Source organism: Tsukamurella strandjordii (genome assembly GCF_039525985.1).
Classification (GTDB): domain Bacteria; phylum Actinomycetota; class Actinomycetes; order Mycobacteriales; family Mycobacteriaceae; genus Tsukamurella; species Tsukamurella strandjordii.
On record NZ_BAAAII010000001.1, the window covers coordinates 100,002 to 144,486 of the forward strand.

General features: G+C 68.8%; 41 protein-coding genes, 1 tRNA gene, 2 pseudogenes and 1 riboswitch (1 of these 45 running past the window's edge). Of the genes and pseudogenes, 26 read left to right on the forward strand and 18 right to left on the reverse strand.

Annotated features, from left to right (window positions below):
- Window positions 1–723, reverse strand: partial view of a quinone oxidoreductase family protein gene (locus tag ABD108_RS00475; RefSeq protein ID WP_305112031.1) — the 5' portion only. It extends 243 nt beyond the left edge of the window; the window shows 723 of its 966 coding nt (coding positions 1–723); the start codon lies at window positions 721–723; the stop codon falls past the left edge of the window.
- A gap of 58 nt (window positions 724–781) precedes the next feature.
- Between ABD108_RS00475 and ABD108_RS00480 the strand changes: the two genes are divergently transcribed.
- Window positions 782–1,357, forward strand: a complete 576-nt coding sequence (locus ABD108_RS00480) for a dihydrofolate reductase family protein (protein WP_343928945.1) — start codon at window positions 782–784, stop codon at window positions 1,355–1,357.
- Window positions 1,358–1,361: 4 nt separating this feature from the next.
- Here the strand turns inward: ABD108_RS00480 and ABD108_RS00485 are convergent, their stop codons facing one another.
- From ABD108_RS00485 to mptB, 6 genes are read right to left on the reverse strand one after another with little or no spacing between them, the layout of a single operon-like run.
- Window positions 1,362–1,658 (reverse strand): hypothetical protein, encoded by a 297-nt coding sequence (locus tag ABD108_RS00485; protein ID WP_343928946.1) that lies wholly within the window; start codon window positions 1,656–1,658, stop codon window positions 1,362–1,364.
- Window positions 1,655–2,635, reverse strand: a complete 981-nt coding sequence (locus tag ABD108_RS00490; RefSeq protein ID WP_220655685.1) for a COX15/CtaA family protein — start codon at window positions 2,633–2,635, stop codon at window positions 1,655–1,657. The genes ABD108_RS00485 and ABD108_RS00490 overlap by 4 nt, the downstream gene beginning before the upstream one ends.
- A 23-nt stretch (window positions 2,636–2,658) precedes the next feature.
- Entirely contained in the window at window positions 2,659–3,819 is a 1,161-nt protein-coding gene (locus ABD108_RS00495) for an MFS transporter (protein WP_343928947.1), read from the reverse strand.
- Between the two features lie 8 nt (window positions 3,820–3,827).
- Window positions 3,828–4,613, reverse strand: a complete 786-nt coding sequence (locus ABD108_RS00500) for an ABC transporter permease (RefSeq protein WP_343928948.1) — start codon at window positions 4,611–4,613, stop codon at window positions 3,828–3,830.
- A 1-nt stretch (window position 4,614) separates the two neighbouring features.
- Window positions 4,615–5,550, reverse strand: coding sequence for an ABC transporter ATP-binding protein (locus tag ABD108_RS00505; RefSeq protein WP_343928949.1), 936 nt, complete (start codon window positions 5,548–5,550; stop codon window positions 4,615–4,617).
- Between the two features lie 6 nt (window positions 5,551–5,556).
- The gene (gene mptB / locus ABD108_RS00510; RefSeq protein ID WP_425579750.1) at window positions 5,557–7,284 is read right to left on the reverse strand and encodes a polyprenol phosphomannose-dependent alpha 1,6 mannosyltransferase MptB; all 1,728 of its coding nucleotides are present in this window, start codon (window positions 7,282–7,284) and stop codon (window positions 5,557–5,559) included.
- A gap of 190 nt (window positions 7,285–7,474) precedes the next feature.
- Between mptB and ABD108_RS00515 the strand changes: the two genes are divergently transcribed.
- From ABD108_RS00515 to ABD108_RS00545, 7 genes are read left to right on the forward strand one after another with little or no spacing between them, the layout of a single operon-like run.
- Window positions 7,475–8,158: a helix-turn-helix transcriptional regulator gene (locus tag ABD108_RS00515; protein WP_343928950.1), complete on the forward strand. Its 684-nt coding sequence runs from the start codon at window positions 7,475–7,477 to the stop codon at window positions 8,156–8,158.
- Between the two features lie 9 nt (window positions 8,159–8,167).
- Entirely contained in the window at window positions 8,168–9,598 is a 1,431-nt protein-coding gene (sufB, locus tag ABD108_RS00520) for a Fe-S cluster assembly protein SufB (protein ID WP_220655680.1), read from the forward strand.
- Window positions 9,598–10,773, forward strand: coding sequence for a Fe-S cluster assembly protein SufD (gene sufD, locus ABD108_RS00525; RefSeq protein ID WP_220655679.1), 1,176 nt, complete (start codon window positions 9,598–9,600; stop codon window positions 10,771–10,773). Before sufB ends, sufD begins: the two co-directional genes overlap by 1 nt.
- A 19-nt stretch (window positions 10,774–10,792) precedes the next feature.
- Window positions 10,793–11,563 (forward strand): Fe-S cluster assembly ATPase SufC, encoded by a 771-nt coding sequence (gene sufC, locus ABD108_RS00530; protein ID WP_220655678.1) that lies wholly within the window; start codon window positions 10,793–10,795, stop codon window positions 11,561–11,563.
- Window positions 11,560–12,825, forward strand: a complete 1,266-nt coding sequence (locus tag ABD108_RS00535; RefSeq protein WP_343928951.1) for a cysteine desulfurase — start codon at window positions 11,560–11,562, stop codon at window positions 12,823–12,825. The genes sufC and ABD108_RS00535 overlap by 4 nt, the downstream gene beginning before the upstream one ends.
- Window positions 12,825–13,283, forward strand: coding sequence for a Fe-S cluster assembly sulfur transfer protein SufU (sufU, locus tag ABD108_RS00540; protein WP_220655676.1), 459 nt, complete (start codon window positions 12,825–12,827; stop codon window positions 13,281–13,283). The genes ABD108_RS00535 and sufU overlap by 1 nt, the downstream gene beginning before the upstream one ends.
- Window positions 13,280–13,705: a metal-sulfur cluster assembly factor gene (locus ABD108_RS00545; protein ID WP_305112025.1), complete on the forward strand. Its 426-nt coding sequence runs from the start codon at window positions 13,280–13,282 to the stop codon at window positions 13,703–13,705. The genes sufU and ABD108_RS00545 overlap by 4 nt, the downstream gene beginning before the upstream one ends.
- 27 nt (window positions 13,706–13,732) lie before the next feature.
- On the opposite strand, the gene ABD108_RS00550 is transcribed toward ABD108_RS00545, so the two are convergent.
- The 3 genes from ABD108_RS00550 to ABD108_RS00560 all read right to left on the reverse strand — a co-directional run bounded on the left by ABD108_RS00550 (window position 13,733) and on the right by ABD108_RS00560 (window position 17,785).
- Window positions 13,733–14,614 carry a bifunctional helix-turn-helix transcriptional regulator/GNAT family N-acetyltransferase gene (locus ABD108_RS00550; protein ID WP_343928952.1) on the reverse strand — a complete coding sequence of 294 codons (882 nt, stop codon included), beginning with the start codon at window positions 14,612–14,614 and terminating at the stop codon, window positions 13,733–13,735.
- An 87-nt stretch (window positions 14,615–14,701) separates the two neighbouring features.
- Complete coding sequence (locus ABD108_RS00555) at window positions 14,702–16,165, reverse strand: sodium:solute symporter family protein (RefSeq protein WP_305112023.1); 1,464 nt, start codon at window positions 16,163–16,165, stop codon at window positions 14,702–14,704.
- Window positions 16,166–16,174: 9 nt separating this feature from the next.
- Complete coding sequence (locus tag ABD108_RS00560) at window positions 16,175–17,785, reverse strand: thiamine pyrophosphate-binding protein (RefSeq protein WP_343928953.1); 1,611 nt, start codon at window positions 17,783–17,785, stop codon at window positions 16,175–16,177.
- Window positions 17,786–18,005: 220 nt separating this feature from the next.
- On the opposite strand from ABD108_RS00560, the gene ABD108_RS00565 reads away from it, so the two are divergent.
- From ABD108_RS00565 to ABD108_RS00580, 4 genes are all read left to right on the forward strand, one after another.
- Window positions 18,006–18,263, forward strand: coding sequence for an AsnC family protein (locus tag ABD108_RS00565; RefSeq protein ID WP_343928954.1), 258 nt, complete (start codon window positions 18,006–18,008; stop codon window positions 18,261–18,263).
- Window positions 18,208–18,900: an Lrp/AsnC family transcriptional regulator gene (locus ABD108_RS00570; protein WP_343928972.1), complete on the forward strand. Its 693-nt coding sequence runs from the start codon at window positions 18,208–18,210 to the stop codon at window positions 18,898–18,900. The genes ABD108_RS00565 and ABD108_RS00570 overlap by 56 nt, the downstream gene beginning before the upstream one ends.
- Before the next feature lie 94 nt (window positions 18,901–18,994).
- Window positions 18,995–20,218, forward strand: coding sequence for an acyl-CoA dehydrogenase family protein (locus ABD108_RS00575; RefSeq protein WP_343928955.1), 1,224 nt, complete (start codon window positions 18,995–18,997; stop codon window positions 20,216–20,218).
- Between the two features lie 93 nt (window positions 20,219–20,311).
- Window positions 20,312–20,482, forward strand: a riboswitch (M-box (ykoK) riboswitch).
- Window positions 20,483–20,705: 223 nt separating this feature from the next.
- Window positions 20,706–20,843 carry a hypothetical protein gene (locus tag ABD108_RS00580; RefSeq protein ID WP_220655671.1) on the forward strand — a complete coding sequence of 46 codons (138 nt, stop codon included), beginning with the start codon at window positions 20,706–20,708 and terminating at the stop codon, window positions 20,841–20,843.
- 70 nt (window positions 20,844–20,913) lie between these two features.
- Here the strand turns inward: ABD108_RS00580 and ABD108_RS00585 are convergent, their stop codons facing one another.
- Window positions 20,914–21,486: a LysM peptidoglycan-binding domain-containing protein gene (locus ABD108_RS00585; protein WP_220655670.1), complete on the reverse strand. Its 573-nt coding sequence runs from the start codon at window positions 21,484–21,486 to the stop codon at window positions 20,914–20,916.
- A 128-nt stretch (window positions 21,487–21,614) separates the two neighbouring features.
- On the opposite strand from ABD108_RS00585, the gene trxA reads away from it, so the two are divergent.
- On the forward strand, window positions 21,615–21,983 hold the full coding sequence (gene trxA, locus ABD108_RS00590) for a thioredoxin (protein ID WP_220655669.1): 369 nt from the start codon (window positions 21,615–21,617) through the stop codon (window positions 21,981–21,983).
- On the opposite strand, the gene ABD108_RS00595 is transcribed toward trxA, so the two are convergent.
- Genes ABD108_RS00595 through ABD108_RS00605 form a run of 3 tightly spaced genes read right to left on the reverse strand, consistent with a single transcriptional unit; the run spans window position 21,952 to window position 24,715 of the window.
- Window positions 21,952–23,007: a lycopene cyclase family protein gene (locus ABD108_RS00595; protein WP_343928956.1), complete on the reverse strand. Its 1,056-nt coding sequence runs from the start codon at window positions 23,005–23,007 to the stop codon at window positions 21,952–21,954. The two genes, trxA and ABD108_RS00595, sit on opposite strands and share 32 nt — an antisense overlap.
- Window positions 23,004–23,630, reverse strand: coding sequence for a response regulator transcription factor (locus ABD108_RS00600; protein WP_220655667.1), 627 nt, complete (start codon window positions 23,628–23,630; stop codon window positions 23,004–23,006). Before ABD108_RS00600 ends, ABD108_RS00595 begins: the two co-directional genes overlap by 4 nt.
- Window positions 23,627–24,715, reverse strand: a complete 1,089-nt coding sequence (locus tag ABD108_RS00605) for a sensor histidine kinase (protein WP_343928957.1) — start codon at window positions 24,713–24,715, stop codon at window positions 23,627–23,629. The genes ABD108_RS00600 and ABD108_RS00605 overlap by 4 nt, the downstream gene beginning before the upstream one ends.
- A gap of 108 nt (window positions 24,716–24,823) precedes the next feature.
- Here ABD108_RS00605 and ABD108_RS00610 point away from each other — a divergent pair, with 108 nt between their 5' ends.
- The 7 genes from ABD108_RS00610 to ABD108_RS00640 are packed head-to-tail and all read left to right on the forward strand — an operon-like array spanning window position 24,824 to window position 33,879.
- Complete coding sequence (locus ABD108_RS00610; RefSeq protein ID WP_343928958.1) at window positions 24,824–26,296, forward strand: ArnT family glycosyltransferase; 1,473 nt, start codon at window positions 24,824–24,826, stop codon at window positions 26,294–26,296.
- Window positions 26,297–26,329: 33 nt separating this feature from the next.
- Window positions 26,330–27,370: a prolipoprotein diacylglyceryl transferase gene (lgt, locus tag ABD108_RS00615; protein WP_425579748.1), complete on the forward strand. Its 1,041-nt coding sequence runs from the start codon at window positions 26,330–26,332 to the stop codon at window positions 27,368–27,370.
- A gap of 10 nt (window positions 27,371–27,380) precedes the next feature.
- Window positions 27,381–28,802 carry a pyruvate kinase gene (pyk, locus tag ABD108_RS00620; protein ID WP_220655663.1) on the forward strand — a complete coding sequence of 474 codons (1,422 nt, stop codon included), beginning with the start codon at window positions 27,381–27,383 and terminating at the stop codon, window positions 28,800–28,802.
- Between the two features lie 23 nt (window positions 28,803–28,825).
- Window positions 28,826–29,716 (forward strand): acyl-CoA thioesterase, encoded by an 891-nt coding sequence (locus ABD108_RS00625; RefSeq protein WP_343928959.1) that lies wholly within the window; start codon window positions 28,826–28,828, stop codon window positions 29,714–29,716.
- Complete coding sequence (locus ABD108_RS00630) at window positions 29,713–30,285, forward strand: hypothetical protein (RefSeq protein WP_343928960.1); 573 nt, start codon at window positions 29,713–29,715, stop codon at window positions 30,283–30,285. The genes ABD108_RS00625 and ABD108_RS00630 overlap by 4 nt, the downstream gene beginning before the upstream one ends.
- Window positions 30,286–30,305: 20 nt before the next feature.
- Window positions 30,306–33,113 carry a DUF2232 domain-containing protein gene (locus tag ABD108_RS00635; protein WP_343928961.1) on the forward strand — a complete coding sequence of 936 codons (2,808 nt, stop codon included), beginning with the start codon at window positions 30,306–30,308 and terminating at the stop codon, window positions 33,111–33,113.
- Window positions 33,114–33,156: 43 nt separating this feature from the next.
- Window positions 33,157–33,879, forward strand: a complete 723-nt coding sequence (locus ABD108_RS00640; protein ID WP_343928962.1) for a rhomboid family intramembrane serine protease — start codon at window positions 33,157–33,159, stop codon at window positions 33,877–33,879.
- Here ABD108_RS00640 and ABD108_RS00645 read toward each other — a convergent pair whose 3' ends face one another.
- Entirely contained in the window at window positions 33,880–34,851 is a 972-nt protein-coding gene (locus ABD108_RS00645) for a cytochrome c oxidase assembly protein (protein WP_343928963.1), read from the reverse strand.
- A 133-nt stretch (window positions 34,852–34,984) separates the two neighbouring features.
- On the opposite strand from ABD108_RS00645, the gene ABD108_RS00650 reads away from it, so the two are divergent.
- Window positions 34,985–35,293 (forward strand): type 2 periplasmic-binding domain-containing protein, encoded by a 309-nt coding sequence (locus tag ABD108_RS00650; protein ID WP_220655657.1) that lies wholly within the window; start codon window positions 34,985–34,987, stop codon window positions 35,291–35,293.
- Window positions 35,294–35,321: 28 nt separating this feature from the next.
- Here the strand turns inward: ABD108_RS00650 and ABD108_RS00655 are convergent, their stop codons facing one another.
- Entirely contained in the window at window positions 35,322–35,939 is a 618-nt protein-coding gene (locus ABD108_RS00655) for an ANTAR domain-containing response regulator (RefSeq protein WP_220655656.1), read from the reverse strand.
- 99 nt (window positions 35,940–36,038) lie between these two features.
- Between ABD108_RS00655 and ABD108_RS00660 the strand changes: the two genes are divergently transcribed.
- Both ABD108_RS00660 and ABD108_RS00665 read left to right on the forward strand, forming a co-directional pair.
- Complete coding sequence (locus ABD108_RS00660; RefSeq protein WP_425579751.1) at window positions 36,039–37,130, forward strand: alpha/beta hydrolase; 1,092 nt, start codon at window positions 36,039–36,041, stop codon at window positions 37,128–37,130.
- Between the two features lie 45 nt (window positions 37,131–37,175).
- A tRNA-Leu gene (locus ABD108_RS00665) sits at window positions 37,176–37,249 on the forward strand.
- 105 nt (window positions 37,250–37,354) lie between these two features.
- Here ABD108_RS00665 and ABD108_RS00670 read toward each other — a convergent pair.
- Window positions 37,355–37,552 (reverse strand): annotated as a pseudogene (locus tag ABD108_RS00670) (tyrosine-type recombinase/integrase); the annotation flags it as partial.
- Window positions 37,553–37,590: 38 nt separating this feature from the next.
- Here ABD108_RS00670 and ABD108_RS00675 point away from each other — a divergent pair.
- The 3 genes from ABD108_RS00675 to ABD108_RS00685 all read left to right on the forward strand — a co-directional run bounded on the left by ABD108_RS00675 (window position 37,591) and on the right by ABD108_RS00685 (window position 43,895).
- Entirely contained in the window at window positions 37,591–40,416 is a 2,826-nt protein-coding gene (locus ABD108_RS00675; RefSeq protein WP_344184006.1) for a DNA methyltransferase, read from the forward strand.
- A gap of 286 nt (window positions 40,417–40,702) precedes the next feature.
- Window positions 40,703–42,475, forward strand: a complete 1,773-nt coding sequence (locus tag ABD108_RS00680; RefSeq protein ID WP_343928966.1) for a hypothetical protein — start codon at window positions 40,703–40,705, stop codon at window positions 42,473–42,475.
- Between the two features lie 280 nt (window positions 42,476–42,755).
- Complete coding sequence (locus ABD108_RS00685; protein WP_343928967.1) at window positions 42,756–43,895, forward strand: GNAT family N-acetyltransferase; 1,140 nt, start codon at window positions 42,756–42,758, stop codon at window positions 43,893–43,895.
- 304 nt (window positions 43,896–44,199) lie between these two features.
- On the opposite strand, the pseudogene ABD108_RS00690 reads toward ABD108_RS00685, so the two are convergent.
- A pseudogene (locus tag ABD108_RS00690) lies at window positions 44,200–44,485 on the reverse strand (beta-ketoacyl-ACP synthase); the annotation flags it as partial.

Here is a 44,485-nt window from a genome sequence, read left to right on the forward strand (position 1 = left end):
CACCGGGCCGCTCGCGGCACCGAACAGCACCACGATGCCGCGCCGCCGCACTGCCGCGAGCGAGGCCTCGAAGGTGTCTTTGCCGACACCGTCGTACACCGCGGCGACGCCCTCGCCGCCCGTGAGCTCGCGCGCCCGTGCGGCGATGTCCTCGTCGTACCGCAGCACCTGCCACGCCCCGGCGTCCCGCGAGAGCCGCTCCTTCTCGTCGGTCGAGACGGTGGTGATCACGCGGGCACCGCGCGCGGCCGCGAACTGGGTCACCAGCAGGCCGGTACCGCCGGCACCCGCATGCACCAGCACGGTGTCGCCCGCCTGCACGGGGTAGGAGTCGTGGGTCAGGTAGTGCGCCGTCATGCCCTGCAACAGGACCGACGCCGCGACCTCGGGTGCGACCCCGTCGGGCACCACCACGGTGCGCTCGGCAGCAACCGTCACCAGTTCGGCGTACGAGCCCGGCGCGTCGCTCCAGGCGACCACATCACCGACCGCGCGGTCCACGACGCCCTCGCCCACCGCCACCACGGTGCCGGAGCCCTCGCTGCCCGGGATGTACGGCAGGGCAGTGGGATACATGCCCTCGCGGAAGTAGGTGTCGATGAAGTTGACGCCGATGGCGGACGTGCGCACCAGCACCTGTCCCGGACCGGGCGCCGGATCCGGCGCCTCGCCGTAGTGCAGGACCTCGGGGCCGCCGTGTTCGCTCACAGTGATCGCACGCATGTGACTTTCAACCCCGAACCCGCCGAGCTATTCCCGGGCCGCCCGTAGAGTGAGACGCATGCGCTCACTGGTGTACTACGTCGCCGTCAGCCTGGACGGCCGAATCGCAGGTCCCCGAGGGGAATACGACTTCTACCCCGTCGACGACGAGTACTCGCGGCAGATGAACGAGGAGTGGTCCGACGGGCTGCCCACCGGGCTGCACGAGGCGCTCGGGATCACCCCGCCGCGCACCAAGTGGGACACCGTGGTGATGGGCCGCGGAACCTTCCAGCCCGCGATCGACATGGGCATCGCCGACCCCTACGCGCACCTGCGCACGATCGTCTACTCCTCGACGCTGAATCAGGCCGACCATCCCGCCGTGGAGATCGTGGCCGACGACCCCGTGGCGCACATGCGCGCACTGAAAGCGGAGGAGGGCGGCGACATCTGGCTGTGCGGCGGCGCGAAGCTCGCGGGCACGCTGGCCGATCAGATCGACCGCCTGGTGACGAAGATCTACCCGGTGACCGCCGGCGACGGCATCCCGCTTCTCCAGGGCGGCTTCGCGCCGCGGCAGTGGACGCTGACCGACCACCGGGTGTTCGACATCGGGGTGATTCTGGCGCAGTACGACCGCGCCCGAAGCTAGTGCGCTATCTGGTGCCCAGAGCGCGGTAGCCGGCCATCCGGGCGTGGTGGCCCTGCTCGGTGGTCGCCTTCGAGACCAGCTCGCGGTCCCACTCCGAGGTGTCGATGCCGGCCTTCTCGGCGGCGTCTTTCGCCTGGGCCTCGTTGGCGACGATCTGATCGCCCATGATGCCGTCCTCGCCGACGAGGGTGATCCGCACGCCCTCCTCGCCCATGTTCTGCAGCACGGCCTTGGCGCCGCCGTGCCGGCCGGAGAAGGCCTTCAGGCGGGAGACGACGTTCGACGGGGCCTGATCGCTCATACCGGCAGCATATCGCCCGTGCGGTCGGAGCCCCGCACCACCCGCGGCGACATCAGGCGGTACAGGATCGCGGTCTCGGCGATCACCGACATCGCGCCCGCGACGTGCAGCACCACCAGCAGCGCGGGAACACCGGTGAAGTACTGGACCACACCGATCAGCGACTGCGCGGCGACCACCGCGAAGACGATCTTCAGCCGTCGGCGCACCGCCTCCGACGACGGGCCGCGCGCGATGAGCACCGCGGCGCCGATCAGGATCGCCACGTACAGCGCGACCAGCAGGCCGTGCGTCAGGGACAGCAGGGGGATCGACGCGTCGAGCCGATCGATCGCCTTGGGATTGGTGCGGTCGCCCGCGTGCGGTCCGGCGGCGGTGACCACCACGCCCGCGGCCAGCACGAAGGCCATCACCACGGCGGAGACGGCGATCAGCCGGCGGGCGCCCGCGGGGGCGGCCTCGATCTCGGAGCCGTCGTCGGGCTCGGCGACCTTGGCGTACAGCGTGGCCGCGATCCACACCATGGCGCAGGAGACCAGCATGTGCGCGCCGACCACCCACCAGCGCAGCCCGGTGAGCACGGTGATACCGCCGAGAATGCCCTGCGCGAAGGTGGAGAAGGGCAGGATCCACGCGTAGACCAGGATCTCCTTGCGCCGCCGCGCCCTGGTCACCGCCAGCACGATCGCGATCGACGTGGTGACCACGATCCACACCGCGATCTGCCGGTTGCCGAACTCGATCGCCTGATGCCACCACGGAACGTCCTGCTGCGGGATGGGCAGCAGGGAATCGTCGAAGCACTTGGGCCAGGTGGGGCAGCCGAGGCCGGAGCCGGTCACCCGGACCACGGACCCGGTGACGGCGATCAGCGCCTGGGACAGCAGTGCCGCGAGCGCGAGACGCCGCTGCGTCCGCATGCTGGGCATCGGCAGGCGGTCGACGAGGCGCAGGAACAGCTGATACACGCCGTTCATCGTACTGGGAGCCGCACTGTCTACTACAAAGTGTCGGAGGTGCTGTCGGCGCGGGCGATCAACGCGAGGGAGAGCAGAGCCGCCACCGCTGCGGCGAGCGGCAGCGCGCCGATGCCCAGGGTGCCGAGCAGGGTGCCGCCGAGGGCGCCACCGGCGGCGACGCCCAGATGGGTGCCGGAGGTGTTGAGGGCGAGGGCCTGCGGTGCCACCGGCCCGGCGAGCGCGAACAGCCGGGCCTGGATCACCGGGGTGTTCCAGAACGCGAACCCGGCCCAGGCCGTGGCCACCACCAGGACCAGCGGGAACGGCATCGGCCGCGCCAGCCACAGCAACCACAGCGCGATCATGCAGGCGGCCACCGCGCCGATGCCCACCACGAGGGCGCGGTCCGCTCCCCAGCGGTCGGCCGCCGATCCGCCGAGCCAGATCCCCACCGCGCCGGCGATCCCCGAGAGCGCGAAGGTCAGGGTCCTGGCGTCGAGTCCGGCGGACGTGGTCGCCGCCAGGTACGGGGCCAGATACGTGTACAGCATCATCGAACCGGTCATCAGGGCCCAGTTCGCGGCCAGGCCGAGCGCCACCGGGCGGCTCCGCAGGGTCGCGAACTGTTCGGCCAAGGGCGGCGGTGTCGAGCCGCCCTCGTCCCGGGGCAGCACGGCCAGCATCGCGACCAGGACGACGGCGCCCGCGGCGGCCATCGTGGCGAAGGTCGCCTGCCAGCCGACGGTGCCGCCGATCCAGGTGCCGATCGGGACGCCCGCCGCGATCGAGCCGGTCACGCCGAGCGAGACCACGGCGAGGTAGCGGCCGGACCTGTCCGGCGGGGCGTGCTGCGCGGCGAAGGCGAACAGCGCCGGCGTCACCGATGCCGCGGCCAGTGCCGCGACGATCCGCAAGCCCAGGAGAAGAGGGAAGGTGGTCGCGAACGAGGCCGCCGCGTTCGCCGCGAGGAAGACGAGCAGGCCACCGGCGAACAGGCGCCGCCGGGGTAGGCGGGCGAAGGTGATCGCCGCGATCGGTGCGGCCACGGCCACGGTGAGGGAGAAGGCGGTGATGAGCTGCCCGGCTTGGCCCTCGGAGACCCCGAGGTCCGTGGCGATCTCCGGGAGGATGCCGGCGATCACGTAATCGTCGGTGTACAGCACGAACCCGGCGCCGAACAGGACGAACAGCCAGGCGGGCACGGTGGGGCCTATCCCGTGAACCGGAACAGCCGGACCGCGGCGGTCGCGCCCAGCACGCCCCATACCAGCAGTACGGCGATCCCGAAGAGATCGAAGCCGCCGCCGGTGGTGGCGCGGATCAGTGCCTCGGTCAATGCGCCCGACGGGGACAGTCGCGCGAGCAGGACGACGACGTCCGGCAGGTGCCGGTCGACCACCACGAGCGATCCGATCGCCGATCCCACGAACCACAGCAGATTCGCCAGGGCGAGGACCACTTCGGCCTTGAGCGTGCCGCCCAGGAGCAAGCCGAGCGAGGCGAAGGCGAAGACGCCGACGGCCATCGCGCCGGCGCCGATCACCAGGCCGAGCGGGTCGGGCCGCCAGCCGAGGGCGAAACCGATCGCGCCCAGGATCGCCGCCTGCAGACCGACCACGATCACCACGGCCAGCGTCTTGCCGGCGATCACGCCCCAGGTGGGCAGCGGGGTGGCGCCGAGTCGCTTGAGGGCGCCGTAGCGCCGATCGAAGCCCACGGCGATGGCCTGCCCGGTGAACGCCGTCGACATCACGGCCACGGCCATGATCGCCGGGACCAGCGTGTCGATGGTGAGCACGTCGTCGCCGATGGGCAGCACCGTCAGACCCACGAGCAGCGCGATCGGGATGAACATCGTGAGCAGCAGCTGCTCGCCGTTGCGGAGCAGCAGCGTGAGCTCCATCCGCGTCTGCGCGGCGATCATCGCGGCCGGTGCGGCGGGCCGCGGGGCCGGGGCGAAGGTTCCGGGGGTGAACCGGGAGTCGGTCGAGGTCACGTCATCCCCTCAGGTCGCGGCCGGTGAGATCGAGGAAGACGTCCTGCAGGCTCCGGGTACCCACCCGTAGATCGGAGATGAGGGCGTCGTGGTCGGCGCAGAAGGCCGTGGCGGCGGCGATCACGGCCGGCGTCACCTCGGCGCCGCGCACCACGTACACCGCGCGATCGTTCGGCTCACCGTCGTCCACGGTCACCGCGAAGTCCGTGCCCAGCCGGGCGGCCAGTCCGTCGGCGCTCAGGCCCGACGGTGCCGTGACTCGCAGTTCGTGTTCGGCCCCGGCCCGGGTCAGTTCCTCCGGCGTACCGTCGGCCACCGCGCGGCCGCGGTCGACGATGACGACCCGGTCGGCGAGGGCCTCGGCCTCGTCGAGCAGGTGGGTGGTGAGCAGCACCGAGACCCCGTCGCGGCGCAGCGCGGCGATGAGGTCCCAGACCAGCAGCCGGGCCTGGGCGTCGAGGCCCGCGGTGGGCTCGTCGAGGAAGACGAGTTCGGGGCGGCCGACGAGGGCGCAGGCGAGGGCGAGGCGCTGCTGCTGGCCCCCGGACAGCCGGCGGTAGCTGACGCCGACCACGTCGGAGAGCCCGAGGGTGGACAGCAGCCAGTCGGGGTCGAGCGGGTTCGCCGAGTAGGCGGCCACGAGGCGCAGCATCTCGCCGGCTTTGGCGCCGGGGTAGGCGCCGCCGCCCTGGAGCATCACGCCGATCCGGGGCTTGAGGCGGTCGGCGTCGGCGACGGGGTCGAGGCCGAGGACCCGGATCGTGCCGGAGTCGGGGGAGCCGAAGCCCTCGCACATCTCGACCGTCGTGGTCTTGCCGGCGCCGTTCGGTCCGAGCAGGGCGAGGACGCTGCCCTCATCGAGGGTCAGGCTGAGTCCGTCGACGGCGACGACGTCGCCGAAGCGCTTGGTGACGTCGATCGCGGACAGTGCTGGCACGGAAGGTCAGCGTACTGGACGGGCGGCCCGGCGCCGCGCGCGGTCGCGGGGCAGTTCGAAGGTCAGATAGACCGCGAGCGCCACCACGACCACGGTGGTCATACCAGCCTTGGCGATCACGTAGGGCTCGATCTCGCCGCCGTTGGGCATGAGCATCACGGAGATCACACTCGAGACGATGACCGCCGCGAGGCGGAATCCCGGTGCGGTGGCCCAGGCGGCCAGCGGGACGATGGCCCACAGCAGGTACCAGGGCTGCACCACGGGGAACAGCAGGACGAGCGCGCCCATCGAGATGCCCAGTGCGCCCACCGGGAGGATTCGGCCGGACAGTGTGGCGATCAGCATCCGCAGCACGATGAGGGCGCCCACCGCGGCGGCGATCGGCCGCGTGATCGCGAGGATCGCGGTGGTGTGATCGCCGAGCCCGAGCAGCACGCCCACCTGCCCGGTGCCGAGGCCGAGCACGGTGGGGATCGACATCCACGACCGGACCTTGTTGGCGGTGCCCAGGGTGCCCGCGTCGAGCCAGCCGTAGCCGAGTCCGGTGGATTGGCACACCACGACCACCACGATCACCAGGATCACGCCGAGGTACACCGCGGACACGGCGAGCGCGCCGAAGGTGCGTTTGGCGTGGGGACGGAAGTCGGCGAGCGCCTGCCGCCACCCGCCGAGCCGGCCGCCGATATCGGGGAAGCTGCCGCCCAGCCGGCGGGTGAGCGCCATGCCGATGAAGCCCAGAGCCAGCACCGAGGTGATCTTGATCAGGCCCGAAGCGGCGATCGTCGCGGCACCGGCGGTGAGCAGCCAGCCGGTGGACGAGGGTTTGACACCGTCCATGAACTGCAGCCCGGAGGAGATCGCGCGCAGCGCCCACTCCATGCCGACGAGCATCATGCCGAGCATGAGCGCTTCGTTGTGGATGCCCGCGATGAGGTGGAAGATCACCAGTGGATTCGCCGCACCGAGCCAGAGCGCCGCGACCTCGCTGACGCCGCAGCGGCGGGCCAGGCGGGGGAGCGCCCACACGATCATGGCGACGCCGGCCAGCGCGAGCATGCGGTGCAGCACCACACCGGCGACGATGTTCTCACCGGTCAGGTATGTGATGCCGCGGCCGAGGTAGAGGAACAGCGGCCCGTACGGCGCGGGGGTGTCGCGCCAGATGTTGGGGACCGACCGGGTGAAGACGTGGTCGATGCCCAGGGCCGCTGCGGGGCCGATCTTGTACGGGTCCAGGCCGCGTGCCGTGATCTCCGACTGCGCCAGGTACGAGTACACGTCCTTGCTGAACATCGGGGGCGCGAACAGGAAGGGGAGCACCCACAGTGCGAGGATGCGGTCGAAGGCGGGCCGGGTGAGCCGGCGGGTGGGTGCGGGATCGCGGTGCGCGCCGGGGACCAGGTAGCCGACGGTGTAGCGGCGCAGTAGTACCCACGCGATCATCAGCATCGCGGTGCCCACCATCGTCACGGTGAGCGCCGTGGACTGCATCCGGAACATCAGGCCCAGCACGCGTCGGCCGGCGATCGGGTTCTGCACCACGGGGAAGGCGCCCACGCCGAGCGCGCCGAAGGCGATGAGCACGGCGCCGACGCCGCCGAAGGTCGCGATGCGGCGCACCGAGGACTTCTCGGCGGCGGTCAGATCGGGGTAGCGATCCTTCTCGTTGGCGTGCAGCCGCGTCACCGAACCGTGCTGGTCGCCGGACGACCCCGGCGGCTTGCTCAGTCCGAGGAAGTCCGCGACCGCGCGCGCACGATCGGGGAGCGTGGGGGTTGCGGACACGATCGCAAGCGTAGACGGTGCGCCGGATCACACCGGCTCGGTCGCGCCATCGCGCGGTGCGCAGGGCCTTCGGAACTCGAAGCTTAGCCTGGCCTTGCTGGAAAGCCCGTCCGATTTAAGAAACAATCGTGTTGTGAAATACGAGCAGGAGATCACCACGCGTGACGGGGACACCCGCGACGCCGTGGTCGCGCTGCTCATGAACCGGGGCCAGGCCACCGCGGCCGATATCGGCGAGGCCCTGGGGATCACGACCACCGCCGTGCGGCGTCACCTCGACAATCTGCTCGAGGCGGGCGACGTGACGGTGGCGCCACCGTCGGGACTCGGAGGGCGCGGGCGCGGTCGCCCGGCCAAGGAGTTCCTGCTCACGCAGTCCGGGCGGCGTCGCCTCGGTCAGGGTTACGACGCCCTGGCGGTCGACGCCCTCCGCGCGCTGCGCGAGGTCGGCGGCGATGAGGCGGTGCGTGCCTTCGCGCGCCGTCGGGCCGAACAGGCCATCAGCACCGCCACCGTCAGCCCGACCGAGTCCTCGGACCCGGTCGACGGTGCCCGTAGGATCGCGGCGGCCCTCTCGGACGCCGGATTCTCCGCCGACGCCCGCGAAGTGGGCAGCGGCGTCCAGATCTGCCAACACCACTGCCCGGTGTCGGAGGTCGCAGCCGAGTTCCCCGAACTGTGCGAGGCCGAAATTTCGGCGATCGAACAGGCGTTGGGAACTCATGTACAGCGTTTGGCCACCATCGCCAACGGTGACCGCGCTTGCACGACCCATGTGCCCCTCGAGCACGTGGGACCGAAGAGCAACACCCGCTAAGGAGCTTCGATGACAACGGTCGACAACGGCCCGCTGTCCCAGGAGGAGACGATCGCCTCCCTGGGCACCTACGGCTACGGCTGGCACGACTCCGACGCCGCCGGCGCGTCGGCCCAGCGCGGACTCTCCGAGGCCGTGGTCACGGACATCTCGGCCAAGAAGAACGAGTCGGAGTGGATGCTCCAGCAGCGCCTCAAGGCCCTGAGCATCTTCGAGAAGAAGCCCATGCCCTCGTGGGGCAGCAACCTCGACGGCATCGACTTCGACAACATCAAGTACTTCGTGCGCTCCTCGGAGAAGCAGGCCGAGAGCTGGGAAGACCTGCCCGAGGACATCAAGAACACCTACGACAAGCTGGGCATCCCCGAGGCGGAGAAGCAGCGCCTCGTGGCCGGTGTGGCCGCCCAGTACGAGTCCGAGGTGGTGTACCACTCCATCCGCGAGGACCTGGAGGAGAAGGGTGTCATCTTCATGGACACCGACACCGGTCTGCGTGAGCACCCGGAGCTCTTCGAGGAGTACTTCGGCTCGGTGATCCCCGCGGGCGACAACAAGTTCTCCGCGCTGAACACCGCCGTGTGGTCGGGTGGCTCGTTCATCTACGTGCCCAAGGGCGTCCACGTGGACATCCCGCTGCAGGCCTACTTCCGGATCAACACCGAGAACATGGGCCAGTTCGAGCGCACCCTGATCATCGTCGACGAGGACGCCTACGTGCACTACGTCGAGGGCTGCACCGCGCCGATCTACAAGTCGGACTCGCTGCACTCCGCGGTGGTCGAGATCATCGTGAAGAAGGGCGGCCGCTGCCGCTACACCACGATCCAGAACTGGTCGAACAACGTCTACAACCTGGTCACCAAGCGCGCCAAGGCCGAGGCCGGCGCCACCATGGAGTGGATCGACGGCAACATCGGTTCCAAGGTCACCATGAAGTACCCGGCCGTGTGGATGATGGGCGAGCACGCCAAGGGCGAGGTGCTCTCCGTGGCCTTCGCCGGCGAGGGCCAGCACCAGGACACCGGCTCGAAGATGGTGCACTTCGCGCCGAACACCTCGAGCAACATCGTCAGCAAGTCGGTGGCGCGTGGCGGTGGCCGGGCCAGCTACCGCGGCCTGATCCAGATCAACAAGGGCGCGCACGGCAGCCGTTCCACGGTGAAGTGCGATGCGCTGCTGGTGGATACGATCTCCCGCTCGGACACCTACCCGTACGTCGACATCCGCGAGGACGACGTGACCATGGGCCACGAGGCCACCGTCTCGAAGGTCTCCGACGATCAGCTGTTCTACCTGATGAGCCGCGGCCTCACCGAGGACGAGGCCATGGCCATGGTGGTGCGCGGCTTCGTCGAGCCCATCGCCAAGGAGCTGCCGATGGAGTACGCCCTCGAGCTGAACCGACTGATCGAACTGCAGATGGAAGGGTCGGTGGGCTAGTGAGTTCCCAGCTCAACGAGGCCGTCGAGGCGCATCCCGTCGCCAACAAGGGCGAGCTGTTCACCTCGTTCGACGCGGATGCCTTCGAGGTGCCCAGCCACCGGGACGAGGCCTGGCGCTTCACCCCGCTGCGTCGTCTGCGCGGGCTGCACGACGGTTCCGCGCAGGCCGACGGTGCCGTCACGGTGTCCGTCGACGCGGTGCCCGAGGGGCTCACCGTCGAGACCGTGGCCAAGGGTGATCCCCGCCTCGGTGAGGCCGGCGTGCCCTTCGATCGTGTTGCCGCGCAGGCCTTCACCTCGATGACCGAGGCCACTGTGCTCACCATCGCCAAGGAGGCGGAGGTCGCCGAGCCGATCATCGTGCGCCTTGCGGGCCCCGGTGAGGGCAAGACCGCGTTCTCGCACATCCAGGTGCGCCTGGAGCGGCACTCGCGGGCCGTGGTCGTGCTCGATCACACGGGCTCGGGCACTGCCGCCGAGAACGTCGAGGTGATCCTGGGCGACGGTGCGTCGCTGCAGATCATCGACGCGCAGGACTTCGCCGACGATGCGGTGTGGGTCACCCAGCACCATGTGCGCCTGGGGCGCGACGCGCACGTGCGGCACTTCGCGGTGCAGCTCGGCGGCGAGCTGGTCCGGATGACCCCGCGCGTGCAGTTCGACGGCCCCGGCGGTAACGCGGAGCTGTTCGGCCTGTACTTCGCCGACGCCGGCCAGCACCTCGAGCAGCGCCTGCTGGTGGATCACTCGGTGCCGAACTGCAAGTCGAACGTGATCTACAAGGGCGCGCTGCAGGGCGATCCGGCCTCGAAGCTGCCCGATGCGCACACCGTCTGGGTGGGCGATGTGCTGATCCGCGCCGCGGCCGAGGGCACCGACACCTTCGAGCTGAACCGCAACCTGGTCCTCACCGACGGTGCGCGCGCCGATTCGGTGCCGAACCTGGAGATCGAGACCGGCGAGATCGAGGGCGCCGGCCATGCCAGCGCCACCGGCCGGTTCGACGATGAGCAGCTGTTCTACCTGCGTTCGCGCGGTATCGAAGAGGCCGAGGCCCGCCGCCTGGTGGTGCGCGGCTTCTTCCAAGAGCTGATCGACCGGATCTCCGTCCCCGAGCTGCGCGAGCGTCTCGCCGCGGCCATCGAAAACGAACTCGCCACCGCCGGCGTCTGATACGTACGAAGGAATCACTGTGTCTACTCTGGAAATCCGCGATCTGCACGTCAACGTGGTGCAGTCGGACGAGAACGCCGAGCCGATCGAGATCCTCAAGGGCGTGAACCTCACCATCAACTCGGGTGAGACCCACGCCATCATGGGCCCCAACGGTTCCGGCAAGTCCACGCTGAGCTACGCCATCGCCGGCCATCCCAAGTACCAGGTCACCCAGGGCAGCATCACGCTCGACGGCGAGGACGTGCTCGCGATGTCGGTCGACGAGCGCGCCCGCGCCGGCCTGTTCCTGGCGATGCAGTACCCCGTCGAGGTGCCCGGCGTCTCGATGTCGAACTTCCTGCGCTCGGCCGCCACCGCGGTCCGCGGCGAGGCCCCCAAGCTGCGGCACTGGGTCAAGGAGGTCAAGGAGGCGATGAGCGAGCTGGAGATCGATTCCCAGTTCGGTGAGCGCTCCGTGAACGAGGGCTTCTCGGGCGGCGAGAAGAAGCGCCACGAGATCCTGCAGCTGGGCCTGATCAAGCCGAAGTTCGCCATCCTCGACGAGACCGACTCCGGCCTCGACGTGGACGCGCTGCGCGTCGTCTCCGAGGGCGTCAACCGCTACGCCGAGCGGGAGAACGGCGGCGTCCTGCTCATCACGCACTACACCCGCATCCTGCGCTACATCCACCCGCAGTACGTGCACGTCTTCGTGAACGGCCGCATCGTGGAGTCGGGCGGCCCGGAGCTGGCCGACGAGCTGGAGGAGAACGGCTACGTGCGGTTCACCCAGGCCGTGGGAGCATGACGGCCACCGCGACTTTCGACGTCACGGCGGTGCGGGCGGATTTCCCGATCCTGTCCCGCACGGTCCGCGACGACAAGCCGCTGGTCTACCTCGATTCCGGCGCCACGTCGCAGCGGCCCCGGCAGGTGCTCGACGCCGAGTGGGACTTCCTCACCACCCGTAACGCGGCGGTCCACCGCGGCGCGCATCAGCTCGCCGAGGAGGCCACCGACGCCTACGAGGACGCGCGGGCCGCGATCGCGGACTTCGTGCGGGTCTCGCCCGACGAGCTGGTCTTCACCAAGAACGCGACCGAATCGCTGAACCTGGTGGCCTACACCCTCGGCGACGATCGCGCGGCCGGCGTGCTCGGCGGGCACCGCCTGCGCGAGGGCGACACCGTGGTGGTCACCGAGCTGGAACATCACGCGAATCTCGTGCCCTGGCAGGAACTCTGCCGCCGCACCGGTGCCACGCTCAAGTGGTACGGCGTCACCGACGACGGCCGGATCGACCTCGATTCGCTGGAGCTCGACTCCTCGGTGAAGATCGTCGCGTTCACCCACGCCTCCAACGTGACCGGCGCGATCGCCCCGGTCCCGGAGCTGGTGGCCCGCGCCCGCGCGGCGGGTGCGCTGGTCGTCCTCGACGCCTGCCAGTCGGTCCCGCACACGCCGGTCGATTTCGCGGCGCTCGATGTGGACTTCGCGGCCTTCTCCGGCCACAAGATGTACGGCCCCTCCGGTGTGGGCGTGCTGTACGGCAAGCGCGACATCCTCGCGCAGCTCCCGCCGTTCATCACCGGTGGCTCGATGATCGAGACCGTCACCATGGAGGGCTCCACCTACGCGGCTCCGCCGCAGCGGTTCGAGGCCGGCGTGCCGATGACCTCCCAGGCCGTGGGCCTGGGGGCCGCGGTGAAGTACCTCGGCGCCCTCGGCATGCCGCAGGTGGCCGCGCACGAGCACGCGCTGGTGGATGCGACGCTCGATCGTCTCGATGCGATCGACGGCCTGCGGATCATCGGCCCCACCGACAACCACGACCGCGGCAGTGCCGTCTCCTTCGTGGTCGACGGGATCCACGCCCACGATCTCGGCCAGGTGCTCGACGACGAGGGCGTCGCGATCCGCGTGGGACACCACTGCGCGTGGCCGCTGCACCGCCGGTTCGGCGTGGCCGCCACCGCTCGTGCCTCGTTCGCCGTGTACAACACCGTCGATGAGGTCGATGTGCTCGCCGAGGCCATCGTCAAGGCGCAGAAGTTCTTCGGGGTGATCTGATGCGGATGGAGCAGATGTACCAGGACGTGATCCTGGACCACTACAAACACCCGCACCATCGCGGTCTCCGCGAGCCCTTCGGTGCCGAGGTGCACCACGTGAACCCGACCTGCGGCGACGAAGTGACGCTGCGGGTTCAGCTCTCCGACGACCGCGAGACCGTGCTCGACGTCTCGTACGACGGCCAGGGCTGCTCGATCTCGCAGGCGTCCACCTCCGTGCTCACCGATCAGGTGATCGGCCAGTCGGTGGGCGAGGCCCTGAAGATGGTGCAGTCGTACACCGAGATGCTCCAGTCCCGCGGCCAGATCGAGGGCGACGAGGATCTGATCGGCGACGGTATCGCCTTCGTCGGTGTGTCGAAATATCCCGCGCGCGTGAAGTGCGCACTGCTCGGCTGGATGGCCTTCAAGGACGCCACCGCGCAGATCATCGACTCCGAGGAGAAGTCGGCATGACCGAGAACACCGCACCCGAGACGACGGCCCCCGAGACCGCTGCGGCGGCAGCGCCCGAGACTGCTGCGCCCGCCGCGGTCGGCCCGGGTACCGACAACCCGCTGAACCTGCCCACCCTCGACGATGTCGAGGAGGCCATGCGCGATGTGGTCGATCCTGAGCTGGGCATCAACGTGGTCGACCTCGGCCTGGTCTACGACCTGCGGGTCGACGACGATGCGTCGGTCATCATCGATATGACGCTGACCTCGGCGGCCTGCCCGCTCACGGACGTCATCGAGGACCAGACCCGCGCCGCGCTGGTCTCCTCCGGCCTGGCCACCGACGCCAAGATCAACTGGGTCTGGATGCCGCCGTGGGGCCCGGACAAGATCACCGACGACGGCCGAGAGCAGCTGCGCGCCCTCGGCTTCACGGTCTAGGTTCCACGGTCTCGGTCCCGCACGGGATCACAGGTCCTTCGCGAACCAGTGGTGCGCGTACGGATTGTCGTTGTACCGCTCCACCTCCCGGTACCCCAGCGCGCGGTACAGCGCGATCGCCTCGGTGAGCCCGGCGTTGGTGTCGAGCCGCACGGTGCGCACACCGGCGTCGCGGGCGCGTGATTCCAGCTCGGCCATGATCCGCCGACCCAGGCCCATGCCGCGCACCGTCGGGGCGGCCCACACGCGTTTGACCTCCGCGAAACCGTTCTCCTGGAAGGTGAGCGCGCCGCAGCCGACGGTCTCGCCGTGCAGCGTGGCCACCAGGAGCAGTCCGGCGGGCGGTGTGATCGCCGCGTCGCGGATGGCGCCGCCGACGCTTGGGTCGAAGCCGTCCCGCAGTCGCTCGCCGAGCTCGGTGTAGTACTGCCGGGCGGCGAATTGTGCCGGGGCAGTGGCGGCATCGGCCTCGTCGATGCGCACCTGCGATGCCAGGAGTAGGCGCTCGACCTCTGCCATGGCCGCGATCAACCGGGTCCGTTGTCCTGCGCTGAGCGGAGCCAGCAGTCCGCGGGCGGCGTCCTCCGAGCGCGCCTCCAGTTCGAGGTACTCGGCCGCTCCGCGCTCGGTGATCCGGGCCGTGCGCACCCGCCCGTCGCCGTCGTCGTTGGTCACGGTGACCAGGCCATCGGATTCGAGGGCGCGCAGGAGTCGGCTGAGATACCCCGAGTCGAGATCGAGACGGGTGCGCAGGTCGCGGACGTCCACACCGTCGGCGCGGCCGATCTCCCAGAGCAGCCGCGCCTGCCCCAGTGGCCGGTCCTGTGCCAAATAGCGGTCCTGCAGCACGCCGAGTCGCTGGGTGACCGCCCGATTGAACCGCCGGAGCCCGGCGACCTGTTCCTCCATATACCTGACTATAGTCAGGAAACTTCCGGGATGCACGAATCGCCGACGGCGTGACCGCAGAGGAACTCGTCGCCCACTCCCGCGCGCCTACTTCGCGACGGTGGCATCGGTGCCGGCCAGCCTGTCGTCCCACTCCTGCATCGTCTCGGGCGGCGTCGGGGCGGTGAACGCGCTGGCGACGAGATACACGATCAGGCTGGCGCCCAGGCCGTAGTAGATCGGCTCGTTGGCGAGCACGTCCCCGACGATCGCCATGGTGGCCAGGGTGACGACGGTGCCCGCCGCCATCGACCAGATCGCCCCGGTGCCGTTTCCGCGCCGCCACACGAATCCGCCGAGGATCGCCACGAGCAGGCCGCCGACGAGGATGTCGTAGGCGACGGTCAGTGCCGCGACCACATCGTTGAGCGATGCCGCGATGACGATCACGATGATCCCGAGGATCAGCACGTACATCCGATCGGAGTGCACTTCCTGCTCGGACTCCGGGTCCTCCGTGGCCGGCCGTCGGCCGATCAGCCGCAGGAGCAGCGGTTTCACGTCGGTCTTCGCCACGGTCGCCGTGGCGATGAGTGCGCCGGACGCCGTGGACATCATCGCGGCCACCGCGGCGGCGAGGACGATGCCGCTGATTCCCACCGGGAGGATGGATTCGGCGATCTGGGCGTACACGTCATCGCTCACCTCGACATCGGTGAGGAACGTCGATGCCGCGGCGCCGATCACCGCACCGGCGACGCCGTACAGCAGGCAGTAGATGCCCGCCGCGGTGCCGCCCCACTTGGCCACACCCGGTGAGCGCGCGGTGAACACGCGCTGCCAGATGTCCTGCCCGATCAGGAGTCCGAACGTGTAGACCACGAAAAAGGTGATGATCGTCGACGTGCCGATGGTGCCGAGGCTCAGGGCCGCGTCGCCCGCGCGCTCCCGGATTCCGTCGAACCCTCCGGACCGGTGCCAGGAGAAGGGCAGCAGCAGGAAGAACACCCCGATGGTCTTGAGCACGAACTGGACCATGTCCGTCAGCGTGATCGACCACATGCCGCCGATCGAGGAGTACAGCAGCACGATGACGCCGCCGATGACGATGGAAACGGTGCGGCTGGTGTCGAACAGGACGGTGAAGATGGTGGCGTAGGCGATCGTCGAGGTCGAAGCCAGCATCAGCGTGTAGGCGCACATCACCACGCCCGAGGCGCCCGTGGCATCGAGTCCGTAGCGCAACTGGAGCATCTGCGAGACGGTGAACACCCGCAGCCGCTGAATGTGGCCGGCGAAGAACAGGCTCAGTACCAGCACGCCGACGGCGATGGCGACCACGAGCCACATTCCCGAAAGCCCGTACTTGTAGCCGAGGCCCACGCCGCCCACCGTCGAGGCGCCGCCCAGGACGACCGCCGCCATCGTGCCGGTGTACAGCGCCGGGCCCAGCCGACGCCCGGCCACGAGGAAGTCCGTCGAGTCCTTCGTCCGGGACCTTCCCCAGAAACCGAAGGCGAGCATCGAGGCCAGGTAGACGACGATGATGATGATGTCGATCGGCTTGCCCATCGGGGTCTCCTAGCGGTGGGTGGGGGCGAACATGGAGAGCAGAGCGGGGAGGACGATCACGGCGGGTCCGTCGGTGCGGAAGCTGGCCGCCACGGCCGCGCCCACGTCCTCGAGCGAGGTCAGCTGCGCCGGTACCCCGAAACTGCGTGCCAGGGCGACGAAATCGGGCCGCGCGAGCTCGGTGGCGGTGGCACGGCCGAAGGTGTCCGTCATGTATTCGCGCAGGATGCCGTATCCGCCGTCGTCGATGATCAGCCAGGTGACATCGGCATTGTGCTGACGGGCCGTCGCGAGCTCCGCGATCGAATACATCGCACCGCCGTCGCCGGACACGGCGAGGGTGCGTTCGCCGGTGCCGACGGCCGCGCCGATCGCCGCGGGGAAGGCGAAGCCGAGGCCGCCCGATCCCTGCGCGGAATGGAACCCGCCGGCGCGAGGGTCCCAGGCCGACCACGCCCAGTACCCGGCGATCGTCATGTCCCAGAAGGTCTGCGCTGCAGCGGGAACGGCGAACCGGAGATCCTTCATCAGTCCGAGCTCGACGGCGAGGTCCTGGCTTGCCAGCCGGTTCTCGACCGCGCGGCGAAGTCCACTCGCGATCTCCGGCCCCGACGACGTGCCGCGCCGTGTCACGCGCTCGGCGATCGCGGCGAGGGCCTGCCCGGCGTCGGCGTGGATCGCGAGCGCCGGGTGATTGGCTTCGAGCACCCGCGGTTCGGCGTCGATGTGGATCAACCGCCCGCGCGGGGCGAACGTGAAGTAGTTGCTGGTCACCTCGCCGATCGCGGTGCCGACCGCCACCAGCACATCGGCGTCCTCGAGGAGTTCGGTGGTGTGCCTGTCCTCGATCCACGAAGCGGCCGACAGCGGGTGGTCGAAGGAGATGGCCCCCTTGCCGCCCACCGTCGAGACCACGGGGGCGTCCAGTGCTTCCGCGAGTGCGACCAGGGCCTCCGGTCCGCCCGCGGACCGTCGCACTCCGCCTCCGGCCAGGATCACCGGGCGCTCTGCGGTATCGAGCAGTGCGGCCGCGGCCGCGACGAGCTCGGCCCGCGGCGGCCGTTCGGTCTCCACCGCGATGACCGATGTCACCGGCGGAACGTCGGTCGCTTCGAGGAGCACGTCCTCGGGGATCTCGACCCAGGTGGGGCCGGTGGGCGCAGACCGGGCGAGAGACCAGGCCTCGCCGAGCAGGCTGGGGATCTCGGAGGCGCGCCGCGCCACCGCCGTGCTCTTGGTGACGTTGATCGCGCTGCGCTGCTGGTCGTCGAGCTGGTGCAGCATGCCGCGCCGCAGCCCCAGGCCGGCGCGGGGCACCTGGCTGGTGATGACGAGCAGCGGCACGCCGGTCGCGTACGCCTCCTGCAGCGCGCCGAGGGCGGTGAGCGCTCCTGGGCCCGTCGACAGGAACAGCACCCCGACCTCCCCGGTCGCCCGGGCGTATCCGTCGGCGCCGAAGGCGGAGTTGTTCTCCACTCGCGAGCTGACGAACTCCAGGTCGCTCCGACGGATCGAGTCGAACAGCCCCAGTGCGTGCTGTCCGGGAATGCCGAAGATCTTCGACGCCCCGAGCGCGGCCAATGTCTCGACCACGACATCGCCTCCATTGCGGCTCTTCACGATCCCTGCTCCTCACGCCGCGAATTTCGGATCAACTTAAGGTCGGGCACCGTGCACCGCAAGCACTTCGCGCGTAACGTCCAGATTTCCGGTCATGATCTGCCTGTTGGACAGGACGCGCGTGTCAAAATTGTTTCGATGCGTACGCTTCGATTTCGATTCTCCTGCGCAGCCGTGCTGAAAGATCTTCGGCACGATTTCCGGGATGGAGGCGATCCGGATGGACGAGATCGATGAGGCGATCGTCGAACTGCTCGAGGTGGACGGCCGGCTCTCGCACCGGGCGATCGCCCAGGGGGTCGGACTGTCCCGGTCCGCCGTGGCGGTCCGGGGTGCAGCGCCTGATCTCGTCGGGGCAGGTGATCGTTCGCGGCGCGGTCCATCCGGCGGTCCTCGGGCGTGGTGTGCAGGCCCACGTGAGCATGGTTCTGAACGGCCCGATGGAGGCGGCCGTGTCCGCGATCTCCGCGCGCGATGACGTCCCCTTCCTCTCTCTCGTCAGCGGACCGTTCGGCCTCGTCGCCGAGCTGCGCGCCCCGACGAGTCACGACATCGCCGCGGCGATCGCCGTACTGCGCGGGCTGCCCGGGGTGGCGAGTGCGGACACGGTCAGCTACACGGAGGTGATCCGCGATGTGATCGGCCCGGTGGGCGAGGTGCGGGCGCGCGTGGACGACATCGACCGGGCGCTCCTGGTCGAGCTGCAGAACGACGGCCGGGCCTCCTACGTCGATCTCGGCGCGGCGGTCGGACTGACCTCCGCGGGTGCCCGCCGGCGGGTCCTCGCGCTGACCGAGACGGGGGTCGTGCGGGTGGGCGCGGTCGTCCGGCAGTCGGGGCGGGACCGGCAGAGCGCCATGGGGATCGGCGTGCGGCTGGCCGGCGGAGACGACGGCGTGACGGCGGCCCTCGCGGAGATGCCCGCGGTGATCTTCCTCGCCCGCGCGTTGGGCCGGTACGACCTGGTGGCCACCGTCCGGACGTTCTCGACCACGCAACTGCTGGACGCGCTCGATGCTGTGCGGGGCCTGCCGGGGGTGCGGGCGGTGGAGAGCTGGACGCACCTGAAGATCGTGAAGGAGGACTACGCCTCGGGTATGACCCCGAACGCCTGAGGCGACGCGGAGCCACCGAGGAACCCGTCCGGCCGACGCCCGCGGTGTGCGACACTGGGGAGAAATAGAACACGTTTCACCGAAGGGGTTGCCGATGTTCGAGTGGTCCGAGGAAGACCTGATGGTGCGGGACGCCTTGCGCGCGTTCATCGATAAGGAGGTGCGCCCGCACGTCGACGAGCTCGAGACCGGGGCGCTGCCGCCGTACGACATCACCCGCAAGATGCTCAAGACCTTCGGTATCGATCAGGTCAATCGGGAGGACCTCGAGGCGGAACTGGCCGCCGAGGAGGCGGGGGAGAAGCCCAAGGCGGGCGGCTCCAGCACGCTGAGCTCGTCGATGTTCCTCATCCTCAACGTGGAGATGGCCGGGGTCAGCCTGGGGCTGATCGGATCGATGGGCGTGAGCATGGGGCTCACCGTCTCGACCATCAAGTCCCGCGGCACGCTCGCGCAGAAGAAGCGTTGGCTCCCCGAGCTGGTCACGATGGAGAAGGTGGGTGCCTGGGCGATCACCGAACCGGACAGCGGCTCCGATGCGCTGGGCGGTATGAAGACCACGGTGCGCCGCGACGGCGAGGGCGGCTACATCCTGTCCGGGCAGAAGACCTTCATCACCAACGGTCCGCACGCCGACACGATCGTGGTCTTCGCCAAGCTGGACGAGGGTGACGGTACGCCGATCCGGGACCGCAAGGTGCTCACCTTCGTGCTGGACGCGGGTATGGAGGGGCTCACCCAGGGCAAGGCCTTCAAGAAGATGGGCATGATGAGCTCGCCCACCGGCGAGCTGTTCTTCGACCGGGTCAAGCTCGGGCCCGACCGCCTGCTCGGCGAGACCGAGGAGACGCCCGGCGGTGGCGGCGCGTCCGCCAAGGCGGGCTTCACCGCCGAACGGATCGGCATCGCCGCGCTCAGCCTGGGCATCATCAACGAGGCGCAGCGGCTGTCCATCGACTACGCCCGCACCCGCACGCTGTGGGGTCAGGAGATCGGCACGTTCCAGCTGATCCAGCTCAAGCTGGCCGAGATGGAGATCGCGCGGATCAACGTGCAGAACATGCTGTTCACCGCGATCGAGGCGTCCCGCGCGGGCAAACCGCCCACGCTGGCGCAGGCGTCGGCCATGAAGCTCTACAGTTCCCGCGCGGCCACGGAGGTGGCGATGGAGGCGGTGCAGCTCTTCGGGGGCAACGGCTACATGGCCGAGTACCGGGTCGAGCAGCTCGCTCGTGATGCGAAATCGCTGATGATCTACGCCGGCAGCAACGAGATCCAGGTGACCCATGTCGCCAAGGGATTGCTGCGCGGCGAGTGAACGGCAGATGGAGTGCCGGTAGCGCGACGATGACGTTTCCTTGACGCGAAAACGGTTGCATCGGTCGATGGTCCGCGGTGATACTGGATTCAGTCAGTACCTCGCTAGGTGAGGCTCCTGCGCGAACACAGGCCACTGATCCGACGACGTCGAGAGACGCCCAGGGTTAGGACAGATCTTCCCGGATTAAGGGTTGATCCGAAGTGGCTTCCCGGACACGGGATCACGTCGCGTAGTGCCGAAGCCCGACGAGAGGGGTGCGAGACCGGTCGACGCGCCGTCGACGGGTTCTTGGCTTCTTCGTCGTCGCAGGTGCGGGCGCAGCACATCGACGATGCGACGAAGGAGGTGAGGACGGATGCCGTCCGGCGATAGTCCGTATTCCAGACCGGGGCAACGCCCGGTCCATCGAATCCTGTTCCACCCCACCACGCATCGCTCGTGTAGTTGATGCGTCCGCGGGGTCTTCACGAAAGGTGAAACCATCATGTTCGCATTCGCACGTCGCGTCCACGCCCGCTGGACCATGACGCCCCAGGAGCGGCACAACCTGCGCCTCGCCAGCACGCCGCTCGCCGTCATCTCGGCCTCGCTCGGCGCGCACCCGCGCAGCTACGGCGCCTGAGCGGCAACGGAACGGCCGGCCTTCGAGACTCGAAGGCCGGCCATTGTCGTCAACGCACGATCAGGGGCGATCAGGGAATGGTGATGACCTGGCCCACGTTGATCAGATCCGGGTTCGCGATGCCGTTGATCTGCGCGATCTCGGTGTAGCGGTTGCCGTCGCCCAGGTACTGCTCGGCGATGGCCCACAGGGTGTCGCCCGAGGCGACGGTGTGGGTGCGCGGGGCCGGGGGAGCGGCCGGGGCCGGCGCCTCGGCGGCGACGGGCTCGGGCTCCGGAGCGGCCTGGCGAGCCGGCGCCGGCTGGTCGGTGGCGGTGTTGGAGGCCCACTTGTCGGCGTCGCCCGCGTACACCACGAGGTTGCGGTCGTCCTGCAGGACGAGACGGTCGGCGCCGGAGCCCTCGGTCTGGGTGGACCAGACGCCCTCGCCGGCACCGTTGTAGAGCACGAAGTTACCGTCGGTCTGGAAGTTGGCCCGCTCGACGCCCTTGCCGTCGGTCCCGCTGGCCCACACCACGGTGCCGGCGCCCTCGGTGAGCACGAGGTTGCCATCGCTCTGCAGGGTCAGCGTGTAGCCGCCGTTGAGGGAGTCCAGGGTCTCCCCGAGGCCGAGCTGGTTACCTGCGCGAAGCACGTCGGTCATGTAAATCCCCTTAGTTGTACTTGGTGTACATCGATGCCCGCGGATGCGCGCACGACTAGAGGATAGCGATCTTCGGCGACAATTCAGCGAATGGGAATCATGCAGTCGGAAAATTTGTTGGAGGGGTCATGGCGACCACAGAATTGACTGCAGAGCAGTTCGACCAGACCGTGACCGGCAACGACATCGTGCTCGTTGACTTCTGGGCCTCGTGGTGCGGCCCCTGCCGCGCCTTCGCGCCCACCTTTGAGAAGGCATCCGAGACCCACCCCGATGTGGTTTTCGCGAAGGTCGACACCGAGGCGGAGCAGGGCCTCGCAGCCGCCGCGAACATCCGCTCCATCCCCACCCTGATGGTCTTCAAGAAGGGCAACCTCGTCTACAACGAGGCCGGCGCGCTCCCGCCCGCCGCCCTCGAGGACCTCATCGCCCAGGCGAAGGCGCTCGACATCGAGCAGGCGGACTTCAGCGGCGCGTCGGATACGCCCGCGGAGTAATCGCCCCGGCCAGGCGCCGTCGTAGATTCCACGGCGCCGCCGCGAACGCCGCCCCCATGGCAGCGGCGGTCGCGGCCGGTCCCGAACGTGCGGACAGGAATGCCCGCACGTGCCGGTCCGGCAGCCCGAAGAAGACCTCGAAGAACGCCCGCTGCTCCGCGGGCTGCATCCCGAGCAGCGCTCCGAGCGCCGCCGCACGCAGGCGGTGCGCGGCCAGATCCGAGACCCCCACAGGGGAGCGTCCCGACGCAACGGCGTCGACCGCATCGTCCGCGAAGGCCAATGAGGCCGCCACCGAGTAGCCCGTGGCCGGGTGCAGCGTGGTACCCCGCACCCCGACGCCGCACCACGACGATCCGCGGCGCGGTCCCCGCTCCAGGAGCGGGAAGTCCACCCGCTCGTGCACGTCCGCCGCGGCGAGTCCGCGCTCCGCGAGCCGGGCACGCAACCGCGCCTCCAGCGCGTCGACGGTGAGCGCGGGCGCACCGGCCAGGCAGGTCTCCTCCACCAGCACCGCATCGGGCGTCACCCGCACCGCGTACAGGAACGACGCCGGCTCACCCGCGCCGACGCCCGGCGCCGGCCGCCAGTCCATCCACACCTCGTCGTACTCGCCCGCGGGCACCAGAACACCCGCGGCCGTCTGCCGCGGACCGTCCGCGCCGGGACCGGGGCCGCGTGCGTCCACCACGAAGGCGCCGCCGTGCCCGCGACGGTCGGCCGGCTCGGCGTGCACTCGCACACCGTCGAGCGGTAACGCGTCCTGCAGCCGATCGGTGTCGAGCACCGCGTACTCCCGGCCCAGTTCCCGGCGCGAACCCGCGACCACCGCGGGGTACGAGCGCGCGGCGATCACCGCGTCCGGTAACCACCGGGGCGCCTCGTCCGACCACATCCCGAACGTGCGGCGCCACCGGGCATCCGGTGCGGGATCGTAGGCGCGCACCGTCATTCCCGCCGCGGCCGCGCGGTGCGCCACCGCCCTTCCCGCCGGGCCGAGGCCGAGCACCACGAGATCGGTCACAGCGTCGCCCCCAGCAGCGCGAGCTGGGTGCGGTTCGCACAGTCCAACCGCGTCATCAGCGCCGAGACATAGCCCTTCACCGTGGATTCCGCCAAGAACAGGCCGGCCGCGATCTCGGCGTTCGAGGCTCCGCGGGCCAACTCCCGCAAGACATCCCGCTCTCGCGCGCCCAGGGCGTCGAGCCGGGGATCGCGCCGCGGCCGGTCGTCCGCCAGGCGCACCAGCCGGGCCAACGCATCGGGGGAGAGCAGGGAACCGCCCGCCGCAGCCGTCCGCACTGCGGACGCCAGCAGCGCGGGCTCGGCGGTCTTGACCACGAATCCCGCGGCGCCCGCGGCCAATCCGTCCACCAGCACGGCGTCGGTGTCCAGCGTGGTGATCAGCACCACCGCGACCGGCGGATCCAACTCCCGCAGCGCGCGGGTGGCCACGATGCCGTCGACACCCGGCATTCGCACGTCCAGCAGCGCCACCTGCGGCGACTGCGCGATCCCCGCCTCCACCGCCGCCGCGCCGTCGGCCACCGCGGCCACCACCTCCAGGTCCGGCTCCGCGGACAGCACCGACCGCAGGTACTCGCGCACGATCGGATCGTCGTCCGCCACCAGCACGCGCACCGTCATCGGGCCGGCACCGGGAACTCGGCCGTCAGGGTCCAGCCACCGTCGGGCGAGCGGCCGTGCACCAGCGTGCCGCCCACCAGCGCGGTCCGCGCGGCGAGCCCGCGCAGGCCTGTGCCGCTGCCGGTGGCGGCGAGCGGTGCATCGGCCGCGGCGGCGGGGTTGCGCACGCGGACACCGTGATCGCTCACCTCGACCTCGACCGGCGCGCCCGCGGCGTGCTTGCGGGCATTCGCCAGCCCCTCCTCGAGCACCCGCGTCAGGCAGTCGGCCGTCGCACGGGGGAGCGTGGTCGCGACCGCGCCCGTCAGATCGACCCGCTGGCCCGCCTCGCGGGCGCGGCGCACGGCCTCGGAGATCGCATCGTCGAGTTCCCCCGCCTCCGTGACGCCCTCGACGGCCAGCGATGCGGCAGGTGCATCGGAGGTCTGCAGGCCCACGACCACCCGGCGCAGATCGGCCAGTGCGGCCTGCGCATCCGCCTCGATCCCCGGTGCCTGCGCGGCACGCGCCGCGAGCACGATCCGGGTCAGCCGAGCCGTCGCCAGATCGTGGAGCTGCGCGGCGAGCGCGAGTCGCTCATCGGCGCGGGCCTGCCGTACCGCCAGCGCCCGGCGCTCCCGCTGCGCCGTCCGCAGCCGCACCCACAGCCCGGCGGTCGTGCCGCCCAGCACCGGGGCGAGCGCGCCCAGCGCTCCGAGCAGGGACTGCGACGAGACGGCGACCGCCACCGCGAAGGCCGCGAACGGCGCGAAGGTGAGTGCCGCCTCGCGGCGGTCCACCACGGACTGCGCCGCAGCGGCCGACAGCAGCGAGACCGCCACCGCCACCCAGACGGCGGCGCCGCTCGCCGTCGCCTCCGCCCACGGTCCGAGCACCAGATAGCAGGCGGTCGCGGCCGCGACCGGCGCGGCGTACGGGGGCCGCACGGCGCCGGTGACCGCCGAGGCCGCCAGCATGGCGGCGACTCCCAGCCACAGTCCCGCGCCCCGCAGCTGCGGGAACAGCACCCACACGAACGCCGTGGTGCCGACCGCGGTGGTCGCCAACAGGATCCCGTGCGTCAGGCGCGAGGCGGACGAGGACATGTGCCCATCGTAGGGAGCCGGCACGGGCCCGCGGCACCTACTTTCGTCGGTCCTACCGCCGCCCTCCGGCGCTACCGGCCGGACCGCCGCCGGGAAACGCTGAGTGACATGAATCCGCCCGCCGTCGCCCGCACCCCACTGGCCGTGGTCACCGTCGCCGTGTTCGCGGTGATGGTGATCGGCAGCCGCAACTACGGCTACTTCTTCGATGAGGCCTATTTCGTGGTGGCCGGCCGCGACCACCCCGCCGCCGGCTACTTCGACCAGCCGCCCCTGGTCCCGCTGCTCGCGGGCGCGCTCGACTCGCTGGCCCACGGGAACCTTGTGGTGCTCCGTCTGCCCGCCACCCTCGCGGTCACCGCGATCACGCTGCTCTCCGGCCTGATCGCCCGCGAACTCGGCGGCCGCGGGTGGGCCCAGGTGTTCGCCGCCGCCGCGGTCGCGATGTCGCTCGTGAGCTCCGTGGGGCATTGGCTGGCCACCTATTCGCTCGACCCGCTGTGGTGGACGATCCTGTTCTACCTGCTGGTGCGCTGGACCCGTACCCGCGACGACCGGTTGCTGCTGCTCGCCGGTGCGGTGACCGCGTTGTCGCTGCTCACCAAGTTCCTGGTGCCCGCGCTGTGGATCGCGGTCGCGGTCGGGGCGCTGGCCTGTGGCCCACGGCGCCTGCTCACCCGGCCCGCGCTCTGGGGAGGAGCGGCGATCGCCGTGGTCGCCGTCGTGCCCACACTGTGGTGGCAGGCGGGGCACGACTGGGCGTACACCCGGATGGGCGCCGTGGTCCGCGCCGAATGGCCCGGCGGCGCGGGTTTCGCCCTGGTGGGATTGTTCGGCGCCGGCCTGCTGATCGGGCTGCCGCTGCTGCTGGCCGGGGTGGTCTCGCTCCTCCGGTCGGGGCGGTACCGCTACCTCGGCGTGGCGGTGGTGCTGGTGGTGGCCGCGATCGTGCTCACCCACGGCCGCGCCTACTACCTGGCCTCGGTGTACGCACTGCCGATGGCGGCCGGTGCGGTCGCGGTGCAGCGGTGGGCCGCGAACCGGATCGCCGGACGGACGGTGCGCCGCCGAGTGACCGCCGCGGTCGCGGCGCTCGTGCTGATCGCCTCGGCCGCGTCCTGGGTGTGGTCCTCACCGGTGTGGCCGCAGCAGGTGGCGCAGCGGCTCCCCGCCGCCCCCTTCCGCGCCCCGGCGAGCATGGTGATCGACGGTGACACGATGCTCCAGGAACTCGGCCACACCGTGATCGACGCCTATCGCAGCCTGTCCCCGCAGGAGCGGCAGAACCTCGCGATCGTCGCGGAGAGTTACCCGTTCGCCGCGGCGGTCGACTTCTACGGACGCGATGCCGGGCTGCCCCGCGCCTACAGCGGCCATCGCGCGTACTACTACTTCGGGCGCCCGGCCGACGACACGGCTGCCGTGCTGTGGATCGGCGACCCGTCCTCCGTGCTCGACGGGGCGTTCACGCACCGCCGGGCCGTGCAACCGCCCGGCGCCGAGGGCGATCCGGTCGCCCAGCTGTACACCGGCCGCACTCAGCCGTGGGCCACCCTGTGGGAAGCGCTGCGCGCACAGTGACGCCGTGACCGGCCGGTCAGTAGGGTGTCCAGTGTGATTCTCGCGAGCATCCCCAGCCCGGCGCAGGGCGTATGGCACCTGGGGCCCGTCCCCATCCGCGCCTACGCACTGTGCATCATCGCCGGCATCATCGTGGCCTGTTGGTGGGGCGACCGGCGGTGGGTGGCGCGCGGCGGCAAGCCCGGCCAGGTGGTCGACGTGGCCGTCTGGGCCGTGCCCTTCGGCCTGATCGGCGGTCGGCTCTACCACGTGATCACCGACTTCTCGACGTACTTCGGTCCCAACGGCCGGGGCTTCTGGGCGGTGTTCCGGATCTGGGACGGCGGCCTCGGCATCTGGGGCGCGGTGGCCCTCGGCGGCGTCGGCGCCTGGATCGGCTGCAGGCAGATGGGGATCAAACTCGGCCCCTTCGGCGACGCCATCGCGCCGGCGATCATCGTGGCGCAGGCCATCGGTCGCCTCGGCAACTGGTTCAACCAGGAGCTCTACGGCGCACCGACGAACCTGCCGTGGGGCCTGGAGATCTTCGAGCGGGTCAACGACGTGGGTGACCGCGGGCCCGATGTGCTCGACGGCCGCAGCGACGGCATCGTGCTCGCCGTCGTCCAGCCCACTTTCCTGTACGAGCTGATCTGGAACCTGTTGGTGGCGGCCTTCCTCGTGATCGTCGACCGCCGGTACCGGATCGGCCACGGGCGCTTGTTCGCCCTGTACGTGGCCGGGTACTGCCTGGGCCGCTTCTTCATCGAGATGATGCGCGACGATCACGCCACGCAGATCTTCGGCATCCGGATCAACGTCTTCACCGCGGCCATCGTCTTCGCGTGCGCCCTCGCCTACTTCGTGACGGCCCCGAAGGGCCGGGAGGACTCGGTCTTCGTCGACGGCCCCGAGACCGCCACCGAGGCGGCGGTCACCGCTGGTGAGGCGGCTGATTCCGCGAGCGGCACCGAGCCGGAGAAGGCCGTGGCGGACGGCGCGGAGGATTCTCCGGATGATCCCGGAGTGAACGTTGCGGAGATTTCTACTGACGGGTTAACCAGTGAACCCGTCGAGCGGAAATCGGAGGACTAAAGTGTCTGTAGTGACTCGTCGAACCAAGATCGTCTGCACCCTCGGACCCGCCGTCGCCACCGATGAGAAGGTCCTTGCTCTCGTCACGGAGGGCATGGACGTCGCGCGGCTCAACTTCAGCCACGGCGAACACGCCGACCACGAGGTGAACTACAACCGCGTGCGTGCCGCCTCCGATTCCACCGGCCGCGCCGTCGGCATCCTCGCCGACCTCCAGGGGCCGAAGATCCGCCTGGGCCGGTTCGCCGGCGACGGCCGCACCGTCTGGGAGACCGGCGAGACGGTCCGGATCACCGTCGACGACGTGGTGGGCACGCACGACCGCGTGTCGACCACCTACAAGGAACTGGCGCAGGACGCCCGCCCGGGCGATCGGCTGCTGGTCGACGACGGCAAGGTGGGCCTGAAGGTCGTCACCGTCGAGGGCAACGACGTGGTCTGCGAGGTCACCGAGGGCGGCCCCGTGTCGAACAACAAGGGCGTCTCGCTGCCCGGCATGAACGTCTCGGTGCCCGCGCTCAGCGAGAAGGACATCGAGGACCTCGAATTCGCGCTGCAGCTGGGCGTCGATTTCATCGCGCTCTCCTTCGTCCGCTCGCCGGCCGACATCGAGCGCGTGCACGCCGTGATGGACCGGGTGAACCGCCGCGTGCCCGTGATCGCCAAGCTGGAGAAGCCCGAGGCCATCGAGAACCTTGAGGCCGTGATCCTCGCCTTCGACGCGGTGATGGTTGCCCGTGGCGACCTGGGCGTGGAGCTTCCGCTGGAGGAGGTGCCGCTGGTGCAGAAGCGGGCCATCCAGATCGCCCGGGAGAACGCCAAGCCGGTGATCGTGGCCACGCAGATGCTCGAGTCGATGATCGAGAACAGCCGCCCCACCCGCGCCGAGGCGTCCGATGTGGCCAACGCGGTGCTCGACGGTGCCGATGCCGTGATGCTCTCCGGCGAGGTGTCCGTGGGCAAGTACCCGATCGAGACGGTGCAGACCATGGCTCGCATCGTGCGCGCGGTGGAGGAGGGCGGACCGTCGGTGCCGCCACTCAACCACGTGCCCCGCACCAAGCGCGGCATCATCTCCTACGCGGCCCGTGACATCGGCGAGCGGCTCAATGCCAAGGCCCTCGTCGCCTTCACCCAGTCGGGCGACACGGTGCGCCGCCTCGCGCGGCTGCACACCCGGCTGCCGCTGTTGGCCTTCACCCCGTTGCCCGAGGTGCGCAGCCAGCTCGCGCTGTCCTGGGGCACGGAGACCTTCTTGGTCGCGGGCGCCGACAGCACCGACGCGATGATCCACCAGGTGGACCAGTCGCTGGAGGGCATCGGCCGCTACTCCAAGGGCGACCAGGTCGTGATCGTGGCCGGTGCACCCCCCGGGACCATCGGCTCGACCAACCTGATCCAGGTGCACCGGATCGGCGAGGACGACCACTAACCACGACCAGTACGCTCAACTGTATGACCGACACGCTCACCGACTTCGACGCGTTCCTGGGCACCCTGGAACTGGCCGATCTCGGCGACGACACCTTCGCCGGGCGGCACCCGGTGAAGGTGGCGCCGCGCACCTTCGGCGGGCAGATCCTGTCCCAGGCGATCGTCGCGTCCGGCTCCACGGTGCCCGGATCCCGGGACTCGCTGTTCCTGCACGCCGCCCACACGCACTTCATCAACGGCGGCGACGTCACCCAGGACATCGAGTACCGGGTGACCCGGCTGCGCGATACCCGCAACGTGGCCAACCGGATGGTGTCCGTGGAGCAGAACGGCACGGTGCTGGCGCTGATGCAGCTCGCGTACCAGACCGATGCCCGCAATCCGCTGGTGCACGGCGACCCGGCGCCGCAGGTGCCCGCGCCCGAGGGGCTGCCGAACATCCAGGACACCCTCAAGGGCTACGAGGACGTCGTCACGATGTTCGTCGAGGCCCCGCAGCCCATGGACATGCGGTTCACCAACGATCCCGCCTGGATCGCCAAGGGCAAGGGGCTCGTCCAGGAGGACAACCGGGTGTGGATCCGCGCGGCGGGTGATCTGCCCGACGATCAGGTGATCCACGACGCCGCCCTGGCGTACGCCTCGGACACCACGATCCTCGACTCGATCATCACCCGGCACGGCCTGTCCTGGGGTTTCGACCGGATCATGGCGGTCACCCTGAACCAGTCGCTGTGGTTCCACCGCCGGGTGCGGTTCGACGAGTACAACCTGTACGCCTCGCATTCGACGGTGGCCGACGGCGGCCGCGGCATGTCCAACGGGCAATTCTTCGATCGTGAGGGTGTACTGGTAGCCAGCACCACCCAAGAAGGCGTCCTCAAGTACTTCCCGGCAAGGAGCGCGAAATGACCACCCCCGAGACCACCGAGTCGGAGACGCAGTCGCAGTCGAGCCCGATCCCTTCGGTTCCGCAGGGCACCCCGGGCCACGACTGGCGTGCCGGCCTGCCCACCGCGCAGCCTCCCGGCGCTCAGCAGCCGTGGCGCCGGCTCGGGCCGGGCAACCGCGGTTGGGTCGTGGCCGTCACCGTGATCGCCCTGGTGATCCTCGGCGTGGCCTCGCTGTTCGCAGTGGGCATCGGATCGGTGTCCTCCGCGTTCACCGCGAAGGGCGTGGTCGTTCTCGATCCGTCGCAGTTCTCGGCCACCCAGCGCGGCTGCTCCGGCGAGGGTGTCGCGAGCGGGGTCGAGGAGGGCGGCACGATCTCCTTCCAGGACGGCGACACCCAGTTCGACGCCCAGCTCGGCCCGGGCACGCTCAAGCAAGGCCGCTGCCAGGTGCCGTTCAACCTCTCGACTGTGGACTCGTCCACCAGCCGCACCTACTCGGTCACCGTCGGCGGTGTCCGCGGCACGCCCGTCAGCGGTGACGAGCTGATGAGCGGCAACACCGTCGTCGTGTACGTGGCGCCGCGCTGACCGGCTGCACCGATACCGCCGTGCGCCGCACCCGTCCGCGGCTCGGCGCACGGCAGATCACCGAGGCGGCCGCGCTCGCGGATGTGGCGGCGGCACTCGTCCTGATCTCCCAGGTCTTCCCGCTGCTGGTGGGTCTCGCCTTCGCGGCCTGCCTACCGTTCGGCGTGGTGGGCCTGCGGCACACCCTCCGTACCTGCGCGCTCGCGCTGGTGGTGGGGGTGTCGATGGCCTTCCTGCTCGGCGGCATCGCCCCGGTGGCGCTCACCATCGAGACGGGCCTGGTGGGACTGCTCCTGGGTGCGTCCATCCGGCGCGGCTGGTCGACGGGGCGGCTGGTGCTCAATTCGTTGCCGCTGCTGGCGATCCCGTCGTCGATGTTCGCGGTCCTGCTGCTCGTGATCTTCCCCGGTGCGCGGGATCTGATCTTCAAGATCACCGGCTCCACCATCACCGGCTTCGCGCGGATCCTGCGCAACATCCACCTCGGCTTCCTCGGCGACGCGATGGTGGCGCTGTGGGAGTGGGCGCTGCGGTGGTGGGTGCTCACGGTGCCGGCCGTGCTGATCGTCGCCGTGCTCGTGGTGGTCTGGTTCGCCCGGGTCATCTTCGGTGCGCTCCTCACGCGGGCCGATCGGGTACTGCCGCGCGCCACCGGGCATCTCGCCGATCTGGTGGACGACGATGCGGGTGATCGCACCGTGGGACCGGTGCCGATCCGGATGCGGGACGTCACCGTGCGGTACGGCGACCGCACGGCGCTCACCGTTCCCGAGCTCACCGTCGAACCGGGGGAGTTCCTCGCCGTCACGGGCCGCAACGGCACCGGTAAGTCGACGCTGACCCGCATCCTGGCGGGCGCCGAGCCCACCTCGGGCGCCATCGAGCGGCCGGGCGATCCGGGGCTCGGCGACCCGGGCGGCACGGCGGTGGTCTTCCAGCGCCCCGAATCCCAGGTGCTCGGCGTGCGCGTGGGCGACGATGTGCGATTCGGCCGCGACCTCCCCGAGGGCACCGATGTGGAGGCGCTGCTGGACCGCGTCGGGCTCGGCGGGATGGCCGAACGCGAGACCGCCACACTGTCCGGCGGCCAGTTGCAGCGGCTCGCCGTGTCTGCGGCGCTCGCCCGCGACCCTGGCCTGCTGATCAGCGACGAGTCCACCGCGATGCTCGACGCCGAGGGCCGCACCTCGGTGCTCGGCCTCATGCGGGACGTCGCGGCGTCGGGAACCACCGTGGTGCACGTGACCCATCACGAGTCCGAGGCCGCCGCGGCCGACCGGGAGGTGCGGCTGGGTCCGCCGCGCACCGACGCCGCCGCGTCCACTCGGACCGTGCGCGCCGGATCGGCACGTTCCCGTGCCCGCGGCACCGTGGAACTGCGGGGTGTCTCGCTCATCCGCGACGGCGGGACCCCGTGGGACCGGCCGGTTCTCACCGATCTCGATCTCACCGTGCCGGGCGGTACCGCGCTGGCGATCACCGGCGACAACGGCGCCGGCAAGTCCACGCTGGCGTGGCTCATCGGCGGGCTGCTGGAACCCACCTCGGGCACCGTCACCGTCGACGGTCGGCCCGTGGTCAACGGCCGCGGCCAGGTGGTGATCGGCGTGCAACACGCGCGCCTGCAGGTGCTGCGCGACACCGTCTTCGACGATGTGGAGGACGCCTCCGGTGCCGACGAACGCGGAGTGCGGTCCGCGCTGGCGCTGGTGGGGCTGGACCCGGACGAGTTCGCCGAGCGCCGCGCCGACGAGCTGTCCGGCGGCGAGCAGCGGCGCGTGGTGCTGGCCGGGCTGCTCGCATCGAAGCCCCGCGTACTGGTGCTGGACGAGCCGCTGGCCGGCCTCGACGACGATGCCACCGTGCGGATGACGGCGGCGCTCGCGGCCGCGAAGGCGTCGGGCACCACGCTGGTGATCGTCACGCACGATATGGAGCCGCTGCGCGGTGTGGTCGACGATGTGCATCACGTGACCGCGTCCACCGAGGAACCCCGGCCCGGCCGGGCGCGGGCGCATCTGCCGCAGTTCGGCGATGTGGTGGGACGGCCACTGCCGCAGGCGAACACCGCCCGTGAGGTGTGGGCAGGCACCAAGCTGGTCGCGCTCCTCGCGATGGGCGCCGTGATGGCGGTGCGCACCGACTGGTGGACCATCGGCGCCTCCGCGCTGCTGGTCTTCGGCTGGTTCCTGCTGGCCGGCGCGCCCTGGCGGGCGGTGCCGAAGCTGCCGCCCTTCTTCCTGTTGTTCGGTCTGGTCAGCCTCGTGCTCACCGGCCTCGGCAGCGGAGCGACCACGGGATCGCTGTTCGGGATGGAGATCAATCTCTCGGGTGTGGACGTCTTCTTCCGCGGCCTGGTCTCGGTGATGGTCTCGCTGTTCGCGGCCCTGCTGTTCTGTTGGACCACGCCGCTCGGCGACGTCCCGGGCTTCCTCCAGACCTGCCTCAACCGCCTCGGTGCACTGGGCTCGCGCGGCGTGGCCTTCGCCTCGGCGCTCGCCCTCGCCATCCGGTTGGCGCCGCTCGCGCTCGCCGAGGTGCGCACCATGTGGGGCCTCGCGCGGCAGCGACGGCCGCTGCGCCGCAACGGCACACCGCGCGGCCTCACGATCGAGGCGATCCTGGAACTGCTCCTGCTGGCCACCGTCCAGTCGTGCCGCCGGGCGGGGGAGTTGGCCGATGCCATCACCTCCCGGGGCGGTCTGGGTGTGGTCGCCCGGCCCGACCGCGGACCGCGGCGGCTCGACGGTGCGGTGCTCGCCGTGGTGGTCGTGGTGCTCGGTGCGGCGTACGGGCTCGGGGGCGTGTTCCCCGCGATGGTGCCGTAACCCGTGGTCGGTAGCGCGCCGCCGGTCGTGGTGAACTAGAGCGGTGACCACCGTTTCGACCAGCCGCAGCTGGCAGCCCGTGCTGACCTATTCGCTGATCGCCGTCAACGTGATCGCCTTCGCGTTCAGCGCGAAGGCCTCCGGCAGCATTCAGTACAACATGTCGGCACCCGAGGTCCGCGAGCTCGCGTTGTCGGAGGCGGCCACCGCGAACGGCTGGTGGTGGACCGCCATCACCTCGGGCTTCCTGCACTTCGGACCCATCCACCTGCTGGTGAACATGTACTCGCTGTACGTGCTGGGCCGCAGCGTGGAGCAGGTGATGGACCGCGCGCACTACGGCGCGATCTACGCGATCTCGCTGCTCGGTGGCAGCGCCTCGGTGCTGTGGTTCGGCCTGGAGGACACGATCACCGTGGGCGCCTCGGGGGCGATCTTCGGCCTGATGGGCGCCGAACTGGTGCTGCTGCTCCGGATGCGGATGAATCCCACCTCGCTCGTGGTGGTGATCGCCGCGAACGTGGTCGCGTCGATGATGATCCCCGGCATCTCGCTCATGGGACACCTCGGCGGGCTGGTCGCCGGCGCCGCCGTGGCGGCCGCGATGGTCTACGTGCCCGAGCTGCTGCCCCGCGATAAGCGCACCGCCAAGCAGATCCAGGCCGTGGGCTGGGCGTGCACCGGGGTGATCGCCGCCGTCGTGGTGGCGCTGATCGCGGTGCGGTTCGGCACCTACCCGGGTATCAGCAGGTACGTCGTCGACTGATCAGCCGTGGCGCTGATTCATCTCCCGGAGCCGCGCGTTGTACGCGGCGAGCGCGGCCTCGTCGTCGTCGACGTCCACGTCGGAACCGTCGCCGATCAGCGTGCCCCGGCGGGCGGAGTCGAGCCAGGTGCCCATGCCGCCGCCGCGCTTGCCGGTGGCTTCGGCGGTGATCCACTGGAAGGCGACGATCAGCAGGAGCAGCATCATCAGGCCGTCGCCGCCGAACCACATGATGGCGCCCGCGGCGGCCTGGTCCTCGAGCCCGGTGGGGCCCCAGCCGACCCGGGAGGCCGCGTATTCCGGCGCCAGTTCGGTGGAGGTCATCATCAGCGTGACGCCCACCAGGGTGTCCGGGCCCATGGCCAGCAGGAACGAGGCGAAGCGCAGCGGATGCGAGAGCTTGGTGGGGCCGCACAGCTCGTCGCCCACCAGCGGCAGCATGAACAGCCAGCCGGCGAACAGGTACACCGTGTACTCGGCGTTGCGCAGCCAGGGGGTCTCCAGGGCCAGGTCCTGGAAGCCCGTGAGGTGGGTGCCGATCAGCACCGCGGCGTACAGCGGCAGCCCGACGATGGGGCTGGCGAACACCCGCATCACGGGGTTGCCGAGCACCGCGCGCACGCGCCGGTCGCCCTTCTCTCCGGTGGCGGTGGCGAGCAGCCGGATGGGCTGCGCCAGGACCAGGAACAGCGGCACCACGGTGATCAGGTTGAGATGCACCACCATGTGCGCCCAGAACAGGTGCTTGGCCAGGTCACCCATCACGGTGTTGACCGAGAAGACGATCAGCGCCATGGCGATGAACCACGACAGCACGCGGGTCCACGGCCACGGTGAACCGGCGCGACGCGCGCGGATCACGCCGTAGCAGTACAGAATCGTCGCGACGATCATGAGAGCCGACACGACGGGGGTGAAGACCCAGGTATGGAGGATGGACGGCGCTTGCGTCGCCACTGCTGAGGGAGGCATCGCTGCCCGTTGTACCACCCCCGCCGAACTAATCCAACCGACGTGTAACAAAGCTTGAGGCAGGATCGATGGAGAGTTGAAGGTCCTGTGTCAGCTTGCCCGGGGATTCCCGGGTCAGACCGATGGAGAAGAGATGCCGAAGGTTCCCGAGCCCACGCCGCAAGAGGTGCGCGACTTCCTCAGCCCGATCTCGCATTGGTCGCATTTGAAGGCCAACGCCGAGGAGCAGTACCGCAAGACGATCCTGGCGGCCTATGCGGCCCGTATCCCGATCGTGCACATCGCGCGCTACACCGGCACGTCGCCGCAGGCCGTGAAGAAGGTCATCGACCGGCAGAACGACAAGTCGGCCGTCGACGGGACGCCCTCGTTCCCGAACACCCCGCGCGCGGGGTACTACCGGGACCAGGCGATGCCGCAGCGCCCGATGCGCGCCATCTGATCCGCGGTGAAGGACCGGCGGGCCGCTGTCAGGCCTTGCCGGACCCCTCGGTCTGACCGCCGAGCGTGTCGACCACCAGGTGCGCCACGGTGCGCATGTTGGTGCGACGGTCCATCGCGGTGCGCTGGATCCAGCGGAAGGCATCCGGTTCGGAGAGACCGTGCGCCTGCATCAGGATGGTCTTGGCGCGATCGACGAGTTTGCGGGTCTCGAGCTGCTCCGCGAGTGAGGTGACCTCGCGTTCGAGCGCGGCGAGTTCGGCGAACCGGCTGATCGCGATCTCGATCGCCGGCACCAGGTCGAGTTTGGTGAAGGGCTTGACGAGGTAGGCCATGGCCCCGGCCTCGCGGGCGCGTTCGACGAACTCGCGCTGACCGAATGCGGTGAGCATCACCACGGGTGCGATGCGCTCGCGGGCGATCTCCTCGGCGGCGTCCAGTCCGCTGCGCACCGGCATCTTGACGTCCATGATCACCAGGTCGGGGCGCAGTTCGCGGGCCTTGTCGACGGCGATCTGGCCGTTCTCGGCCTCGCCGACCACGTCGTAGCCCTCCTCGCGCAGCATCTCCGCGAGGTCCAGCCGGATGATCGCCTCGTCCTCGGCGACGAGCACGCGGTGCGCCGCCGGTTCGCGGTCCTGCGTCATGCGGTTCCCCTTCGGTTCGTGGGCGTGCACAAAGGCTACCGGGCGGGGCGAAAGGTGCTCGGACGTGCGCGGTACCGTCTACCCATGAACGTATTGAGTCTGGCTCAGTTGCGCGCTCGCGCGGAGAACCTCTGGGCGCTCACGCTGGGCGACGGCATCCGTCCCGTGGTGCACACTCCGCACGTCACGCTGGTCGAGGAGCCCCACCGCACGCTGCGCCGCTACGCCTCCGAGGAGGCCCGGGAGGCCGCTGCGGCCGCCGGCGCCGCGCCCGTGCTGCTGATCCCGCCGATCGCGGCACCCGCCTCCTGCTACGACCTCTCGCCCGAGGTCTCCGTCGTCTCGCACCTCGCGTCCACCGGCCGGATCGCCTACGTGCTCGACTTCGGTGAGATGGGCTACGGGGACCGGAATCTGGGTTTCGAGGACTTCGCGCTCGACATCATCCCGCAGGCCATCGCCCGGGTGCTGGAGGACTTCGGGGGCGGCACGGCGCCCCACGGTTCCGGCGTGGACCTGTACGGCTGGAGCCTCGGCGGCACGCTCTCCTTCCTCACCGCGGGGGCGTCGAAGCAGCCGATCCGGTCGATCGTCTCGATCGCGACGCCCCTGAACTACGACGCGCAGCCGCCGTACCCGTTGGTGCGCGCGCTCGCCCGGCCGGTCGACGGTGCGGGGCCCGGCGCGCTGTTCGGTCTGCTGGGCGGGATCCCCGCGCCGGTGGTGCAGGTGGCCTACCGTGCGACCTCGTGGGACCGGGAGCTGAAGAAGCCGAAGTTCGTGCTGGAGAACCTCGGTGACACCGAGAAGTTGGCGCGGATGGAGGCCATCGACCGGTTCCAGCGCAAGTTCCCCGGGTATCCCGGGAAGCTGGCGGCGCAGCTGTGGGAGCGGCTGATCTACCGCGGTGAGCTGGCGGCCGGGAAGGTGACGCTGGGGGAGCAGACGGTGGACCTGTCGACCATCGACGTGCCGATCCAGTTGTTCGGTTCGCACCGCGATGCGCTGTGTGCGTGGGACTGCGCCCGGCACGGGGTCGACCTGTTCAGTGGCTCGCCCCGGGTGGAGTTCGCGACCGTGGAATCGAGCCACCTCGGCCTGCTCGCCGGCCCCGATGCGGTGCGCGAGACCTGGCCCGTGATCGACGACTTCCTCGCCTCCGTGGACACCGAGGCGGGCGTGGTTCGCTGACCGGGTAAGCTTGCTCGGCTGGCCGTGCACGACGGCCGGCCGGACGCCCCCGTAGCCCAATTGGCAGAGGCAACGGATTCAAAACCCGTCCAGTGTGAGTTCGAGTCTCACCGGGGGCACTTCCGAGATACGAAAGAACCCGCAGGTAGATCGCCTGCGGGTTCTTTCGTCTTCGGGTTCAGAGCTGGTCGTGAGCACGTTTTGAGCACAGTTCGGTCCGATGCTTACGCGGAGAGGGTGGCTGCGCGGTCTAGTGCGACAGCGACGCTGTCGAGGTCGTCGGGGAAGAGATCCGCGTAGGTGTCGAGAGTGAGCCTGGCAGAGCTGTGGCCCAGCATTCTTTGAACAGCCTTGAAATGCGCGCCCGCGGAGCTGGCCAACGAGGCTGCGGTGTGACGCAGATCGTGCGGCGTCACACGGGGAAAGGGCGGCGTCTTCGCCTCGCCGTAGGATGGAGCCCGTGGAGTCGTCGGAGAGCTTGAAGAAGTCACTCGCTGAGTTCGTCGAGTACCGGAAGCATCACCTGAAGGGCGACGAGAAGGGCGAGGCGACGATCTTCCTCGACCGTCTCTTCAGGGCGTACGGCCACGGCGGCATTCGCGAAGCGGGCGCGGTTCCGGAAGCTCGGATTCACCAGATGGACTGGGGCAACGTCTGCTTCGCCGACTTGATGTGGAAGCCGCGTTGCATCTTCGAGATGAAGAAGACGGGAACCGACCTCTCGAAGCACTATTCGCAGGCGTTCAAGTACTGGATGCAAGCGGTCCCTGACCGGCCCCGCTGGGTCGTGCTATGCAACTTCGACGAGTTCTGGATCTACGACTTCGATGTCCAGCTCGACGAGCCGATGGACAAGCTGTCGATAGACGATCTCGTTCAGCGTCGTGAGGTGCTCGCGTTCCTGTTGCCCGAGCCCAAGACTCCAATCTTCGGCAACGACCTGGTGAAGGTGACCCGCGAGGCCGCCGCGCAGGTGTCAGGTGTGTTCCGCGCGATGCGCGACCGAGGTGTTGACAGACTCGATGCGCAGCGCTTCGTGCTCCAGTCGGTGGTCGCGATGTTTGCCGAGGACATCGGGCTACTGCCGTCGAAGTTCTTCACCCGGACCCTGGACGAATCGAAGGATGGGTCCGATGCCTACGACTGGTTGGGCTCACTATTCCGGGAGATGAATACCCCAGGGGTGACCAAGGGCGGGCATTTCGCGGGGACGCCGTACTTCAACGGTGGCCTGTTTGCGGACATCGTTCCGGTCGAGATGACCATGGACGAACTCAAGGCGATGAGGATTGCCTGCTCCACGGACTGGTCGGACGTACGGCCTGAGATCTTCGGGACGCTGTTCGAGACCTCGATGGACAAGGGTGAGAGACACGCGTACGGCGCGCATTTCACCTCGCAGGCCGATATCGCGCGGGTGGTTCTTCCCTGCATTGTCGATCCGTGGAGAGCTCGGATTCAGGCGGCGAAGACGATTGCGGAACTGGAGAAGGTTCGCTTCGATATGGGCAATTTCCGTGTTCTCGATCCGGCGTGCGGGTCGGGTAATTTCCTGTACGTGGCGTACCGCGAGATGCGCCGACTCGAGGCTGAGGTCAAGCTGCGCATCCAGCAGCGTCAGAAGGTACGCAAGAATCAGGTGTCCATCTCGTACGTGACCCCCGATCACTTCCTCGGACTCGACAACAACCAGTTCGCGGTCGAGGTTGCCAAAGTGACCATGATGATGGCTAAGAAGCTCGCTGCGGACGAGTTGGACGAGGAAGCGGACGCCCTCCCCCTGGACAACCTGGACGACTCGATTCGCTGGGGAGATGCGCTCTTCGTGCCATGGCCGACGGCCAATGTGATAATTGGCAATCCACCGTACATGGGGCGCCGGCGAATGGCCGTCGAGCTGACTTCGGACTACTGCTCGCGACTCGATGAGCGATATCCTGGTCCAGGCGTCTCGGACCTAGTGACATACTGGTTTCCGCTTGCTCAAGAGGCGCTTCCTGATGATGGTCGCGCCGGGTTCGTTGCGACCCAGGCAATTCGTGACGGCGCGTCGCGCCGGGCATCCCTGGAATATATTGTCGACAGCGGTGGAGTGATCTTCGATGCCATCTCGGCGCAACCTTGGTCAGGCGACGCAAATGTGACCGTCTCAATCGTGAACTGGACTAAGACTGCCGCTCACGCTCCCGAGAAAAAGTCTCTTTGGCTGGACAACGGTGATCTGAGAATAATGGTGGACGAAATTCCTCCAACTCTGCGTCCCGCCACAGATGTGCGAAAGGCGAAATCGCTGCCTCTCAACAAGAAGCCAAAGCGAATCTTCCAAGGGCAGACGACCGGCGCGATTCCAGCGTTTCGCCTGACACCCGAGGAAGCCGCCGGGCTAGAGGCGAAAGACCCGAAATCAGCGCGATTCATTCATCCGGTACTAGGAGGCGATGCGCTACTTCATTCGCTCGGCCCAGCCCACCGGGTGATAGATTTACCGCACGTGGATGCCGTCGGGGTCGCAACTGAAGCACCTGGTGCACTCGCGCGACTGCGGGCAATGGTCCTCCCGGATCGTCAGAACTCGGCAGATGAAGAGTCCGAGAAAAACGCAAGAATCCTTGAGCGAAACCCAAAAGCCAAGGTAAATTGGCACAATAGAAACTTCTTGAACAAGTGGTGGCAACACGCGTATCGACGGCAAGAGATGCTCGAAGCGATCAAGCCGTTGAAGCGCTACGTGGCCACATCGCGTGTCGCGACCGAGAAGCGAATATCGGTATTCCAGTTTATCGATGTCAGCGTTCGCCCTGACGATTCGCTGACAGTTCTGGCGCTCGATGACGACTACTCGTTGGGAATAGTTTCGTCGGCCCTTCATCGAATTTGGCTTGATGAACGCTGCTCTAGGCTGGAAGCGCGTCCACGATACACTTCCACGACCGTCTGGGACACTTTCCCATGGCCCTCAAATCCGTCAGATTTGGCGGTCGAGAGGGTGGCGGAAGCAGCCGCTGCGATCCTCGCTTATCGTGCCGAGAATCTTGCAGAGGGGATCACCCTTGCTCAGCAATACGATGCGTTGAGAACGCCAGGTAAATCCGTCTTGCGTGATCTGCACGACGACCTCGACACGGCAGTTCTCGATACATATGGCTTCAATCCGGGTGAGGACTTGCTCACTCAGCTACTGGCGCTGAACCTCGCTGCCGCGACAGACGCGAACGTTGCGAGTTCTCCAGGCGGCAACGGTCGCCCCTGCGCCTATCGCTCGAACTACCGTCTTTGCGCCGATTGAGAAGTGCTGGGGACGATCGAGCGAATCGCGAGGGATCCGGCAGCCCGAGTGTGAGTAACTGCTGGTTGGCGATCACAAGCGGGGAGCGGCGCTGTCGGCCAGGCGAGGTCATCTTGGGTATCGCGCCGGTCGCTACCGACGGCCGGCTTCTCGCTTGATCGTGTCGAGGGTGGACGGGGAGCTCTCGCAGTAGGCCTACGAGTTGTCGGGCGCGAGTGCGATCATCTCGAGCATGGGTTCACGGCGCGATCGGCGGGCACGACGACTGGGCATACAGGCAGTACCGATGCCTATCCCCGATGTCAGCGACCTCCCGCCGAACATGCAGATGATGGCGCAGCACATGCAGCAGGGCGCGATGTCAACGACGGTCACTGCTAGCGCCGTCCAAGTCGTTGCACTGTCTGAGACTGAACGTCACGAGCTGCTATCGAAGGTAGACAGCGAAACTGTGATCATCGGCTTGGCGGAAATGCAGGCGGAACTCGACGCAGCAACCATCGCCAGCGTTTCGACGATCCCCGACGAGTCCAGAAGGTTCGTTGACACTCGTTGCTACGCAGCGGTGCAAAGTCGGGTCGCGCAGGGTGGAAGGGTGGCACCCCCGCAGACTATGAGTCGGCTGATGCGCGAAGTGATCGAGACGAGCGGCGGAGGCGACGGCGACCTCAGCGACGACGATCTGTTGTCTCTCCTGCTGTCCATCAACGAGGAGCATGACTCCATCGACAGCGTCGAGGCAGTCTTGGGCACATCGGACCCACGGCAGTTCGACGCTAAGATGCGGACTCTGTCAAAGGAGCAGATGCACTCGCTCGCCAGCGATATCGCGGCGGACGAGGCGGCCGCGATGTTGCTCAGCGCCCCGTGGCTCCCTGAGTACCTGAAGTGTGCGACCAACGAGTTCTGGTTTAGCCCTTGGTCACCCAAGGTGACAGGGCTCGGCGACATACCTGCCGACACGTTCCGGCAGGCGACGGGACTCGCGATGGAGGAGTTCCTGTTCGCAGGTGACCTGATCATGACGCGCTTGCGCGTGGGACGGGCACGAATTGACCTGGCAACCCTACGGGCGCAGGGGGCCAGCGATCCTGCCATCGACTACATCAACACCCACTTGGTGCGCGACATCGCGAGCTACCGCGATCTGCTCGTGGAGGACCGAGACAGCGGCGGCGTCGAGACACAGCGGTACACGTTCACGGAGTTCCCGTTCCTACGACTCGACGATGGATCGCTGCTCGCCCTTCACGCGCAGTGGGGCATGGATCGATTCTTCGGAAGTTTGCCCGAGCTGGACGTGAAGAACGGGTTCGACCGACAAGGTGAGACGGCACTCGTGAACAAATTCCAGAACGGGGTCAAGCACCAGTTCGAGGAGGTCACTGGACGCACCATCGCGCGGATCGCGGACTTGAGCACAACTTTCTCCGTAATCCTGGGCGAGGAGGAGATGCAGGACGCCTGGAAAGTGAAGAAGGGGAAGCCGAAGGCATGTGATTGGGTGCTGCCGACGCCGACCTACTCGTGGATCGTGGACGCAACCCATCGCCCGCTACGTGCGGAACTCGCGGAGGGACTCGCAGGTGGGGAGGCGTATTCAGACAACCTTGAGACCTTCCTCACCAAGAAGAAGTACCTCCAGTTCGATTCGGTGATTGATCACCTCACACGGCTGGGATGGGAGGGTGCATCGTTTACGAGTACCGCTTTCGCACCGTTCGTCGTAGTGCCGGATTCAGGCTTGCCAAGTACGCCGCTCTCCAACATGCTCGCCACGATCGGCGGCGCAGAGTTGGTGAACAAGTATCCGGGGAGAGTTCTGTGGCCCGCTGTGGTCACAACCGCCGACCTCATGCTCATCGAGGGCGTAGCTGGGCTTGGGGTCGGCGACGTAGCGGACATGATCCGTGTGTGGCGCAGCTTCGGTCCGATACCGCTGCAAATGTTCCTGGCGATGTCGGGATTTCAGGCGCTGCCGTGCCCGAGCCATGTGAGGGTAGCTGCGAGTGAACTCGACAATCATGTCCGCGCGACCGCGCGGCAGAGTCAGGCTTGAGTGGAACCCGAGGGTTGGGGTCCGCGACGGGGCGAGAACAGCCAGACGTCCATGTTGCCTGTCTGTGAGCACGAAATGAGCACGATCTCGCGTGATCAGCCGCATTTAGATGTGATCAGCCAGGATCAGAATGTGCAGGTGACGGAGGGGTGGGACTTGCGGCGTGGGCCGTTCGAAGAGTTCGAGTCTCACCGGGGGCACCACGGAGCAGTTGCTTGCCGGTTGCACGCGGAATGCGCAGCGACAGGTTCCGGTGCGCGATCCGGTAATTTTGAGCATCGTGACTGACGATCTGCGGGAGGCGCCGCGGCCGGGACGGCGGGTGCCGCGTGGCGTTGCCGTCGAACTGACGTCTGGCGGGGTGCCGGTTCCCGAGCGCGACTTCTTCGTCGACGAGTTCCGCGGAGTCACCATCGTGGTCGCGCTTCCCGTGCTGAGCGCGGTCGCGCTGGAAGCGGTCGCGCGCACGATCAGAGGATTCGACGGAGGCGACACCCGGTTCGTCTTCGTGGTTCCAACCGAGTGGTGCGCGGACACCAACGCCACGGTCGGCGGACGGACCATGAACGGCCCGACGATCTGGAACGAAGAGGCCGTCGCCGAACTGTGGCTCACTGTCGCGGAATCGGCGTGCGTCGTCGTCGGGGTCGAATCACCATCCGTCGCGCGCACTGCGGGGGCGATCTGTGCGAGTGTTCGGGCGTCGAAGATGGTGCTGACCGATCCGGGTGGCGGCTGGGGCACCCCGCCCCGCAGCTTTGCGGATATCGATCTGCATCACGATCGGCTGGCGGCGCACTTGGCCGAACGCGGGCTCGATGAATTCACCCCCGCCGCGCGAGAAGCCCTGGCGGGCGGCGCATACAGCGTCAACCTCTGCCGTGCTGAAGACCTCGACTTCGAGCTGCTCACCTTCGATGGCCGCGGTACCGTCCTCACACAAGGTCGTTACCTCCACATCGCCCCGCTCCGGGTGGACGACTTCCCGGCGATCGAGGCTTTGGTCGCTCGTGGATCACTGGACGGCACTCTAAAGCCGCGCAGCCGGATCGAGATCGCCAAGGTGGCCGCTGGTGGGATCGGTGCGCGGGTCTTTCGGACCGGCCACCTCGCGGGCATCGTCGGACTCGAGAAGGACCGGTACGCCGGTACAGGATTCGGTGAGGTCTCGGGTTTGATCACGGTCGCGGAGTTCTCCGGACTCGGTGCTGGTGGTTTGCTGATGGACGGGCTATTGGAGATCTGCCGCGAGAAGGGACTCTCGGATCTGTTCGCGGTGACGGTCAGTGCCCAGGCCGCCGACTTCTTCCTGCGATGCGGGTTCAGCGAGGTTGGGCACGACGACGTACCCGCCGCGAAATGGGACGGCTACAAGCCCGATCGCCGCGAGATTGCTCGCTGCTTCGTGCGGTCTGTGTAGCGGTGCGATGACACCGAACCAGTACGAGCTCCGCGTGCCGGCTGCACCGGAGGCAGCGGATTTCGCCACGCCGCGCGCGAGCGGCACCTGAATCGGCGGGCGGGTGATTCCTACGCGCGACCGGTGGTGATCCCGCGCAGGTACGCGGCGAGCACGGGTTCGACAGCTGTGGAACCGTCGATCGCCGTCCGATGAAACACCAGCGAATTCGAGAACTACCGCGCCGTGCAGCCCGCACCCGCCGCGCGCGGCACTCGCGGTGATGCCCAGGGAGATCCGCGCCGCCCGCCGCTTCCCGGTCTAACTAGTACTTCCCGAAGGCGAGGGCGACATCGTGGCCGCCGAAGCCGAAGGAGTTGTTCAGTGCGTAGTTGATCTCGCCCTTGCGTGCCGAACCGTGCACGACGTCCAGGTTGATCTCGGGATCCTGGTTGTCGAGGTTCAGGGTCGGCGGGATGATGCCGTCGCGGATGGACAGCACCGTCAGTGCCGCCTCCAGCGCGCCCACGGCACCGATCGAGTGGCCCAGCGCGCCCTTGGGCGCGTAGACCGCCGCGTCGGTACCGACGACCGCGTTGATGGCCTTCGAC

Excerpts from the sequence above, each read along its gene's own strand:
- ABD108_RS00490 (WP_220655685.1), bottom strand. The coding sequence starts at position 2,635 with ATGAACGGCGTGTATCAGCTGTTCCTGCGCCTCGTCGACCGCCTGCCG.
- ABD108_RS00565 (WP_343928954.1), top strand. The coding sequence starts at position 18,006 with ATGGACGAGATCGATGAGGCGATCGTCGAACTGCTCGAGGTGGACGGC.
- ABD108_RS00485 (WP_343928946.1), bottom strand. The coding sequence starts at position 1,658 with ATGAGCGATCAGGCCCCGTCGAACGTCGTCTCCCGCCTGAAGGCCTTC.
- ABD108_RS00570 (WP_343928972.1), top strand. The coding sequence starts at position 18,208 with ATGGTTCTGAACGGCCCGATGGAGGCGGCCGTGTCCGCGATCTCCGCG.
- ABD108_RS00625 (WP_343928959.1), top strand. The coding sequence starts at position 28,826 with ATGACCGACACGCTCACCGACTTCGACGCGTTCCTGGGCACCCTGGAA.
- trxA (WP_220655669.1), top strand. The coding sequence starts at position 21,615 with ATGGCGACCACAGAATTGACTGCAGAGCAGTTCGACCAGACCGTGACC.
- ABD108_RS00480 (WP_343928945.1), top strand. The coding sequence starts at position 782 with ATGCGCTCACTGGTGTACTACGTCGCCGTCAGCCTGGACGGCCGAATC.
- ABD108_RS00610 (WP_343928958.1), top strand. The coding sequence starts at position 24,824 with ATGAATCCGCCCGCCGTCGCCCGCACCCCACTGGCCGTGGTCACCGTC.
- ABD108_RS00575 (WP_343928955.1), top strand. The coding sequence starts at position 18,995 with ATGTTCGAGTGGTCCGAGGAAGACCTGATGGTGCGGGACGCCTTGCGC.
- ABD108_RS00645 (WP_343928963.1), bottom strand. The coding sequence starts at position 34,851 with ATGCCTCCCTCAGCAGTGGCGACGCAAGCGCCGTCCATCCTCCATACC.
- ABD108_RS00545 (WP_305112025.1), top strand. The coding sequence starts at position 13,280 with ATGACCGAGAACACCGCACCCGAGACGACGGCCCCCGAGACCGCTGCG.
- ABD108_RS00655 (WP_220655656.1), bottom strand. The coding sequence starts at position 35,939 with ATGACGCAGGACCGCGAACCGGCGGCGCACCGCGTGCTCGTCGCCGAG.
- ABD108_RS00580 (WP_220655671.1), top strand. The coding sequence starts at position 20,706 with ATGTTCGCATTCGCACGTCGCGTCCACGCCCGCTGGACCATGACGCCC.
- ABD108_RS00650 (WP_220655657.1), top strand. The coding sequence starts at position 34,985 with ATGCCGAAGGTTCCCGAGCCCACGCCGCAAGAGGTGCGCGACTTCCTC.
- sufU (WP_220655676.1), top strand. The coding sequence starts at position 12,825 with ATGCGGATGGAGCAGATGTACCAGGACGTGATCCTGGACCACTACAAA.
- ABD108_RS00535 (WP_343928951.1), top strand. The coding sequence starts at position 11,560 with ATGACGGCCACCGCGACTTTCGACGTCACGGCGGTGCGGGCGGATTTC.
- ABD108_RS00680 (WP_343928966.1), top strand. The coding sequence starts at position 40,703 with ATGCCTATCCCCGATGTCAGCGACCTCCCGCCGAACATGCAGATGATG.
- sufB (WP_220655680.1), top strand. The coding sequence starts at position 8,168 with ATGACAACGGTCGACAACGGCCCGCTGTCCCAGGAGGAGACGATCGCC.
- ABD108_RS00585 (WP_220655670.1), bottom strand. The coding sequence starts at position 21,486 with ATGACCGACGTGCTTCGCGCAGGTAACCAGCTCGGCCTCGGGGAGACC.
- ABD108_RS00555 (WP_305112023.1), bottom strand. The coding sequence starts at position 16,165 with ATGGGCAAGCCGATCGACATCATCATCATCGTCGTCTACCTGGCCTCG.
- ABD108_RS00630 (WP_343928960.1), top strand. The coding sequence starts at position 29,713 with ATGACCACCCCCGAGACCACCGAGTCGGAGACGCAGTCGCAGTCGAGC.
- ABD108_RS00550 (WP_343928952.1), bottom strand. The coding sequence starts at position 14,614 with ATGGAGGAACAGGTCGCCGGGCTCCGGCGGTTCAATCGGGCGGTCACC.
- ABD108_RS00605 (WP_343928957.1), bottom strand. The coding sequence starts at position 24,715 with ATGTCCTCGTCCGCCTCGCGCCTGACGCACGGGATCCTGTTGGCGACC.
- ABD108_RS00600 (WP_220655667.1), bottom strand. The coding sequence starts at position 23,630 with ATGACGGTGCGCGTGCTGGTGGCGGACGACGATCCGATCGTGCGCGAG.